Below are 57671 nucleotides of genomic sequence, written 5' to 3' on the forward strand. Positions count from 1 at the left end.
TTGATGATGATAGACATCGCATCTCCCTTTCAATTAAGCAAACTGAACCTTCTCCTTTTGAACAAGCTACAGCTGACTTACACGAAGGCGATGTGTTTGAAGGCGAAGTTAAATCTTTAACTAACTTCGGTGCTTTTGTTGAAGTTGCTGATAATATTCAAGGTTTAGTTCACGTTTCTGAAATATCATATAAACACGTAGACAAGCCAAGTGATGTTTTAAAGGTTGGTCAAAAAGTTAAAGTCAAGGTCTTAAACATTGACCCTGGTGAGCGTCGCATTTCACTTTCTATGAAGGCTGCTGAGCCAAAGAATTCTGAAAATGAAGGCAACCATTCACACAGTTCATATAACCGCAATTCAGTAAATAAAAAATATATGAACAATGATGACAGCGGCTTTGCTTTAGGTGACATCATAGGTGACCAATTAAAAGATCGTCGTTAATTTAAATAAAAAGCCGACTCTTAAGTCGGTTTTTTTATTTGTAAAAGGAGGCTGAAAAATGGTTTTACCCGTAGTTGCAATTGTAGGACAGCCTAATGTTGGTAAATCAACGCTTTTCAACCGGATTATTAATCAACGGTTAGCAATAGTTGAAGATAAACCAGGCGTAACTCGAGACCGTAATTATGCGCAAGCTGAATGGTTAGGGCACAAATTTGATTTGATTGATACTGGTGGAATAACCTGGGAAAATAGTAATATCGAAGAAGAAATAAGAGCCCAAGCTGAAATAGCAATTGAAGAAGCTGATGTAATCATCTTTTTAACTAATGTCGCTAATCACGTTACAAATCTTGATGAGCGCATTGCCCAAATGCTTTATCAAACTAAGAAGCCAGTGATTTTAGCTGTGAACAAAGCTGATAATCCTGAGCAGCGGATGGACATTTATGATTTTTATAGCTTAGGTTTTGGCGATCCTATTCCTGTTTCAAGCGTGCATGGCACGGGTATTGGTGATTTGCTGGATCAAATAGTGCAAAGTCTGCCGAAAGACTTGGAGCAAAATGAGCAGGAGCAAATTTCTTTTAGTGTAATAGGTCGTCCTAATGTAGGAAAATCATCAATTGTCAACCGCCTTGTGGGTGAAAAGCGTGTAATTGTTAATAACGAAGAGGGAACGACCCGCGATGCAGTTGATACCCCTTTTGAAATAGATGGTACTAAATTTAGAATTGTCGATACAGCTGGTATAAGGCGAAGGGGAAAAGTTTACGAAAAGACTGAAAAATACTCAGTAATGAGAGCAATGGGTGCAATTGAACATTCCGATGTTGTCTGCTTAGTACTTGATGCTAGCACAGGTATTAGAGAGCAGGACAAGCATGTTGCTGGGTATGCCCACGATGCTGGTAGAGGGATTATTATTGTTGTCAATAAATGGGATTTGCCTAAAAAGACAAGTAACAGTGGCAAGAATTTTGAACAAATTATTCGTACAGAATTTCAATATCTTGATTACGCTCCTATTTTATTTGTTTCAGCAAAAACGGGGCAAAATCTGGCGAAAATTCCCGAATTGGTTCGAAGAGTTTCTCATAATCAGCAACAAAGAATTAAATCCAGCGTGTTAAATGACCTCTTACTAGAAACCAGCAAGTTAGTTCCGACGCCTATGATTAAAGGTAAAAGATTACGCGTTTACTACATGACACAGGTATCCACTAATCCACCAACTTTTGTCGTATTTGTCAATGATCCGGAATTAATGCATTTTTCATATCAGCGCTTTTTAATTAACCAGTTAAGGGAAAATTTTGACTTCTCCGGCACCCCTATAAAAATTATTGCTCGAAAAAGAAAATAGTTTGTATCTACCAAAGACACAAAAATCACATTTTTAGAGGTAATTGCTTGTTGTATCAAGGGTTTTGTGCTATTTTGAAATCAAGGAAAAAAGTGATGCTAATAATCATTTATTCCCTGTTCCTCAATTGAGGAATTAAATAAGGATCTTACTAAGAGATTCAAGTTACAGGAGGTGAATTCCCAATGGCAAATAAGGCAGAATTAGTCACTGAAGTTGCAGCAAAAGCTAAATTAACTAAAAAAGATGCAGCTACAGCAGTTGATGCAATTTTTAGTTCAATCCAAGAAGATCTTGCTAAAGGCAAAAAAGTACAATTAATTGGCTTTGGTACTTTTGAAGTACGTAAGCGCGCAGCTCGTAAAGGACGTAATCCACAAACAGGCGATGAAATCCAAATTCCAGCAAGTGTTGTACCTGCATTTAGACCTGGTAAAGCTCTTAAGGAAGCTGTTAAATAGCTCAATGACTTTATTTAAAAGGTGGTGGCTTAATTCGCCATCATCTTTTTTGTTTGATATTATTTATAGGTGTGATTGACCTGATCGGCAAAAAATAAAATAATGGAGGAATGAAAAATGAGCTATTCTGAAAAGCTGCTTGACGCAATTGAGCGGCAAGATTTTTCTCAAGAAAAGTCATTATTACAAAAAGCCTTGGACAAAGATGAACCAGAGATTTTAGCATCACTGGCTGAGAATTTGGTGGGATTAGGATTTACCGATCTAGCAAAAGAAATTTATCGCAGTTTAATTGCCCGCTTTCCCAAAGAAGACTTATTTAAAATTTATTTAGCTGAGATATTATTAAATGACGGTCAAGATGATGATGGTTTAACTTTGCTTTATAGTGTTACTCCTGGCTCCTCTGCCTATCTCGATAGTTTGCTTGTTCAAGCTGACTATTATCAAACTAATGGTCTACTGGAAACGGCCTATCAAAAACTGCTAGAAGCTGAAAAAATTGCACCTGATGAAGATGTCGTGAAGTTTGGGTTGGCTGAATTAGATTATCTAAGTGGCCATTATGAACAAGCACTTTCGAGATACCAAGATTTGTTGAAGCGTCATCAAACATTTAGTGAAGTCAATTTAAATGACCGTCTGTTTCGAACTTTAGCCAAATTAGGACGTTATGAAGAGGCAGGAGAAGTAATTGCTAAAAATGGCAATGATATTCTTGATATTGACAGTAAATATCAGGCTGCCTTAGTAATGTTAACACTACATAGAGACGATCAGGCAATCAAGTATTTGAACGAAGTAATCGATCAAAGTCCTGATTATGTTAATGCCTATAGGTTGTTAACTACGGCATATGAGCATAAAAATGATAATGAACAAGAATTACGCTCGGCGCAATTAGGAATAGCATATAACGAACTTGACCCCGTTCTTTATCAAAAAGGAGCACAAGCAGCCGTTAGGTTGAATGACTTAGATACAGCTAAAAACTTATTACAAAAAGGAATAAAAAAACTTCCTGAAAACTTTGATTTGCGTTTGCAGCTATCTAATCTTTACGTTAGAGAAAACGACAATGAAGCAAATATTGCTCTTTTTGCCCAGGTTGACGATGAAGATTTGGAACCACAGGTTCACTGGAATTTAGCACTTTCTTACCAAAATTTAGATCAAAGTGCAAAAGCAAAAAGTGAGTTTTTATTAGCCTATCCTGAATTTAAAAATAATAGTGCTTTTTTAAAACAAATGTTGCTATTTTTTAATACCGAACCTAATTCCCAAGACATCGTAAGAGAATTATTAGAAGCATATCTAAAACTCGAACCCGAAGATACTGAGATGCAGGAAATGTATGATGAATTATTGTCCTAATTGCTCAATTAATATAAGTATCTGGATTTTTTAAAAAAGTTTTGTAATCATCCACCTTAGATTTAATAATTTAAAAAGGCAAATTAACTAGTTACGAAAAACTTGAGTTATTTGCCTTTTTTAAATCTTTATGCAGCTATTTCCTAATCAGCAGGTGGTGGCTTTTTTGCTTATAAGTAAAGCCTTCGCCTAAAACCTCATGAACTTCAATAACACTGACAAATGCCTTGGGATCTTCAGCAGCTATTAATTCTTTTACCAGGGGAATTTCTCTGGGAGAAACTACTAAGTAAATTACTGGTCTTTTAGTTTTTTTATAACCACCACGAGCCTCAAGATAGGTGAAGCCGCGATCCAGCTTTAAGTCAATCATTTTTGCAATTTCTTGATAATGATCAGAAATAATAAGCAGACCACGTGCAGAATATGCACCCTGTTGAACTGCGTCCATAACACGTGACAGAATAAACGCGGCTACTAGCGTATACATGATATGTTTGAGGTCTAGGTACGTTAATGAAGATAATAAAATAATGGTATCGCAAAACAGTAGAACTTTGCCAGAAGATATGCCATATTTCATTTGCATAATTCTGGCGATAATATCTGTACCACCTGAAGTGCCATTAAAACGAAAAACTAACCCTAACCCAATGCCAGAAAGGGTGCCTGCCAGAATTGCTGACAAGAAGAGGTCGTGTTCTAGGTTTAATTGAGATATAATAGGAATTAAGCGCCAGAACCATAGGAAAAAGGACAGCCATAATGTTCCCCATATAGTATAGGCCAATAGTCTTTTGCCCATAAAACGGTATCCTAAGATGATTAGCGGTATATTAAGCAGCAGGGACGATAATCCCATGTTAATGCCCCAGAAGTGTCTTAATAGCAAGGTAATACCGCTAATACCACCATCTGTGAGTTTATTTGGTACTGAGATCATGTCAAGGCTGAGAGCATAAATCGCACAGCCAATCATAATCATTAACAGTTCCATGATGCTTTTTTTGTTAATTTTTTGCATAATAAAAACTTTCTTTTCTAAACCATTACCTTTAGCCTACCATAAATTAAAAACAAAAAAACTAATAAATGAGTTGATTTAATAATGATGAAAATAAATAATTTACCAGCTATTTTTACCGCAGCTTTTCCGGTACTTCAACAGTTAGAACAAGCAAATTACGAAGCATATTTTGTTGGTGGTTCTGTTCGCGACCTGCTTTTAAAAAGGCCGATACACGACATTGATATTGCCACGAGTGCCTATCCAGAAGAAGTTAAACAGCTTTTTCCTAAGACAATTGATACCGGAATTAAGCATGGCACAGTTACCGTTTTGCATGGCGGTTCAAGCTATGAAATAACTACCTTTAGAACAGAATCAGGTTACCAGGACTTTCGCAGACCCGATCACGTTACTTTTGTGCAAAATTTAGCTGAAGATTTAAAAAGGCGTGATTTTACCATTAATGCTTTAGCGATGAATAGAAAAGGTGAAATAATTGACCTTTTCAACGGCATAGGAGATTTACAAAAGCACCTCATTAAAGCAGTAGGAGATCCAATGAAGAGGTTTCATGAAGATGCTTTACGGATGATGAGAGCTGTTCGCTTTATGAGTCAGCTTTGTTTTGACCTGGAACCTCAAACTGAAAAAGCCGTAATGGATATGCATCAACTATTGCCCAAAATTTCAGTTGAACGAATTCGTGATGAGTTTGTCAAAATGGGTACCGGAATGAACTCACGCGCAGCTTTCAAAGTTTTTTTACAGACGAAATTAAGTGAGGGTGTGCCGGATTTTGCTGGTAAAAGTGAGTTGCTGGGGATCTATCCCAAACTGAAATTTAACCCAAGTATGGAAACCAGTTTGTGGGCTATCATAATCATTTTATTGAAAATTACGGATAATCAGATAACTCAGTTTATGCGTGATTGGAAAAATTCAAATGCCATGACGGAAAAAGTTAAAAAAATTGTAAATTTGTTTGACTTAATTTCTGCAAAATCTCCTTCTGACATTGAATTATTCAATGCTGGTAAAGAGACTCTTCTTAACACTATTGATGTAGCTCACATTTTAGGACAACCAATCAATTCTGAGGCTTTAGTAGATCGCTATACGGCTTTACCGATTAAATCAATGTCTGAACTTGCCATTGACGGGCAATTCTTAATAGCTTATGGCGTAAAGCCAGGACCAAACTTAGGCCAAATACTTAATCAAATAAAGCAAAAAGTCATTGCAGGTGAATTAGTCAACTCTGAAGATGATATTCAAGAATATTTAGAGCAAATTAAGTAATTCAAACGTACAGTAGTACGGAGAAAAACATTAGGGTTGAGCCTAAAATAACGAATAGATGCCAGATTACATGAATAAAGGGAATACCTTTCATTGTGTAAAAAAGGGCACCAACAGTATAAGCTACGCCACCGCCAACTAAAAGCCAAAATCCCGTGGGACTGAGTCGGACATACAGGTAGTTGCCAGCTAAAATTACGAGCCAGCCCATTGCGACATACAAAATAGTATCAAGTATTACATGCTTACCCCTATTAAAAATATAGTAAATGATGCCAAATATAGCGATGATCCAAACCAAACTGAACAGTAAAATACCCCATTTACCACCAATGGCGACTAATGAAAAAGGGGTATACGAACCAGCAATTAGCAGAAAAATTGATGAGTGATCAAAAATTTGAAAAACATTGCGGGCGCGGGTAAAAATCAAACTATGAAAAAGTGTAGAGAATAAATATAGCAGAAGCAAACAGGAACCATAAATAGTAAAAGTTACGATTCTTAAGAGGCTATGGGTTGAAACTGCTTTAATGATTAACAGAATCAGACCTGCTACTGCTAAACAGAAGCCGATACCATGGGTGACAGCACTTAAAATGTTATCTATTAAGTAGTATGTTTTGGATCTTTGAGCAGGTTCCTGCCATAACTTTTGCAATTTCATCATGAAACAGTTTGTTCGCTTTCTTTTATTTACAAGTTTTTTTGCTATAATGATTTATAATTAATACAGTTCACATTCTATCATAAATGAGAACATCTAAGCAGAATTGAGGGCGAGTACGTTGTCAGAAATTAAAATTTTGACTGATTCTTCCGCGCAGTTAACGCCAGAAGAAATAAAAAAATATCATATTACCGTTGTGCCTTTGTCGGTCACAATTGACGGCAATACCTATATTGATGGAGTGGAAATAACCAGACAGCAATTTGTCCAAAAAATGAGCGAGTCTAAAAAGTTGCCAACCACCAGTCAACCACCAATCGGAACAATAGTTGATACCATTAATGAGCTGACTAAAGATGGCAGTGAGGTCATCGGCATTTTTCTAGCCAAAGTGTTAAGCGGAACAATTGATGCTGCTCGTCAGGCTGTGAAATTAACGGGTAAATCTGATCTGGTTCATATTGTTGACTCTGAATTGACGGATCGTTCTGAAGGCTTTCAGGTTTTGGCTGCTGCACGCGATATAGCTGCAGGCAAAACTATTCCTGAAATTTTAGCTCATATTGAAAAAATCAAAAAAACTCAGCGTTTACACTTACTAGTTGTTAATTTAGAAAATGTTATTAAGGGTGGACGTTTGGGTCCCTTAGCTGGCAAAATTGTGAACATGCTTAATATCAGAATTGAATTGCAGATGCCTAATGGCCATTTGAAAATTGCTAAAAAAGGTCGCGGCAAGAAGTTCTCTTTAGCTTTTGATAAGCGCATTTTAGATGAGATCGAAGCTAATAAAGAAAAAATTAAAGAAGTTGGCATATCGTATGTCGCTAATGGTAGTACGCCGCAGAAGCTTCTTGATTTAGCCCAGAAAATTAAAGATATCAATTCCAAAATAGATGTTTTGGTGAGAGAAACCAGTCCTATTATTGCTACACACGCAGGGATGGGTGCTTATGCAATTTTGTATTATACGGAGTAGAAATTGGCCTATAGAGAAAGTTTTTATCGTTATTTGATGACTCAGCGCAATGCTGATTCAAATGATGAAGTTGCACAATTTGCCAATAACGCACAAAATGATCAGACTTTTCCTAAACAAGAACAGAATTATGAGAAGTTATCTGATTATCTTGAGCTCAACGCTGGCTATTTACCAAGTATGAGCATTTTTGATAAAGCATATCAAATGTATCGTGAAAAGATGACGTATTAATTTAAGGCTTCCTTGAAATTTGAAGCCATTTTAGTTTGGGAAAGGCAGATAATGGTTAACATTCAATGGTATCCGGGGCATATGAATAAAGCCCGGAATCAACTTGAAGATAAAATGAGCTTGATTGATGTCATCGTTGAAGTTTTGGATGCAAGAATTCCTCAATCCTCACGTAATCCAATGATCGAAAAATTGGTGGGAGATAAGCCACACTTAATTATTTTAAATAAGGCAGATTTAGCTGATCCAGTAATGACTAAAAGATGGCAAAAGAAATTTACCACCAAGGGAAAATATGTGATGGCTTTGGATTCTCTTCATAACACCAATATGCAGATATTAGTGAAAATGATTAAAAAAGCTGCTGCTAATAAAATTAATAAGTTAACGCAAAAAGGGGCAGTCAGCCCGGTGATTAGAGTGGCTATTGCCGGCATCCCTAATTGTGGTAAATCAACCATTATTAATCGTCTTGTAGGCCGAAATGTGACTCAAGTTGGTAATAAACCGGGAGTAACAAAGGGTCAAAATTGGTTAAAAACTACTGAAAATATTCAAGTTTTAGATACTCCAGGTATTTTATGGCCTAAGTTTGAAGACCAAACAGTTGGGTTAAAGCTTGCCGCTCTTGGTGCCATTAAGGATACTGTCTTTAGTGCCGATGATGTAGCTTTATTTGTTTTATCAAAATTGCGCAAACACTATTTGAACGATTTAAGTAAGTTTGCTCGCACACCAAAAGCTGAAATTGAACGAATTAATGATACTGATTTGTTATTGGCATTAACTGAAGAATACGGCATGCGTGATGATTATGATCGCTTTTCTATGTACCTATTACAAAGGCTGCGCAAGGGAAAAGTAGGAAGGATTACATTAGATCGCATATGACGATTGGAGAAATTAAAAAATTACTTGCTAAGGATGCAGTTAGTCCAGAAGATTTGAATATCTTAAAAAATGATACCCGTGTTGGTGTGCAGAAACTACTACTTAGTTACAATAATCGTCAGCAAAAATTAGCTAAGAAGAAAGCTGCCTTTTTAAAAAGATTTGCATATGAAAAAACTTTTTGGGCAAAAAGCCAAATAGTTGCAGGTGTAGATGAAGTAGGCAGAGGTCCATTAGCGGGTCCGGTCGTGACAGCTGCTGTAGTCATTGATAACAGTTTTGATCTAATTGATGTTAATGACTCTAAAAAATTAAGCGCCAGTCAGCGTTTAGAATTATATCCATTAATTTTAGAAAAAGCAGTTGATGTGGCAATTGGAGTTAAAAGTCCTGAGATTATAGATAAAGTAAACATATACGAGGCAGACCGGTTGGCAATGGCTGAAGCGGTAAAGGATTTACATGTTAAAACTGATGCCTTGCTGGTTGATGCTATGCAAGTACCGGTTAATCTACCTCAGGTTCGTTTAATTAAGGGAGACTCTAAGTCAAACTCTATTGCCGCAGCCTCGATTGTAGCTAAAGTTTTCCGGGATAAGTTGATGGCGGACTATGCCCGAATTTATCCCGAATACCATTTTGAGGAAAATGCTGGTTATGGCACTCAAACTCATATTCAAGCACTTAAGAAATACGGGCCATGTCCAATTCACCGCAAAACTTTTGCACCTGTAAATTCTTTTTATCAATAAAAAATATTCCTTCTTTTTACGTATTTGTATTTAGGAGGTTTTTTTATGGAAATTACCAGCTTTCTTTTACGCCTGAAATTACAAAAAAACATCGGATATGTTAAGATGTTACGAGTTGCGAGTCAGTTAAATGTTGATGAGGTCACTATTCAAACTATCAAAAATTTGGATTTGACAAGCAGCTTGATTAAAACCTGCATTAATGCTTATAATGACATGCATGCAGATAAAATGATTAAAAGAGTAGAAAAACAATGTCAAATTATCAGTTTTTTTGATTCTGAATATCCTGAGAACTTACGTCAAATATACCAGCCACCGTTAATTTTATTTTTACAAGGTAATGTACAATTGCTGCAAAAAGACATCGTAACAATAGTCGGCTCACGGCAGGCGACCAGTTACAGCAGTATTGTTTTGAATAAGATTGTACCTAACTTAATAAAAAATGATTATGTTATTGCCAGTGGCTTGGCCAAAGGCGTAGATGTAATGGCACACAAAGCAACATTAAAATATCATGGTCAAACAATAGCGGTGGTAGGTAATGGCTTAAATCATTATTATCCCATGGTAAATTGTCATGTGCAGGAACAGATTGCACAAAATGGGTTAATACTAAGTGAGTACCTACCAGATACTCCGCCTAAGCCATTCAGATTTCCTCAACGAAACAGAATTTTAGCTGGTATAGCTGAAAGTGTAATTGTCACAGAAGCCAAGCAAAAATCTGGGTCTTTAATTACAGCTAATTTAGCTTTACAAGAAAATCGTAATATCTATGCTGTTCCGGGACCAATTACCAGTGAGCTTTCTCAAGGACCTAATAAACTCATTCAAGCAGGAGCTTATCCCATTACTGATTTTGATTTCTAACTTGAAAGATTTGACAATTAGTAGTTAAATATTCTATTCTCAATTAAGTATTTAAAAAAGAATTTAATGAGGAGGCTTTTGATGCCTACTAAATCAAAGCCAAAGAAACGTAAAAAAACATTAGTCATAGTTGAGTCTCCGGCAAAGGCTAAAACTATTGAAAAATATTTGGGGCGTAATTATCGTGTTATCGCTTCAAAAGGACACATTCGTGACTTACCTAAATCACAGATGGGAATTGACTTCGACAATAATTATAAGCCAAAGTATATTTCAATTAGGGGTAAGGGCGATACCATTAAGGAACTTAAGTCTGAAGCTAAAAAAGCTAAAGATGTTTATTTAGCGTCCGACCCCGATCGCGAAGGCGAAGCCATTGCCTGGCATGTTGCCCATGTTCTTAATTTAGACCAAAAAGACAAAAATCGAGTTACTTTTAATGAAGTCACTAAAGATGCCGTCAAAAACAGTTTTAAAAATCCTCGAACCATCGACATGGATACTGTTAACGCGCAACAGGCCAGGAGAATACTGGATAGAATTGTGGGATACTCTCTTTCTCCTATTTTATGGGAAAAAGTTAAAAAAGGCTTGAGTGCTGGACGTGTTCAGTCAGTTGCTTTAAAGCTGGTGATTGATCGGGAAAAAGAGATCAAGAACTTTAAGCCCCAGGAATACTGGACAATTGACGCTGAATTCAAAAAAGCGACCAAGACTTTTAAGGGTCAATTCTGGGGGATAAACGGCAAGAAAACTGATTTGCCGAATAATGATGCTGTACAAAAAGTTTTAACTAAAGTCGATAAAAAGAAAATTTTTCAAGTTGAGAATGTGGTTAAACGTGAACGCCGGCGCCAACCAGCTGCCCCCTTTACTACATCCACTTTGCAGCAGGAAGCCAATAAGCGTTTGAATTATCGTACTAGAAGAACTATGAGTATTGCTCAACAATTGTATGAAGGAATTAGTCTGGGTAAGCAGGGCACTGTTGGCCTAATTACCTATATGAGAACGGACTCTAAGCGTACTTCTCCGGTGGCGCAGGCTGAAGCTTCAAGATTTTTAAATGAGAAATACGGTAAAGAATACGCTGCCAAAGGGGCTCGCCATTTTAAAAATCAAGAAGATGCTCAAGATGCCCACGAAGCAATTCGACCAACTAGCGTCTATCGCACACCAGAGTCGCTTAAATCCGTTTTAACAACTGAACAGTATCGTTTATATAAGTTAATTTGGTCCCGCTTTTTAGCCAGTGAAATGACTCCTGCTATATATGATACGGTAAGAGCAGATATCACTCAAAATGGAGTAATTTTTAGAACAACCGGTTCTAAAATGAAATTTGCCGGGTTTACCAAGGTTTATGATAACCAGCAGGAAACCAATATTGAACTGCCGGAATTAAATAATGGCGATGAAGTCAAACTGACTAAATCAGATAACAAGCAACATTTCACCATGCCACCTGCTAGATATACCGAAGCAAGCTTAGTTCACGCGCTTGAAGAAAATGGTGTTGGTCGGCCTTCAACTTATGCGCCTACTATTGATACAATTCAGCGTCGTTATTACGTGAAATTGGATAGTAAAGCGATTGTACCAACCGAATTGGGGGAGATCGTAGACAATTTAATTGAGCAATTTTTCCCTGACATCGTCAATATTGATTTTACGGCCCAACTTGAAAATGACCTTGACGGAATCGAAGAGGGCAAGAAAAACTGGGTTAAAGTCATCGATGAGTATTACCATCCCTTTAAAAAAGAATTAGACAAAGCCGCTGCCGGTATTAAAAAGGTGCAAATTAAGGATGAGCCTGCAGGATTTAATTGTGACATTTGTGGTGCACCAATGGTTATTAAAATGGGACGTTATGGTAAGTTTTATGCTTGTTCTCGTTTTCCTGATTGTCGTAACACCAAAGCAATAGTGAAAAAGGTGGGCGTTATCTGTCCTAAATGTGGCAAGGGTGACGTTATTGAGAAAAAGTCTAAGCGTAACCGTAAGTTTTATGGTTGTTCGCGCTACCCGGATTGTGATTTTGTTTCCTGGGATAAACCGATTAACCGTAACTGTCCCAACTGCGGTCATTTTCTCATTGAAAAGAGAAATAAAAAGGGACCTGTTGTTCTTTGTCCGAACGGCGATTATAAAGAAGAAGCCAATAATGAGAAAAACCCGTTAGAAAGTTAAATTTATGTTAATATCATCAGATCATTTGTGGTTTGATGATATTCTTGTATATAAGAAAATAATTTTAGCAAAGGAATATGATGATATGCCTGAAAAAGTAACTGTAATCGGTGGTGGCTTAGCTGGTAGTGAAGCAGCTTGGCAATTAGCTAAACGTGGAATCACGGTTGATTTTTATGAAATGCGTCCGGAAAAAATGACTCCTGCTCATAAAACAGACCAGCTGGCCGAACTGGTATGTACCAACTCAATGCGTTCGAATCAATTATCTAATGCGGTTGGGTTATTAAAAGAAGAAATGCGGCAACTTGATTCACTAATTATGGCGGCTGCTGATTATTCTCAAGTTCCAGCAGGAGGAGCGCTTGCAGTTGATCGGACTGAATTTAGCGGCTATGTCACAAGCAAGTTGCATTCTTTACCTAACGTTAATTTTTACACCAAAGAGATTACACAAATCCCGTCTGACCCAATCGCCATTGTGGCTACAGGTCCTTTAACTAGTGACAAGCTTGCCGCAGAAATACAAAAATTTTCTGGTGCAGAAAGTTTGCATTTCTTTGATGCAGCAGCTCCGATAATTGCTGCTGCTTCAATCGATATGAACATCGTTTATAAGAAATCACGTTATGATAAGGGAGAGGCTGCATATTTAAATTGCCCCATGACAAAGCAAGAGTATGAGAATTTTGCGCAGGAATTAGTTAATGCCGAAACGGCTGAAGTTCACGACTTTGAAAACAGTGATGTTTTTGAAGGTTGCATGCCGATTGAGGTAATGGCAAAAAGAGGACCTAAGACAATGCTTTTTGGTCCCCTTAAGCCAGTAGGGTTAGAAGATCCGACTACTGGCAAAATTCCTTATGCCGTGGTTCAGCTCAGACAGGATAATGCAATAGCATCAATGTATAATATAGTTGGTTTCCAAACGCATCTTAAATATGGCGAACAGAAACGCGTTTTTTCAATGATTCCCGGTCTTGATCATGCTCGTTTTATTAGGTATGGTAAAATGCATCGCAATACTTATATGGCTTCACCAGCTGTTTTAACTCCAGCGTATGAGGCAAAAAAGCAGCCTGGCTTATTTTTTGCCGGTCAAGTTACCGGGGTTGAAGGCTATGTTGAAAGTGCTGGCAGTGGTCTTGTTTGCGGAATTAATGCCGCCAGAAGAGCTAATGGGCAAGAACCGGTGACTTTTCCCAAATTAACTGCTTTAGGTTCGATGGCTAATTATGTCACTAGCGCCGATATTAAGCATTTTCAGCCAATGAATGCCAGCTTTGCACTAATTCCTGGACTAGAAGGGCGTAAGATCCGTAATAAGAAAGAACGTCATTTACAAATAAGCCAGAGAAGTTTAGAGAATTTGAAGGAATTTCAACAGAAAGTATTGAATTAAATGAATGAACAACAAGATGATTTACTAGTTCTTTTTACCGACTATTTACTCAATGAGCGTCAGTACAGCCCTAAAACAATTGTCTCCTATCAAACCGACTTAAAATCAGCAAAAAGGTTTTGGCAGGATTCAGGGGGATTTGATGGTTGGAAAAAAATAGGTAGAAGAGACATTGAAATATATCTGCAGCACTTAGCCGATCAAAATTTAGCGCGTTCGACACAGTCGCGCAAGATGTCTAGTCTTAGGTCGTTTTACCGCTTTTTAACTAGACGCAAAATTGTTAAAATTGATCCTACCCAGACTATAATTCTACGTGCCAAAGAGCGCAAACTACCTCAGTTCTTTTATGCTCCTGAACTTAAGCAGGTTTTTGACTCATTATCTGGAACTGACCCGTTAACTTTGCGTAACTTGGCATTAATTGAATTGTTTTATACTACGGGGATGAGGGTCAGTGAAGTAAGCAATTTAAAAAGAAAACAAATAGATTTAGATTTAAAGATAATTTTAGTTCATGGTAAGGGTAATAAAGATCGGTATGTTGCTTTTGACGATCAGACTAAAGCTGCTTTGGTCAAGTACTTGGAAGATGGTCGCCAGCAACTTTTAAATGATCAGGAAGATTCAGGCTATGTATTTCTAAACAACACAGGAAAGCGGCTAACAGAACGTGGTATCGAGTATATCATGCAAAAAGTTTTCAATGGAGCTGGCATTAATGGTAAAGTACATCCGCACGAGTTGCGCCATTCATTTGCAACGGCAATGTTGAATAACGGCGCCGACTTGCGTAGTGTACAAGAACTCTTAGGCCATGATAATTTGTCAACAACTCAAATTTACACGCATGTAACTATGAGTCATTTGCAGGCAAACTATGAAAAATACTTTGCTCGCAACGATAAGAAAGATGAGGCAAAATAATGACAACAATATGTTCAGTAAAATTTAATGGTAAAACCGCAATTGCTGGTGATGGCCAGGTTACTTTAGGAGAAAAAGTAATAGCCAAAGCTACTGCTAAAAAAATAAGACGAATTTATCATGATCAAGTGGTAATTGGTTTTGCTGGTGGTGTAGCTGATGCTGTCAGTTTGCAGGATATGCTTGAAGGTAAACTGGAAGCTTTTGGTGGAGATTTACGCAGGGCAGCCGTTGAAATGGCTCAGGCTTGGCGTAAAGATGCCACTTTGCAAAAGCTGGAAGCAATGCTGATTGCGTTTAATGAAAAAGATCTTTTGCTAATTTCGGGAAACGGTGAAGTGCTTGAACCCGATGAAAATGTAGTGGCGATTGGTTCTGGCGGAAATTTTGCCCAAGCAGCCGCAATTGCAATGACTAGACATTCCTCTAATATGACTGCCAGTGAAATTGCTCATGAAGCAGTTGAAATAGCCTCTGGAATTGATATCTTCACTGATGATCAGATTATCACAGATGAATTGTAATAACGGAGCGAAAAAAATATGGAAACAAAAACACCTAAACAAATAGTTAACTTACTTAATGAATATATAATAGGGCAGGATGAGGCCAAGAAAGCAGTTGCTGTTGCTTTGTATAATCGTTATCGCCGAATGCAACTGCCAAAGAAAATGCAAGAGGACATTACCCCCAAGAATTTGTTAATGGCTGGCCCTACTGGTGTTGGTAAAACAGAAATTGCCAGAAGATTGGCCGCAATTGTCAATGCCCCGTTTGTTAAGGTAGAAGCTACAAAATTTACTGAAGTTGGTTATGTGGGCCGTGATGTGGAATCGATGGTCCGCGATTTGGTCAATGAAGCGGTTCGTATGGAAGAAAAGGATCAATTTGACCGTGTTCGCCCTCAGGCAGCTAAAGAAGCCAATAAAATTTTAGTACGCTTGCTTGTACCCGGAATTAAGCGTGATAAGCGCAAGAATCAAATGCAGGAATGGCAAGACATGATGTCGATGATTATGGCGGCTGGTCAAAGCAATGATCAGACTGCGCCAGCAGATCAAGAAGAGATAACAGATGATATTCGCAATGAGAGATTGACTGTTTCAGAACAGTTAAATAAAGGTCTGCTTGAAAATCGTGAGGTTACAATCGAAGTTGACCAGGCTCCAAAGGTTAATCCGATGGGTGACATGATGGGGCAAATGGGAATAGACATGAGTTCAATGCTTAATGATTTAGTACCTAAGAAGAAAATCAAGCGAACACTTCCTGTCAAAGATGCCCGGGAAGTTTTAATTCAGCAAGAATCCCGCAAAATGATTGATTATGATTCTCTTTATCAAAAGGCAATTGAACGTACCGCCAATAATGGAATCATTTTTATTGATGAAATTGATAAGATTACAGCTGGCAACCAAAAAACTTCTGGAGAAGTATCGCGTGAAGGTGTGCAAAGAGACATTTTGCCAATTGTTGAAGGCTCAACAGTTCAGACGAAATATGGCCCGGTAACTACAGACCATATTCTCTTCATTGCAGCTGGCGCTTTTTCAGAGTCCAAGCCGAGTGATCTTATCCCCGAATTACAAGGACGTTTTCCAATTAGAGTGGAGCTTAATGCCTTGTCAAAAGATGACTTTGTCAAAATCCTTAAGGACCCTGAAGACTCATTATTAGAGCAATATGTAGCACTGATGAAAGCGGATGGAATTAAATTAGTTTTTACACAAGAAGCAGTAGAGCGGATTGCGCAAATTGCTTACGATGTCAACCAAGGAACAGATAATATTGGTGCCAGACGGTTGTCAACAATTCTTGAGAAATTACTGGAAGATGTCTTATACGAAGGCCCGGACATGACGATGGGAGAAATTACAGTAACTGAAGCATATGTTAATGAAAAACTTAGTGATATAATAACAAATAAAGATCTAACTAAGTTCATTCTTTAACAAAGGTGATGATTAAACATGAATTACACTATCAAAAATAGCATTCTTAAAGTTGAAATTGCTAGTAAGGGTGCTGAAGTGCAAAGTGTAAAAAGTTTACATAGTGGATATGAATATATTTGGCAAGCAGATCCTCAAGTTTGGAATAGACATGCACCTGTTCTTTTTCCCATAGTTGGAAGACTAAAAAATGACGAATACACTTACCAAGGAAAAACCTATCATTTAACTCAACATGGTTTTGCCCGTGATTTAGAGTTTAAAGTGGTAAGTCATACAAATGAAAGTATTACATTTTTGCTGACTGATTCTGAAACGACCCGGAAAGTTTATCCCTTTAAGTTTGAATTGCGGGTAAATTATAATTTACTCAATAATCTATTGGAAGAAAACTTTACCGTTGTTAACAAAACGGATGGCGAAATGATATTTGGTATTGGTGGTCATCCTGGATTTAACATCCCTACAAGTAATACTTTAACCAAGGAAGATTTTTACTTTAGTACCAAACCTTCTCGTGCACGTGTTCATATCCCTTTGAAAGGTGCATATTTGGACTGGCCTAATCGGTCATTGGCTTCTACTAACAGCTTAATTACTCTTAGCGATCATCTGTTTAAAAATGACGCGCTAATTTTTCAAATGCGGGGCCACGATAATAGGGTATCTTTAAAAACTGATGCTAATAATTTTCATGTAAATGTGTGGTTGCGAGATGCACCATTTGTGGGTGTGTGGTCACAATATCCAACAACTGCCGATTATGTCTGTATTGAACCGTGGTGGGGGATAGCAGACCGTGCTGATACCAACCAAAAGCTGGAAGAAAAATATGGTATGAATCATCTTGCAGCTGGAGGAACCTTTACAGCTGGTTTTAGTATGGCTTTCCATGATCAAGATGAATAATTTTTTAGTTCAAGATAGCAAAAGAGGAAGTACGAGACTTCCTTTTTTCATGCCTTAAAAATAAAAAACAAATATTGCGAACAAATGTTCATAAGTTTATAATGAAATAGCTAGCTGTTGAAGCTAGCCGTATTTATTTTAATGGTATTTATAGTTGGTGGTGTCTTTTCTTATACCAATACCACAAGCCAAAGGGAATTATGTTTTCTTGGTGCTGTAATAAGCGCTTAATATTGCTTCTGTGACGAATAAACAAGATAATCATGATGCAGCCGACAATAATTTCCAAAAAAACATCATGAAAAAAGAAAGTTGCAATAAATATCAGAACAACGGCAATCAGGCTTGAAAGACTTACATAAGACGTGATAAAAACTAATGGTAGAAAAATAAGAGCACAAATGCCGAAAAACTTGAGATTATAACCTAAAAAGAGCCCGGCACTGGTTGCTACAGCTTTTCCGCCCTTAAATTTGAGAAAAATAGAGAATGTGTGTCCCAAGATCGCCAGGCCACCACATATTAGCAGAACATATTTGGGCATATTAAGATGAAATATCCTGGGTAAGTTGGTAGCGAGGGTTCCTTTTAAAACATCAACGATGAGAACCACACTGCCGGCAAATGGTCCGAAGACGCGAAAAGAGTTGGTGGTGCCAATGTTACCGGAGCCATAGTCTCTAATATCTTCAGCAAAAAAGATCTTACCGACGATCACGCCTGTAGGAAATGACCCTATTAAATATGCTAGAATAAATATCAGAATTAAATTTAAATTTATCATTTTTATCCCACTCTCTTAAAGTCTAATGCTATTTTAGCAGAGATTATTGCGTTTGCGGGCTAAATAATAAATGATTTTTAACTGGAGGAGTCTATTTGGTTAAAACAAATAAAAAAATAAATTCTTATGATGACTCATCAATTCAGATTCTTCACGGTCTGGAAGCCGTGCGTAAACGTCCGGGCATGTACATTGGCTCAACCGATGTGCATGGCTTAAACCAGCTAGTCTACGAAATTGTAGATAACTCGGTTGATGAAGCAATGGCCGGATTCGGTAACGAAATTGATGTGACGATTCATAAAGATAACAGTGTAACGGTCCGTGACTTTGGCCGGGGTATGCCTACTGGAATGCATAAGTCGGGTAAACCAACTATCGAAGTCATCTTAACCGTTTTACACGCTGGGGGTAAGTTTACCGAGCAAAACTATAAAACTTCAGGTGGGCTTCATGGTGTTGGATCCTCTGTGGTTAATGCTCTTTCCAGTTATATGGCTGTCAAAGTTGTGCGAGAAGGCACTGCCTATGAAGAAGAGTTCAAAGATGGTGGTCATCCAGTTGGGACTTTAAAATGTTTGGGTAAAACTAAAGAGCCGACAGGAACTACCATTACTTTTAAACCTGATGAAAAAATTTTTTCAACAATCAGATATAAGTATGAAACTATTCAAGAGCGCATCAGAGAGTCTGCTTTTCTGTTAAAGGGTGTACGCTTTGTTTTAACTGACGAACGTGAACCCGAGCATCATGATGACTTTAAATATGATGATGGCATTAAAGCTTTTGTCTCATATCTCAATGAGGGCAAAGATTCTTTAAGCGATGTTTTTTATTTTTCCGGAAAACAAGATGAAATTGAAGTTGAGTTTAGCGGTCAATACAGTGACAGCTACTCAGAAAATCTGGTTTCTTTTGTTAATAATGTGCGCACTTCAGACGGTGGCACTCACGAAGTAGGGGCCCGTAGTGGCTTTACGCGTGCTTTTAACGACTATGCTAAAAAGCAGGGCTTGTTAGGGAAAAAAGATAAAAACATTGACGGGTCGGATTATCGCGAGGGCTTAAGCGCTGTGTTATCAGTCAAGATCCCTGAAGAGCTGTTGGAGTTTGAAGGGCAGACTAAAGGTAAACTGGGCACTCCGCAAGCAAGATCTGTTGTTGATGCAATCGTTTATGAAAAAATGTCATACTACCTGATGGAAAAAGGCGAGTTGGCGCAAGAGCTGGTAAAAAAGGCGCAAAGAGCAAGGGATGCTCGTGAAGCTGCCAAAAAAGCGCGCAATGAAAGTCGAAATGGTAAAAAACGGCGCAAAAAAGAAGTTCTTTCAGGTAAATTAACTCCGGCACAATCGCGTAACCCCAAAAAGAACGAATTGTTTTTGGTTGAGGGTGATTCAGCTGGTGGTTCCGCAAAACAGGGTAGAGACCGTAAGTTCCAGGCAATCTTGCCTTTACGTGGTAAAGTTTTGAACACCCAAAAAGCCAAGCTTCAGGATATTTTTAAGAATGAAGAGATTAACACTATGATCTATACTATCGGTGCTGGAGTCGGAACCGAATTTAACGTTGAAGACTCCAATTACGATAAGGTAATTATCATGACGGATGCCGATGATGATGGTGCCCATATCCAGATTTTGTTGTTAACCTTTTTCTACCGTTATATGAGGCCGATGATTGAACACGGTAAAGTTTATATTGCCCTGCCTCCTCTTTATCGTCTGCAAAAAGGTCGTGGTAAAAAGGCCCAAGTACAATATTCCTGGACCGATGAAGAGCTTGCGGCCGCTGAAAAGAAAATGGGTCGTGGTTATACCTTGCAGCGATTTAAGGGACTGGGAGAAATGAATGCCGAACAGTTGTGGCAAACAACCATGGATCCGGAAACCAGACTGCTTATTCGGGTCAAAATCGATGATGCTGCTTTAGCAGAACGACGTGTTACCACACTCATGGGAGATAAGGCTGGAGCCAGACGAAAATGGATTGAAGAGAATGTTAAGTTTAGATTAGGCGATAACACTTCAATTTTAGAAGAAGAAAATGAATAAAGAGGTTTTTGATTAATGGCAACAAAAGAACGAATTCGTGAAATGCCGCTTGAGCAGGTCATGGGTGAGCGTTTTGGCAGATATTCCAAATACATTATTCAGGAACGGGCCTTACCGGATATTCGTGACGGGTTAAAACCTGTGCAGAGAAGAATCCTTTATGCCATGTTCCAGGATAACAATACTTACGACAAACCATTTAAAAAAGCAGCTAAAGCTGTAGGTAATATTATGGGTAATTTTCACCCTCATGGTGACAGTTCAATTTATGGTGCTTTAGTTCACCTTTCGCAAGATTGGAAAATGCGTGAGCCTTTAATTGAAATGCATGGTAATAATGGCTCAATGGACGGGGATGGCCCCGCGGCTATGCGTTATACTGAGTCTCGTTTGAGTAAGATCTCCAACATGTTGCTGCAAGATATTGATAAAAATACAGTCAATATGGTACTAAATTTTGACGATACTGAATATGAGCCCACTGTTTTACCGGTACGCTTTCCTAATTTACTAGTTAATGGTTCTACAGGTATTTCAGCGGGCTATGCTACAGAAATTCCGCCACATAATTTAACCGAAGTAATTGATGCGACTATCTATTTGCTAAAAAATCCTAATGCCACTCTTAGCGATCTGATGCAATTTGTCAAAGGTCCTGATTTTCCAACTGGAGCAATTGTTCTGGGCGAAAAAGGCTTACGTGAAGCTTATGAGACAGGGCGTGGCCGAATACAGGTAAGAGCTAAATCTTCTATTCAAGAAATAAGAGGGCACCGGGAAGAAATTGTAATTACGGAAATTCCTTTTGCTGTTAATAAGGCGCTGCTAGTTAAGAAAATGGATGAAATCCGTCTTAACAGAGAAATTGACGGGATAGCTGAGGTCCGGGATGAAACTGACCGTCATGGTTTGTCAATTGTAGTCGAATTGAAAAAAGGTGCCGATGCACAAAATATTTTAAATTATCTCTTTAAAAATACTGAATTACAGGTTTCCTATAATTTCAATATGGTTGCTATTGATCACATGACGCCAATGCAAGTTGGCTTAAAGCATATCTTGTCCTCATACTTAGAACATGAAAAAGAGGTAGTTACCAAAAGAACTAAGTATGATTTAAATAAAGCTGAAGAACGTCTGGAAATTATCCAGGGTTTGATTCATGCCATGGACATTTTAGATCAAGTGATCAAAGTCATTCGCTCATCAAAAAATAAGGCTGAAGCTAAGAAAAATTTGTCCAATGAATTTGAATTTTCAGCTAGACAAGCAGAAGCAATTGTTTCTTTGCAATTATATAGACTTACTAATACCGATGTAGCTGCTTTAGTTAAAGAGCAAACGGAATTAAGCGAAAAGATAGCCCGTTTTAAGGAGCTTTTATCTAATAACAAAACTTTGGAAAAAGAAATAGTTAAAGAACTATCAATTGTTAAAAAAGAATTTGGCAATCCGAGAAGGACCGAAATTTCTTCCGCAAATGCTAAGATTCAAATTGATGAAAAAGCTCTAGTTGCTGAAGAACAGGTTCGTGTATTGATAAGTCGTGATGGCTACCTGAAAAGATCTTCTATCCGTTCCTGGCAGTCAAGTGATGATGAGGATAACGGCTTGCCAAGCGGGGATGATGTAGTATTTGAAAAAACAGTATCTACTTTAACCAATTTATATCTTTTTACCAGTCGGGGAAATGTCATTTACCGTCCGGTAAATGAACTAGTTGAGGCAAAGTGGAAGGAAACTGGCCAACATTTGTCTCAAGAAATTGGGTTAAATGATGATGAAAACATTATTCGTGTATTTGACCTCGACAACTTAAACCAAAATGTCAACTTTTTACTTGCTACCAATGATGGTTATATCAAACAATTACAATTAAGTAATTTGCAACCTACAAGGACTTATCATTCACGAGCAATTACAGCGATGAAAATGAAAAAATCAGACAGCATGGTTGTTCGCGTTGATTTAGTTAAGAATAACAGTAATGACGAAATAATTTTATTTACTCATAACGCATATGCTATTCGCTATAATTTGGTAGAAATTCCAGAATCTGGAGCCAAATCGTTTGGAGTAAAGTCTGTCAATCTTAAGCCTGCGGACTATGTCATTTCTTATATCTTAATAAATCCTAATTATCTTGACTTGGTTCATGTTGGCATAATTACACAAAGAGGGGCGTTTAAACAATTTAAAGCTAATCTGGTAAATAAAGTATCACGTGCCAAACGAGGGGTACTTGTATTACGAGAACTTAAAACTAAGCCACACCGCATTGTCGCGGTTACGTCTTATGGGCAAGATCATACTTTAATTGTAACCACTACGAGTAAAAGGCACATAAAGATCTTAACTAGTGCTTATCCGTTAGGCGACAGATACTCAAATGGTTCGTTTGTGATTGATACTACTAGTGATGGAGAACCAGTTAATATAAGACTGAGCAGGCCATCAGGCAATAATTAATTTTAGTTTATTTAATGATATCAATAAATTGTGAAAGTGCTTTATTGAATTACAATAATACTTTGACACAGAGGGGTTTTTGATTAATAATAGCATATATATAGAGCCATATTATTGTTAAGATAGAAGGAATAATATTATGCCTAAAACAGATACAATACTCTCAACCAAGTCCCTACATTATTTTTTGCAATTAATTGATACTATGAATTATACTCAGGCAGCTCAGATCCTGGGCATTACTCAACCGGCTTTAACTCAACAAATTAAGAAAATCGAGCATGCAATTGGAACGCCGTTATTTGGACAAATGGGTAAAAAGCTTTACCTAACGGAAGCGGGTAAGCAATTGCAAACTGGAGCGATTCAATTGCTTGGAACCATTAATTCTGTGGTTAGTGATATTCAAGAATTTACTCAGGCTGACAAGGGTAATATTGCAATAGGTGTTTTAGAAAGTGTTGATTCTGATCTGCTCAGACGGTTTTTGATTGAGTTTAACCAAAAGTTTCCGAATATTACTATTAGTGTCTCTTATTTTAAAAGGAAAGATCTTTGGTATAATCTTGATAATAATTTAATTGATTTAGGCTTGCTTTATGTTCCTGAAACTGCTAAGAAAAGTCAATCCAACATACAGAATCAGTATGAACAAATGAAGGTCACACAAGAGAGATTGACAATTTTGACACACAATTCTAATTTTGAGGCAAAAAGGGCATACCCAGTTTCCAAATTTTTAGGAAAAAATTGGGTACTTTATCCGGATAGTTTTTACTTAACTCAATTGTTAAAAGATAAATTAGGCTCAAAATTAAATGCTAAAAACGGGTTAAATGTTCCTTTAACCTTTACTTCGACAAAGCAAATGGTTGATACAGCGCAGGAAACTGATTATGATACAGTTGTAAGTGAATCATATTATCAACTTAACCAAGGCGAAATTGATTTAAAACCAGTATTTTTAAAAGGTGTTCCCAAATTTACAACCTCAATTATCTATCGCAAGGGTAAGAAAGAAGTTCCTCGGATTGAAAACTTTTTGGCCGAATTTAAAAAGTTTTTGAAAGTTTAATTCATCTTACAATCAATAAGACATAATCAATTATTTAAACTAAAATATAAATTTAAATTTTTTCTGGGAAGAAAAGGTTTTATTAGGTAAACTAGAAGATAAGTAAAAAAATTAAAAGAAACAGGGGAAAGTTAAATGGAAAAAGAATTAGTTTTTGGTCATCAAAATCCAGATACTGATGCCATAGGAACAGCGATTGCATATTCATATTTGCAAAATAAATTAGGCTACAATACAGAAGCGGTTGCTTTAGGTGAACCTAACGATGAAACAGCCTTTGCCTTAAAGAAATTTGGTTTTGAAGCACCAAGAGTTATTAAAACAGCTGCTAATGAAGTGGATAAGGTAATGCTTGTTGATCATAACGAACCGCAGCAAAGCGTTTCCGATATTGATAAAGTGACTGTAACACATGTTGTTGACCATCATAGAATTATGAATTTTAATACAAGTATGCCTCTGTTTTATCTTGCGGAACCTGTAGGTTGCACAAGTACAATTATGTATGGACTGTACAAGCATTTTAAGGTGGAAATTCCCAAAAATATTGCTGGAATTATGCTCTCAGCAATAATATCAGACACATTATTGCTGAAATCGCCAACTACTACTGAGAGAGATAAAAAGGCTGTTCAGGAACTTGCAGAAATTGCTAATGTTGATTACCAAAAATATGGTTTGGAAGAACTGAAGGCTGGAACCAATATAGCAAGTAAATCGGAAGAAGAATTAATTGATCTAGATGCTAAATCATTTGATTTGAATGGCAAGAACGTTCGGGTTGCTCAAATCAATGTAGTTGACTTACCAGAGGCTTTGGAACGTAAAGAGGCTTTCTTAAAGACAATGGAAGACTCTGCCAATTCTGAAGGCTACGATTTATTTATGCTGCTTATAACTAATGTACTTGACTCAGATTCAACTGCATTAGTTATAGGTTCAGATGAAGCTTTAGCTTCATTTGAAAAGGCATTTGGTGAGGTTAAGGATTCTGAAATCAGCTTGCCGGGTGTTGTTTCGAGAAAGAAACAGGTTGTGCCACCACTAACTGAAGCTTTTAAGTAATTTAAAAAACACGAAATAGATTTTCTCTATTTCGTGTTTTTTTAATCTTTATTAATTTCCTTAGCCAAAATGATGAATGATTTGCATACTCTTTCAGCTTTATCAGGTGACATTTTTCTAAGTTCATTAAGAACCTTCTTAATAAATACTGGAGTATTATCTTGATGATTTTCAACTTTAACTTCTTTAAAGCGATAGGCATTCATAATAATATCCGGTGTAGTGGTATTTAAGGCTCTGGCAATGGAGTCAAGCTTTTGAATACTTATATTCTGGTTTTTGGTACGCTCGAGACGGGAAATAAAATTAACCGACAAATCGCTTAATTCAGCGAGATCCTCCTGGGTTAATTTTTGTTCACGTCGCCTGCGACATATTTCTTTTCCTAAATTTATACTCATGGAATAAATTCAACCCTTTCAAAAAAATAATTCCATATTCTATAATAACAGATTAATTATAGAATTAAACATTAAAATAAAAAAATAATGAATAAAACACTTGCTTTTAGCAAAATTAAACTCAAACTAAATGTTTTAAACTATACCCCACATAGTATTGTAAGCTATTTTTTGGGAAAATAAAATAAAAAAGCACCAATTAATAACCTTAAAATGAAAAAGGAAAGAGTGGCAAATATTATATCAAAGACTGCTTTCGCTTGCTATGGCTGCGAGTAGAAAGACACTTGCTCAAAAAAAGAGCACGACTAAATGGGTTTATATATTTATCAAGCTTAGAAAGCGCTTTTATTTATATTTTTCCATATTTATGCTAGTTATTTTGAATATAGAAATTAACTGTGGATGGATTAACTATATTTTGGGGTAGTATGTTATAACTGTTCGGGTAATTCTTATATTGCAAGTTAAAATTAAAACTGAAATTTCTATTTCAATCATAAAAATACACTGTCAGTCTTTATCATAAAACTTTTAGCAAATTTTGAATATCAAGTAACTTTTTTAGCTCCAAGAGGGTGATTTAGGTTTGAGATATTTCAGCATGCCTAAGCAAGATATAACTTCGTATAATATATATTATGTAAAGTTATATTAGAAATTAAAGATAGAGGGCTGATGGACAAATACCTTGCTTAAATGTTCTAAACTAAAAATTTTTAATGCTCACACAAGTATTTAGAGTCTTTTAAAATTCAAAAACCGCTTAACTGATCTTTTAACAGCAATTAATTATCTTAGTATCAGTCAAATTTTTCTGACATAGGCAGATTTCCATATTCAAATTTAAAAAAATAATATGGAAACAACTAGTTTAAATTGTAAAAGTTTAAGCATTGAGTGTAAATCGTTAATGTAAATGGTAAGTTTAGTGTCTTTTTAATTGGTATAAAGAAAGTGTGCGATTTGCTGGAAATAGTAATTTGGTGTTACATTTGTTTTATTGCTTTCATTAAAATTATAGTTTTAACGAAAGCAATAAAAAATATCGCAGACAAAGTTTCATTTACATCAGACGTTAAAGCTCACAATTTAGCAATTAACGAGCAAAATTTTAAGCTGGATATATTAAATTTTGCTATAAATATGTTAAAGTATAGCTTTTAGATAAGCCTGCCTTCCCCCTCTTTAAAGCTACGCTACAGTCCAGATTTAATTACTTGAATTTCACTCCTAATGCCCCCCTAATTTTGTTCTGAATACTATACTTTATCTATTAATTATTGGATTTAAATAGTCAAATCACCCTCTTAATTTCCAGCAAATTAAACCGCAGTTCAATAATCTGTGCGATAAATGTACTTGAGCGGCTATCTGTTTGATTTTTCCCCTTTCTTTAAGGTAACCAAGAATAAAAAAGACAAACATACATTCTGATTTTGCTTTATAATAGAATACATAATTATTTCAGTCAGGAGAATTTTGCTACGTGGAAACCAAAAAATACTTAGATCTAATCGATGATGAATTAAAAAAAATGCCGGATTTTGTCAAAGATTATAACTTTGGCACCAATCATTCTTTAGCTACATCCTATCAATATTTAACAGAAATCAGACGTTTTTTTGATTGGCTGCGCCAAGAAGGCATTTCACAGGCAAAAAATAATCAGACAATTGAAACCAAAACTTTGGCCAAATTGCAACGCAATGACATTATGCTTTACATCAACTATTTAGGCCACGTCAAAAATAAGCAGGGTAATCTTAACTCCCCCACTACCATCAACCGTTCCATAAATGCGTTAAGGTCCTTGTTTAAGTTTTTAACCATAACTGCCGACAATATTAATGGTCAGCCATATTTTGAACGAAACGTAATGCTTAAAATTGATTCCCTCAATAATACTGAAACGCTGAACTACCGCGCACACGTCTTAGAATCACACATGTATACCGGCAAATTAAAGTATCAGTTTCTAGACTTTATTGCTACTAAGTATGAACTTCAATGCAATAAACATGCTCTACCTGGTTTTAAAGTTAATAAAGAACGTGATATGGCAATTATTGCATTAATTTTGGGAACAGGAATAAGGGTCTCAGAATGCGCAGGAATTGATGTTTCTGACATTAATTTTAAAAAGGCTACGTTAGACGTAACACGTAAAGGTGGTCAAAGAGACAGCGTTCCAATTGCCGAATGGACAATAATTTATATCAGACGATATCAAAAGATTCGCCAGGAACGTTATTCAGCCTCAAAAAAAGATGCAGCATTCTTTCTTACACGGTGGCACAATAAAACCAGAAGGATTACTGCCAGTGCAATTGAAAAGATGGTTAATAAATATTCAGCTACCTTTGGTCATCCACTTACCCCTCATAAATTGCGCCATACTGTGGCTTCAGAATTATATGGTGTGACTAAGGACCAGGTTTTGGTTGCTCAGCAACTGGGACAAAAAGGAACTTCAGCAACTGATTTATATACCCACGTTGATCAAAAAAAGCAAAGGGCTGCATTGAATGAGATTACTGAAGCTGATAAAAATAACAGTAAAAAACAAGCATAATCATGCTTGCTTTTTTGTTTATTCAAATCTGGTCTGCCAATTTGAGCTTTGGTTAGCCTCAAAGCACATTTTTATTTCTGCTAGAGAGTTTCGGGCTAGTGACAAAGCTGGCAGATTATCAAAGTCAAAAAATGAACATCTTTCAGTTTCAATATTATTGACAAATTTTCCTCCTAAATCTCTGCAGAGAAAAATAACATTGCATACATTGATAGCGCGTTCAACGCGCTTTTTGTCATGAATGTTAGTTGAATGGTTATTTATGGCAATGATTTGCTCAACCGCAATTCTATGTCCAGATTCTTCTTCTGCCTCCTTTATACAATTTGCTTTAACCGTCATATTTGGCTCACACCACCCGCCTGGCATTGACCATAAATTGTCGGTAGACTCTTTCACCAGCAAAATTTTTTGGTTATTAAAAATTGCTGCTCTGGTAGATACTTTAGGTGTCTGATAACCGTCATCACTACTAAATAACCCCTTAATCACATCAATCGGCTCACCAGTTTTAGCAGCCATCATCTTTGTTGCAATTTCTCTTATCTGCTGGTATCTTTCTCTATCAAAACGATCGTGGCCGTATTCAATGCCATCTTGAGCAATACTTTGTAGTTCTATTGCCCACCTTGATAGTTGGTCTAATTTTTTCATAAAAAGCCTCAATTTTTTAGCAAAAAAGCAGCCTCTCAAAGGTTGCTCTTACTTTGTTAAATCAATTTTATCAATATCTATCATCCAGCCAATGGCAAAAGATTTTTCTCCCAAATGTGTCGCAATAACCGGACTAAACTTCGTTACTGAAATATTTTGCTTGGGAAATTTCTCCTTTAAAAAGTCCTCTGCTTCTTCAGCTTGACTTTTATCATTAGAATCAATGATAAAAAGTTTAATTTGGTCTTTATAAGGCAACTTATCAATCTTTTCCACTGTCAAGCTTTTAATTTTGATAAAAGCTCGTTTCATAGATCGAATCTTATCAAATGCCACAATATCCCCATCTTTAAAAGTAAGCAGTGGCTTAATGTTCAGCATGGATCCAATAAAAGCAGTTGCATTGCTCAAGCGACCACCACGACTCAGATTTTTTAAATCGTTGACGACAAAAATCTCATCTATGGTTGATTTGATTTTATCTAATTTTGCCAGAATGGTATCAAGGTCAACACCATTCTTTATCATTCTGGCTGCAGCTAAAACCAAATTTCCCTGCAGACGAACTGTCATCCTTGAATCTATAGCATGTAGATTATATTTGGGATTGTTTTCCGATATATTACAAAGCGTCTGATAAAATCCTGAAATTCCGCTTGATAGTGTAATTGCGATAATAGCCTCATAACCTTCATCATATAAGCGATCAAAAAGACGAATTAAATCACCGCTACTAGGCTGAGAAGTCTTAGGAAAATCTGCTCCTTCTCTTTGCATCTTAAAGAGCTGGTCAGAAGTAATTTCAACATTTTCTAAGTACTCTTTTTGACCTATGATTATAGGAATAGATATAACAATAATATTGTTTTTTTCCGCCTCTTGTTTTGTTATGGCGCTGGTACTATCAGTAACTAAAGCAATCTTCATCTAACTTACCTTTCGCTTTTGTCTGTACAACATACAAGAATTATAGCATAAAAAAATAAGTGTTTCGACCATCAACTAGCAGAACAAATTATTTCTCACTTCTTTGCACTAATTCACTGAAAATATGGTTGAAAACGGCTACTTCTTGCTTGCTGATCCCGCGCAGTAGCGATTCTTCAATTTCTTTTAATACACGTTTTAATTGAACGACTTTTTGAAGTCCTGTTTCATTAAGCAAAACAGTTTTGCTTGAATCTCTCTCGGATCTTTTAACAGTAATAAAACTCACTGTTTTTTTCTGTTGTAATTGTCTGCTCAATGTCGATAGCGAAATTTTTAAGTTATCAGCTAAATCTCCCATTTTTAAAGCTGTATTGTCATTTTGATCGAAATATAACAAAATTCTTGTTTGTGAAAGATTTAAGCCACTTTTTTTGCTTATTTCGTTTTTTATATTGTCCGCTATTGTGCTAAAAGATAAAACATCCATTTAACTACCTTTTCTGATAAAAACAAAAATAATTTGTAAGCTAATATATAGAATGGTCACAATTTTAAAGACATTATTTTGAGAAACAATTGAACTTACCTGTATAGTAATATTATTTACTATTAATTTTAGCTTATAAACATTTATATTGATAACTTTAAATCTATATTACCAGTATATCAGTTTTTTGCAATAGCTGCTTTAAAAAGTAGATTTATAATTAATATATGATTAGTGGTACTCTTTTTTAAGATTTATTCATAAAATCTGCCTAAAGCGAATACAAATTGTTTAATAATTGATATAATAGTAAGCGTGTTTTGAGGTGATAATTATGGCTTTTGACGGCTTATTCATACATAGTCTTTTAAATAGTGTTAAGCCAAAAATAATCAATGGTCGGCTTTCAAAAATATACCAACCATTTGAACAAGATTTAGTATTAACTTTTAGAAAAGAGCGCAAAAATATTCAGTTGTTACTATCGGCAAATGCGCAATACCCGCGGTTTTACATAACTAGCCAGACTATTGCCAATCCTGATAAGGCTCCTACTTTTGTCATGGTACTGCGCAAATATTTGGAAGGCTCAGTATTGCAATCGATTGAACAGCTGGGTGTGGACCGCATAGTAAATTTCAATTTTAGTAATCGTAATGAGCTGGGAGATCAAGTTCAGTTAGTTTTATCATTAGAATTAATGGGACGACATAGTAATGTCATACTCTATGATCAAAAAAGTGGACATATAATCGATTTGCTTAAACGGATTAATCCAGATGAAAACAGAGTGCGGCTGCTTTTACCTAAAGCAAAATATGAATTACCGCCCTTAATATCTGGAATAAACGGTTTTGAAGTGACAGAAAAAGAGTTTAAAGAAAAGGCTATACATTCCGATCCAGTAGATTTTGCTGGTCATATTAGTGGCCTGGATCGTGACGATCGCCAGGAGCTCACTGGCTATTTGGAAGATGATTTTTCTTATTCGTCCTTTAAAACTTTTATGGATCAATTTAATAAAAAAGGCGCTTTTATATTAAAAACGCCAAAAAATAAACGTAAGATTTTTCCCTACCTACCCTACCATCTTAACCTGACAAAAGAAAGTGCTGATCCGGATATTAATCATGCTTTAGATGAGTTTTACGAGTATCAGTCAAATCAAGATTGGGTACGGCAAAAGTCAGCTCAAATTGAGCGGCTAATCAAAAATGAGTACAAAAAATTAACCAAAAAAATTGTTAAGCTCAAAAAGCAGCTAGAACTGGCAGAAAATTCTGAAGGATACAGGATACAAGGAGAAATACTTAACGCAAATTTATCGCAAGTTAAGCCAGGGATGGCAGAAGTTTCTTTGCCAAATTATTATGATAATAATCGCCCACTAAAAATTAAACTTGATGTTACCCTCTCTCCTGCTCGTAATGCGCAAAAATATTTCACTAAATATAAAAAATTACGTGATTCTATTAAACACGTTAAAAAGCAAATATCTATTGCTCAGGATAACTTAGATTATTTTGATTCTGTTCAGACTGCAATTGATAATGCTGAACCGCAGGATATCGATCAAATTACTGAAGAGTTAATGAACCAGGGATATTTGAAGAAGCCCCAAAAACCAAAACGGAAAAAGAAGATTACCGAAAAGAATCTGAATAAATTTCGTATATCTTCGGGTAAAACTGTTTTAGTTGGCAAGAATAATTTACAAAATGATTGGTTAACTTTAAAAAAGGCGAATAAAACTGATATTTGGTTTCATGTTAAAAATATTCCGGGCTCACACGTGATTTTGCAATCGGCTGAGGCGACAGAGGAAGACATTTTAGAAACAGCTGAAATTGCTGCATATTTCTCCAAAGCTAAAAATTCAGCTCACGTACAAGTCGATTACGTTCAAGATAAACGCGTTAAAAAACCAAATGGGGCAAAACCAGGCTTTGTCATTTATACTGGGCAAAATTCAATTGCAGTAACCCCTGAAAAAACCAGGGTATTATCTAAGAGAATAAATTAAAAAAACGAGGATGAAGTAAAAATCATCCTCGCTTTTTAAATCGGCTGAGTAGTTAAAGATAAAGACTCTAAAACACTTAAAATAAGTTCAGTAGTTTCGATGCTTGAGAAAACTGGTATGTTTTGATTCAGAGCTTCATCGCGTATTCTGGTTGCATCATCGCTAGCGGAATCAGATAAATTAGTAATATTTATTACCATATCAATCTTATGTTGGCGAATCTTGTCTAATAAGCTGCGAGAGCCATGACTAATTTTGGACACTATTCCAGTTGTAATACCGGCTTCGGCCAATCCATTAGCCGTACCCTCGGTTGCAATTATTTTAAAGCCTAAACGGTAAAATCTCTGAGCCAATTCTGTTACTTTTTTCTTATCTTCGTCGCGCACAGATATAAAAATTATTCCATAACTTGGTATTTTTAGGCCACTAGCTTCATACCCTTTGTATAAAGCTTTTGCCAGTTCGGTATCTCTACCCATGACAGAACCAGAAGACTTCATTTTTGAGTCGAACGTATTTTCGCTTTGATAATTAATATAAGAAAAGACTGGCATTTTAACAAATATAAAGCTATTTGAACGCCATAATCCACTTTTGTATCCTAATTCAGGCAAAGACTTTCCGATTAAAACTTCTGTCGCACATTTGGTAATATCCTTACCAAGAGCCTTGGAAAGAAAAGCGATATTATGGCCAGCATAAGGTTTAATTTGCAATAAATATACTTTTTTATCAACAATTAAGAAATGTAAGGTAAAAATACCACGCATATTCAGACGTTTAACTAGTGCAATAGCAAATTCAGTTAATAATTTCTTGGCCGTTTTGGATAAGTTTTGTGGTTTAAAAACAGCTATTGAATCTGACGCATGTGAACCTGTTTGTTCCAAGTGCTCAATAATACCTGGCAGAGTTACATTTTTACCATCTGAAATGGCAGTAATCTCATATTTATTTCCTTCGATAAAATGAGATAAGCTTACTTTAGAAAGTTGATTTTCTTCTAAATATTTTTTTAAGGCAGGTAAATCATAAACGACAGCTGATTTTTGCTTTACTCCCAAATTATTAAAACCACCAATTAAAATTGGAAATCCGTGTTCTATAATGAACTTTTGGGCTGCACTTTTATTAACAGTCGTTAGCACTTTGTTTTGACTTAAATTTTTTACTGGTTTAGTTAAGGCCTGCTCTATGCGATCTTTAGGATTAACATCCTTGTTACCTAAAATATTCAGACCGTTTTCGATTAATTTCTTACACAGAGCATTCATCTCTTTACCAGAAAATTGGATTAAAACATCTTTGATTTTTTCTTTCTCGGTAATTTGCAGAATACTTTCAACTGTAATTGGCTCAAAATAAACTTTGTCTACTCTCTTGTAGCTAATAGCAACTGACTCATCGTTATTTGAAAGCAAAATAATGTCATAATTATTATTATGTAAAGTATCAATTGCATGGCTTATCATGTAGTCGAATTCACTCGTAACTGACACTTGTGATGGCAACATCCCAATTATTAAAACCTTTTTAGCGGCAGGCAAAACTCGGCTTTCGTCTTGAACTCCAAATGAGCCATAATATGCTTTAACTAATGGCTTAATGGTTCCCGCAGTGCCATCAATTTGCTGGAAGGCGGGTTTTAAATGTATTTTTGCAAGTCTTTTTTCAATTGCACCCACACTGCTGTTAGCTAAGTTAGCAATTAAGAGATTACGAAAGCCCCTCTTTTTGGCTTCAATTAGTAATTCATCGGTTAAGTGCTCATTTACTAATTTATGACCAATTTCAACTATATGATACAGTTTTTGAAAATATACCGGATGAATATGAACAATTTCATGTAATTCTTGATAACTAAAACCTTTTGCAATTGCAGCAAGTAGCTTAAGTAAATGTAATTCATCCGGCTGTTTTAGATCAGAAATAATTTCTGATTTATCCTTAGCTTTTTCCGCCTGAAAAACGCTTAGTGACATTTTTATATTAACTGTTGAAGCCAGACCTTTTAAAAAAGCAGATTCAAAATTTGTACCTAAACCAATAGCTTCTCCACTCGCCTGCATTCTGTTGCCTAATTTGTAATGGTTGCTACCAGATTGCGTTAATGACCAAAATGGCATCCTAATGGCTACTTTATCTAAGGTAGGTTCGATTGCGGCATTAAGCCCTGATAACGGATCTTTAATTTCATCTAAACGATAGCCGAGTGCAATTTTACAGACAATATAACCTAAACTATATAGTCCTATCCTCTTAGACCAAATAGCGCTACGGGTTAGCCTCGGCTTTATCGATAAAACTTTGACCACAAATTTAGTACCTTCGTGTTTAACAGCAAAATGTATATTTAAAATTCCTATTATTTGTAAGCTAGCCGCTATTTTTTGGGAAATTGCCCGAATTCTTTGTACTTGGTCATTGTTAAGAGTCAAGGCGGGCATTACAGCTGCTGAATCCCCGGCATTTATAGCTACAGACTCAATAGTATCTGCTAGATTAGTAAAAAGCGTGTTGCCTGAACTATCACGAATAATATTGACAATTACTTCGTCCCAAGAAGATAAGTCTTCTGCTAAGTGATAATTGCTAAATGAAAAATTTTCCAGTCGTTTTTCTTTTTGTAAATATTCGTTCAGATCAGTAATATTATTAAAAATAATTTTTGGGTTAAGTGCTGCATCTTTTTGTTTGATAAGCATCACAGGAAAGTGAACGGACTCTTCCAGTTGTTTTTGCAAATTAATTGCATCGAAATCAGTTAGATTCCAATATTTGCTGGCCTCAATCTGATTTTCTGTCAAAAAAGCATTCATTTTTTGGTGATTGTCCATTGCCAAAGTGCCTTTGTTTAAAGTTAACAAGCGCACTCCCATTCGCCTCAAAATACCATCTTGAACAAGTTCCCGGGTAACTTTTAAACCAGTTGTAGAGCCGTAAGCAGAGATAATGGCATTTGGTTCTTCCATGCGAATTATTCTTTTGAGAAATTCCAAGGTCATTGGTTCAAGATATACGGTTAAGCCGGGCTTTTTATCAGTAGAAATAGTTGCAGGGTTAGGATTGACTAAAACTACTTGAATATCTTCTTCAAAAAGTGCATTAATAGCGTCTTCAACTAATAAATCAGTTTCGGATACTTTACCGACTAAAGTTGGACCTGATCCGATGATTAATACTTTATCTAAATCATTATCTAAAGGCATGTTTACACCATCATCTTTACAAAGTTATCAAAAATAGGAAGAGCATCAAGACTTCCTGGCGCTCCTTCGGCATTGAAAGCTGTGCCAATTACCTTGTTAGTTTTATTGCTGTAACCGGCAAGTAATTCACTGTGAAGATCGTAAAATTCTCTTTCCATTTTGAATTGAACACTGTTTGGCAGAACCAGTTGATCAATATTCATAGCCACTTGCCAAATCTTGTTTGTATTTTGATCAATAACTGGATAATTAATGCCACTATATGGTTGCGGTAAGTCAACAAGTTCGAAATTCAAAAAATCGCTTAATACTAAAAATCCTAAGCCAATTCCCCAAAGCGGAATTTGACCATAAAAAGCCGATAAAATTGGTTCAAGGTCTGGCATTAATTCATTTGGCTTGCCGGGTCCTCCTGAGATGATAATTCCTTGTGGCCGCAAATTTTCAATATCAGGCACAGCAACATTATATGGTAAAACTGTAGCATTAACCTTTCTTAAAGATAATTCTCTAAGCATGGAATGCTTTAAACCAAGATCAATTATAGCTACGGTTTTCCCTACATTAGGTACTGCATATGCATTCTTAGTAGAAACAGCCGCAGATTTGTTTTTGGGCAAAACCAAGGCTTTAATTTGGTCAAAAGCGTGTTCATCATTTGTGTCCATAATTGACGCTTTGATTGTTTTCTCCTTATTCAAAAGATGAACTAAAGCTCTGGTATCAACATTAAAAATTGCTGGTATATTTTTTTCTTTTAAAAAAGAAGCTAAATCCTGGAAGTTGCCACTTTCGGAAATATTTTGCGCAACATCATTAGCTATTATTCCTTTTACCGTCGGATTAATGCTTTCATAGTCAATAGCGTTAATGCCGTTGCCACCAATCATCGGTGCAGTGAATACGAGAATTTTGCCTGCATTGGTTGGATCTGTCAAAGCTTCTTGATAACCAAAATTACCAGTTTGCATTGCTAACTCTCCGGTAGAAATTATGGAAGCTCCTAAACCCTCTCCCGGAAAAGATTGACCATTTTCCAGAATCAAATATCGTTTCATTTAATCACTTTTTTCTCTCAATTCCGTCAGTCTTTGCAAAAAAATTCGTGGAGGCTGTACTGCAAATTCGAGCCATTTACCATTTGTTGGCTGTCTGAATCCTAATACTTGAGCATGCAAAAATTGACCATTTCCCTTTAAGGTATGATGCGGGCCGTATAATGGGTCTCCAGCAACAGGATGGCCAATATAAGCAAGGTGTACCCTGATTTGATGAGTTCGACCCGTTTCAAGACGACATCTGAGTAAACTGTAATTTTGAAACTGTTCAAGAACAGTAAAATGTGTAATAGCTTCTTTACCGTTGCCTACTACAGCCATTTTTTTACGATTATACTGATCGCGTCCAATTGGAGCTGCTATTGTTCCTTGTTTTTCAGAAAAATTACCGTGTACTATTGCTAAATACAGTCTTTTATTAGTTTTGGTGGCCAGTTGTTCTTCTAAACTTTCACGTGCAAAAGCATTTTTGGCCACCATTAATAAACCAGATGTATCCTTGTCAATGCGATGGACAATTCCTGGACGAAATCCTTCAGGACTTTTAGCCAGGTTTTTTGTATGAAATAATAATGCATTAACGAGTGTGTGATCTGGGTGTCCAGCAGCTGGATGAACAACCATACCTTGAGGCTTGTTAACTACTATAACGTCATGATCTTCATAAATAATGTCTAAAGGGAGATCTTCCGGGATTAGAGCCAGTGGCTTTAATTTTGGAACAGTAACCATAATCATGTCATTTTTTTGTACTTTATAGGACGACTTAACTATTTTTTGGTTAACCAAGATATTTTGATCATGGAGCAATTCTTGAATTCGCGAACGTGATAAAGAAGGAATTGCATTTGCCAGCACTTTGTCTATTCTGCCCTTTTCATCCTTGATAACAATCTGGTATTTATTTGGCATCGTTTTTTTCGCTTTCGTCAAAAAAGAGCAAATAAATAAATACCAATATTATTCCAATTGTAATGGCAGAGTCAGCTATATTAAAAATATTGAAGTGAATAAAGTCAACTTGAATCATATCAATAACATATTTTAAATGAATACGGTCAATTAAATTGCCAATAATTCCGCCTAAAACCAGTGCTACACCAGAATCAAAAAGCTTACTGTGAAAATCGTTTCGTAGCAGGTAATATAAACAAATTACGATAGCGATAATACTAATCAGGTAAAAAAGTCCCATTTGACCAGACAAAATATTCCAGGCTGCTCCGTCATTTTGTACATAGGTAAATGAAAAAACGTGGGGTATAATCTGCTGCGTTTCTCCCAGCTTGTAATTACCTGCAATAAAAAACTTTAGTCCTTGATCAAGAAGTACAATAAATAATGAAATAATTAAATATAAGAATTGCATCGATATTTTTTAAAATAAGCCACTAATTTTACCATTATTGTCGACGTCAATATCTAATGCAGCTGGATGTTTAGGTAATCCTGGCATATCTAAAACATGTCCGGTTGTGATAACAATAAACCCAGCTCCATTTTTCAAACTAGCGCCCTTCACATGCAATGTAAAATCGGTTGGTGCTCCCAATAGTTTTTGATTATCAGTAAATGAGTACTGTGTCTTGGCAATAATGACTGGCAGCCTATCCTTCCCCATTTTCTCAAGTTCATGAATATCATTTTCGGCTTTTTCAGTATATTCTACTTTAGCTGCATGATAAATTTTTTGTGCTATTTTAGCAATTTTAGTTTTTACCTTATCATCTTTTTGATAAGTAGGCACGAGCTTGCCTTCACCTGAATTTGCTAAATTAAGGACAGCTTTGGCGGCTTCTATTCCGCCCTTTGAACCCTGCTCGTGATAATCAACAACAGCAGAATCAATTCCTTCTTCTTTAATCAATTGCTGTAAAAGTGAGAGTTCATTTTCACTGTCAGTTGCAAAATGATTAATTAAAACAATCACAGGAATGCCATAGTTACGCATATTGTTCATATGCCTCTTAAGATTTGCAAAACCGCTACGTAAAGCAGACAGATTTTCTTTACTTAAGTTTTCAGTGGTACCTTCAGCTTGATATTTTAAAGCACGGACAGTTGCCACGACCACACTGGCATCAGGCTTTTTAGCCAAATGTTCAGATACAAAGTCCATGAATTTTTGACCGCCTAAGTCGCTGCCGAATCCTGCTTCAGTTAAAACATAATCACTTAAATGCAATGCTAAATTAGTTGCCATAACGGTATTGGCACCATGGGCAATATTGGCAAAAGGCCCACCGTGTACAAGAGCGGGTGTATGTTCAATTGTTTGCACTAGATTTGGCTTTAAGGCGTTAGAAAGCAAAGCTGCAATTGCACCCTCAAATCCCAAATCCTTAACGTAAACGGGCTTATCATCTTTAGTGTAGCCCACGAGCATTAAACCAATTCTCTTTTTTAAATCGTTAATGTCGGTAGCCAAACACAAAATGGCCATTAGTTCATTGGCAACCGTAATTGCAAAACTGGATTTGTGCTCAATCCCGTTGAATTTGGAACCTTGTCCTACAGTGATATTTCTTAAACTACGATCGTTTACGTCAATTCCCCGTTTCAAGAGAATCCTGTCAGGATCTAGATCGAGTTCATTTCCTTGATAAATGTAGTTGTCTACTAAGGCCGCTAAAGTGTCAATAGCAGCTGTCAAGGCATGCATATCTCCCGTAAAATGGAGATTAATGTCTTCCATTGGAATAACCTGGGCTTGTCCGCCACCAGTTGCTCCACCTTTTAAGCCAAAGACTGGACCCATTGAAGGCTCGCGTAAAGCAATCATAGTTTTCTGGTGTAACTGATTGTTAATGGCATCTCCCAGACCAATAGTCATTGTTGATTTACCTTCTCCAGCTGGAGTAGGAGAAATTGACGTTACCAAAATCAATTTACCCAGGTGCTTTTTCGCCAATGTCTTTTTAATTGCCTGCCAATTAATCTTGGCTTTATTATTGCCATATGGCTCAATATCTGAGCTGCTTAAACCAACTTTAGCAGCAATTTCGTTAATGGGTAATGCGTGTGCTTCTTGTGCAATTTGAATATCTGATTTCATTGCGCATGCCTCTTTCTGTATATAAAATTTAATAACTAAACATCCATCTTATGTAATATCCTTTTCATATTAGAATTTAGGTCCCACCTTTTCTTTAATCAATTGTCATTATATCAAACATTAAGCATTTTTTACGCATAACCTGCTATAAATTAAGAATAAAGCTAAATTTTCTGCAATAAATAAAATAGCTACTTTTGCCAAATTATGATGTGACCGCCAAATTTAGGACAAATTTGGCGGTCACATCACTATTTTATTTTTCAAATCTTAACAAATAATAATGCCCAAATTCGTCCAATTTAATTTCATAAATCTTAAAAATATGCCATTGCAGCAAAATTGTTGGCTCAGATAACATTTTGGTCTTAGAACGAAATGGGAGTTTGAATATGCTCGTATCCCAGTATGAATTAAAATAAGTATAGAGCAATAACATAAAGAAAAATAAAATACAAATAAGTGCTGGCCAATTAAAAGCTTTAGTGCTTTCATATAAAAATATCAGACTCAAGAAAAATACAATTAAGATCCAGCAAAAATAAATTAATCCACTACGACCTAAAATAATAAAGTGCTTTTTTTTCATAAAAATCCCTGTTAATACCAAATTTTTGTATTGAGGTTACTGTGATTAGTAGTATCGAATAAAGTTTGCATATAGTCGCTAAATCGCGGCCTTTGACTAACTAAGATTTTAAATTCCTTAGAGGAGTATAAATTTTTTAGTTGCTTTTTTTCTATATGATTATGGCCAGTAAAATATTGATAATTCATTTCAATAAAAAGACGGTTTACTTTTTGTAGCAGTCTAGCTTGTTCATCGTTTAAGTGATCTTTTTTATTTGAATTACCAGTTAAATTTCTTATTTGAATGTTCTTTAAGTAGCTGTGAAAGTGAGCCAAGTTCGAATCTAGCCGTTCTTTTTTAGTTAAAAAAGGTTTCATATCAAATGTATGACGCTGATATTCAATGTGATCGGGTCTTACTTTGACTATTCCGTATCCTTGGTCGTATGAACAAAAACTTGAAGTAACAATTTCTGTAGTGGGTGTTTTTGCTTGAGGCTCAACGATATTTTGAGCATGAATGTGGCCAGAAAAAGCAATTTTAACCTTATAATCCTGGCATAAACGGCATAATGTTTGAGCATTATTTAAGACAAAGCCGCGATTTACTGCTGGATTATGAACATAAAGATTATGGTGCATGAATAAAAGTGGTTTAAGGTGCTTCATCTTAGCACTTTCTAACTGCTTTTCTAACCAGATAATTTGTTCTTCACTTATTTGTCCTTCAGTAGCGGGAGCACCACTAGCTTCATGTTCACCATAAATATTGGAATCAAGTAAAATTAATAGGTATTCTTTATTTAATTGTACGCTGTATGCCAATGAATTAGGATCAATACTCTGAGCACAATCATATGAGCTTTTAAAAATTCCTTGCCAATCAGTGGGACTTATTTGATGGGCATAAAGCTGATTAGGACCTTGAAAAGCCCGGGCCCAACCGTCATATATGTCGTGGTTTCCAGGTAAAACCAGTAATTTAGTTTCATTTAAATTACGAAAAATTTCTGCAAATTTTTGTGCCGAAATAAGCTCACCATTAAAAGTAACGTCCCCAGTAACAATAATAGCAGCAGGCTTTTTTTTATTAGCAAAAGCAGTAAAAGCCCTTAAAGCTGTTTCTTGATAAACCAGGTCTTTACCTTGACTGGTATTTTGAATACGTTGAAATGCTTGACCATCATCATGCAAGCTATCTGCAATTAAATGCGTATCTGTAATCACCCAAAATTCGGTATTTACTTTATTTGTAATCATTTTTTCTTGCCCAATATTGGTAGAGATCAACCCTTAAGTTGCCATTAAAAAGTTTGCGCTTTTTGGTTGCTTTTTTACCAAAAAATTTTTCAAACGCCGGATCGCCAACCAAATAATACTGGCTGAATGTGTCATATTTTAAAAGAGACTCACCCATTTGTTTATAAATTGCCTCAGCTGATTCCCGATCTTTCAGCCTTTTACCATAAGGTGGATTAGCGATTATAACCCCATTTTTTAAGTCTGTGGCAAAATCCTTTACTGCAACCTGTTTAAAGTAAATATCCTGTAAAACACCGGCATTGTTGGCGTTTAATTTGGCAATTTCTAAAATTGATTGGTCGATATCACACGCCCATATTGGTTGGTCAAGAGGTTTAATTTCACTTTTAGCTTCTGCTACCAATTCATCATGAATTGAACTGTCAAACCAGTCAAAGCCGTCAAAAGCAAATTGGCGCCAGATACCAGGGGCAATATTTTTCCCTATTAAAGCAGCTTCAATAGCTAAAGTACCTGAACCCGTCATTGGGTCAATCAAAGGATGACTGCCATCGTATGGAGTTAGTTTTAATAATCCTGCCGCAAAATTTTCTTTCAGCGGTGCTCCACCATGTTCAATCCGATAGCCTCTCTTAAATAAACTGGCACCAGTAGTGTCTAGCGATATGCGGGCAATGTCTTTATTAATATGAATATCAAGGGGATATTCATTACCATTTTCTGGTAAAAAGCCACGACGATGATACTGATCGGACATTTTGTTTACAATCGCCTTTTTTACGATTGATTGAATACCAGGTTCAGAGTGCAACTTTGATCTGACAGACCTGCCTTTAACAGGAAACTTAGCGTCAACTGGTAATAGTTCTGCCCAATCAATATCATATACCTGATTAAAAAGGGTATCAAAATCAGTCGCCTTGAACTCTTTGAGTAAAATTTTAACGCGGTCGGCCGTTCTTAACCACAGATTGGTTTTGACAATATCTTTTTGATCGCCTTCAAAAAATACTCTGCCATTCTCCGTGTGAGTTTGGTATCCCAGCGCTTGTAGTTCCTTGGCAACAACGCTTTCAAAGCCGACACCCATGGTTGTATATAATTGATATTTTCTCATCTTTTATTCTTTCCTTTAAAAAAAGCGTTGAGCCCTTTGAAAAGCTCAACGCTGCCAATGCAAATTTCTGTAAGCCACGTTCTGTTCAAGTATTTGTGGCATAAATACCTGTAGCAGCCATCTATCTTTGCTAAACTAGTAGCAATCCAATCTTTAGTTCATTTTCTTAGATTGAACGCCCCCACCAAGTTTGGGTTGCACGCTCGCAGGGTTTACCTCGTTCCACCAAAAGTGTTTCCACTTCTGCTTCGTCACTGTGGCACTTTTCAGAATATTCATGCATATCATTAGAATGACTTAGCACTTTTTTCGCCGTAATTAAAATTCTTTAGCTTATTGGGCTAAATACGAACACTACAAGCATCTCAGCTCGTGCGTGCGTGGACTTTCCTCAGCCTGACCTATTTTCAGATCAAACCGCGACTGCTCAAAAATTGCACCATTAAGAATTATATCAAAGCTTAGTCTTTTTGTAACCCATAAACTCGCTGTTCAAGATTATAAACTTTGCGTTCAAGAGTCGAAATTCGTTGAATAATGGCCATATTGGTGGAATTTTCAGTTTGTGTATCTGATTTATTAATTGGATTGAAACTCTGCGTTGAACGCTCATGATTAGGGGTATACGTCTTTATGCTTTCCGCAGTTGTTACTGGTGTTATTCTTCTTGTTTTTTGAGACTCAAGAGCTTGCTCTTTATGATGATCATCCATTAATTCACCTTGCAGCTTGCCAATTTGGCCGTAAAGGTCTTCAATTATTTGCTCAAAGGTGTCATAATCAGCAATTACTTTATCTAAAAAAGCGTCAACTTCATCTGGGTCTAAACCTTTAACTTTTGTCCTAAATTGTTTTTTTAAAATATCCTGTGTGGATAGTTGAATATCATTTAAATCTGCCATGATAATATACAACTCCTTTTTTTATCACTTTTATTCTAGCAAAAACTAGCCATGCTTAAAACAAAAATGTTAATTTTAAAAATAAGTTATCCTTATTCTTTATAATTATCTGCTTGATTTTCTTGATACTCCTCAGCTTCATCTTGTAGATCATAAAAATCAATTAATTCAAGCGGATATTCTTTCGTTTCTTGGTATTTCTTGATTAAATTATAATCAAACTTGGGTTTACCAGGATTTTCAGGGTCATAAAGCATTAAGGCTCTATCTGTATGCAGTAGCATAAAATTCTGGTAATTGCGCAGTTGAACTGGGTTTTGATACGGTTCTTTAGATGTAGAAGCAAAAAAGTCAACTTGACTTTTTAAATTAAGATACTTTTCTTGATTGCTTTCATTCCATCTGCCGGCAAAGTCTTCATAAGGAACAATAATAGATGTTCTTAAGGGATATTTTTTCCGCAAGGAAATAGCCACTTCACTGGCCCATTGCTCTACTCCTAGATTTGCTCCGGTTATTACCCAATCTAGCTGGTCATTTTCTAGTAAATTTAGCATATGTTTTTTTAAAACTAATTTTATGATTTTGATTTTGGGATCCTTATCACCGAATGTGTTTAACTCGTAATTACGATACCCAGTTACCCATAGTCTTTGCATCATGAAACAAACGGCTCCTTGTTCAAAAACTTTTTCTTTATTGCTATAATGCTAGCAGGAGTGATATTTATGGTCAAATATCCAACCGGCAGTTCTGCCGCTTTTCGCAACTTAAATGATAAGCCCCAAGCTTCCCATCATAAAAGAAAACATAAAAATATTAATTTTTCCGATCGAGGCATGAACCTTGAACAGATGATTAATGAATCTAATAAATATTATCGTACTAAAGAAATTGCCGTGGTACATAAAAAACCTACGCCAGTTCAAATTGTTAAGGTAGACTACCCTAAAAGATCACGTGCAGTAATAAAAGAAGCATACTTTCGCCAGGAATCGACCACAGATTATAACGGTGTATATAAAGGATACTATCTGGACTTTGAGGCAAAAGAAACCAAAAACAAAACTAATTTTCCTTTAAAAAATTTTCACGAACATCAAATAGTCCACCTAGCAGAATGCTTGAAGCAAAAAGGAATATGCTTTACAATAATAGGATTTACAAGCTTAAACCGCTATTTTGTTACTCCAGCAAGCGCAATTATCAAAGCTTGGTGGACTAAAAACAAAAGTTCATTAACATTAAAAGAAGTCGAGGATTGGTCAATAGAGATTAAGAACGGTTTTCAACCAACACTTCCGTATTTGAAAGCTGTAGATTCTTTTATCTCGGATAGGAAAATACACGATGACAAATAAAAATTTCAACTCAAATAATGGACGTGAATCACGTAAAAACTACCGCCAAAGTTTACCTAAACCATTGTGGCGCCGCATACTAAAGTGGACGTTTATGGTTATTTTTCTCTTTCTGGTAGCTGGCCTTGGTCTATTTGCATTTTACGCTAAAGATGCTCCCAATATTAGTCGCGCTGACCTTGAAAGTGGCGGCTCTTCAGGATTATATAATACAAATGGTAAATTTGTAATGTCTTTAGGTACCGAAAAGCGATTATACGTTAAAGACAGCGAAGATTTGCAACTGTTAAAAGATGCTATCGTATCCGTTGAAGACAAGCGCTTTTATAGGGATAAATTGGGAATTGATCCGATTAGAATTGTTGGATCAATGTTAACTAATGCCAAAAGTAAAACTATTTCTGCCGGTGGTTCTACTATCACCCAGCAGTTAGTTAAGCTGACAAAATTTTCAACAGCTGCTTCCCAACGAACTTTACGCAGAAAGGCTCAAGAAGCCTGGCTGGCCATGAGAGTGCAGCGAGAATACAGTCATGATGAAATCTTGGAATTTTATATAAATAAAGTTTACATGAATTATGGCAATACTGGAATTGGCACTGCAGCTAACTTTTATTATGGTAAAAAAATTGGGGACTTAGACTTAGCTCAAACAGCAATGCTGGCAGGAATGCCTAATAGGCCGACTGTTTATAATCCCTATACCTACCCGCAATATGCAAAATACCGCCGCGATATTGTTTTAAAGGCAATGTTGAGGAATAAAAAAATTTCGCAAGAACAATATGATGAGGCTAGCAAGGAAAGCATTAAAAAAGGCTTAAAACCGCATAATCAGCGCAAGCAATCAAATTTACGTAAAATTAATGATCCTTATGTTAAAGAAGCAATCGCTGAGGTTAGAGCCAAGGGCTTTGATCCTTTCCGTGATAATTTAAAAATTACGATTAATATGGATCAGAAAGCTCAAAAGAAACTATATCAATTGGCTAATAATGGGCAAGTTCCTTTTACTAACGATAAAATGCAGATTGGTGCTTCCGTAGTTGATCCTAGCAATGGTCATGTGGTAGCTATATTGGGCGGCAGGCACCTGCCTTCTTCAGTCCAGCTAGGCCTAGATCGGGCTGTACAAACTACCCGTTCAACTGGATCTTCAATTAAACCCGTTCTAGATTATGGTCCTGCCATTGAATACCTTAATTGGTCCACAGCTAAAATGTTAGATGATAGCAAATACGTCTATCCGGGAACCAACGTCCAATTATACGACTGGGACAATAAATATGACGGCATGATGACTATGCGGCATGCCTTAGAACAATCACGTAACGTTCCTGCAGTAAAAACGTTAAGAGAAGTCGGCATACCTCGTGCGAGAAAGTTTGCCGGCAAAATGGACATTGATATTCCGAAAGATTCCGGACTGTCTGTAGCCATTGGTGCGAATGCTTCCAGTTTACAAATGGCAGGAGCTTTTAGTGCTTTTGCAACGATGGGTATTTACCATAAACCGCAATTTGTTTCAAAAATTGAAACTCCTGATGGATTAACCAGAAATTATGATTCTGAGGGTATTCGTGTTATGAGTAAAGCCACAGCTTACATAATTACGGATATGTTAAAAGGTGTTATAAAAAATGGCTCTGGCAGAAATGCCCAGATTAATGGTTTGTATCATGCCGGTAAAACCGGATCCGTTAAATATTCTGAACAAGATTTAGCACGTTATCCGGGGTATGCAGCTACGCCAAAGGATTCCTGGTTTGTTGGCTACACACCTCGTTATGCAATTGGTGTTTGGACCGGCTATGATAACTTAAAAGATGGGACTATTTCAGGCATTGGTCAGCAGACAGCGCAACTTTTTTATAAAAATATGATGACCTATTTGATGAGAAATAAAGAAAATGTTGACTGGCAAAAGCCCGACTCGGTGATTAGGGCTAGAATTGCTAAAAATTCGAATCCTCCAGAGGTTTCTTCTACAGGGGAATGGCAACTGTTTGTTCGTGGACATTCTCCTGTTGGTATAGTTGATGATAGCAGCGACTATGATGAAGACGATGAAAAAACTATTACTAATAATTCATCTTCTACCAGCAATACTCAAGAAAGAAATTCACTTCATCACGAGAATGGTTCAACGACCCAAAATAATAAAAATGAAAAGAAAGATAAGGATTTAAAAGATAAGCCGCAAACAGGTAATACTGGTAAAGATAATTCATCTGATTCGAGTCAAAATAATGATGCAAATAATTCCAATTCTGAAAATAACCCGCACCATGAACAAAAGCCGAACAAGCCTGGAGGCGAAAGTAATAACTCGGGCAATGACGAGAATCATCATTAATTAAAAGAACCGCTGAAAAAATTTCAGCGGTTCTTTTATTATTTTTTCACAAATAAATAAACTATTAGTTCTATAAGGCCAATAAAAGCAAAAAAGACTATTAAAACAGCTAAGGAAATGAGTTTGACATTCATTGTATTAGCTGTACCCGTGCCATCATAGGGACGCAGCCAGAGAAATAATGCCAAACTTGCAAATAAAACAACTAAAATAATGTTAGTTATGCGCCACCTACTCATGTTTTAAAACTCCTTTTAATTAATTTGTTAGAGGAATTATACTAAATTTTTAGTTTTTTAGCACTATTTTTCTTTTAAATAAGTATAGGGGTCATTTTTGTCCCGTGCCGTCATTGAGTAGCGACCAAATAAAATCATAGCGTGATGTGTATGAATCCATTCACTTTTAGGTAGAATTTCCTCTAATCTCTTTTCTACTTCCAGTGGCTTAGCATCTTGCGGTACTATATGAAAGCGCTTGGAAATTCGTGACACATGAGTATCGACTGCTATCGCAGGTATGCCAAACCCTTCAGCTAAAACAACGTTAGCCGTTTTCTCTCCGACTCCAGGTAAAGAAATCAGACTTTTTTTGTCATGAGGAATTTTACTATCATATTTTGAAACTAAAATTTCAGCAGTTGCTTTTAAGTGTTTAGCTTTAGAATGATAAAGTCCAATTTGAGAGATATGTTTTTCTATTTCCGGAATCGTTGCTGTTGCTAAGTTTTTCGGTTCAGGATAGTCTTTCATAAATTTAGGCATTACTCGATTTACCATTTTATCAGTAGTTTGAGCACTCATTAAAACCGCGCATAATAAATGGAATTTATTATCCCATACCAATTCACTTTTTGCGTCAGGATACATTTTGTTGATACATTCTAAAACTTTTCTAGCTTCTTTAGCACTAAGAATTTTTTCTGCTCCCATTTAGCGATTCCTCCTCAAAAACTTTTGGACCTCACTCACTGTTTTTAAATTATGCCTTTGCCAATTTAACAGAATGCGATCGATGTACTTTAAACTATATGCCTGAGATAAAACAGCTTCCCGCAAAGCCAGCTTGATAATGGCAGGATCATAATGGTCAACGTTTAGCCAGGCAGCAATTTCTTCTCGTTCGATCGGGCTTAAGTAGCGACCAAATTCAATTTCAAATTGGCGAACTAATCGATTCAGAGGACTGTTGTCAATAACAGACGCTGAATTCTCGTTGTTTTTTTCATTGAGAGTACTATCAGTTTTTCCTGTCAACAATTTATCTAGTTTGTCGTACAACTGGTTAAGGTTATATTTATTTCCAATCATACCCTTTTTATCAGTTACCTGATCGATTACCAGTAAATTTTGTTCAATTAATTTTTGTAGTAAAGCACCGATTTCTGCAACGGAAAAATTAGTGTTTGCCGCAATTTGTTCATTGGTAGGAAAAAAGTCTCCTTTTTGAGCAAACATTTCCAATTGCAAAATGATCATCATTTCAGCGTCATCGATTTTTAGTTGCGGATAATAAGCGATGAGACCATTTGATAACAGAGTTACACCTAAAGCACGGTAATCATTATATTGCATGATTTTTCTCCTTTAAAAAAGTTGAACTAAAGTATTTTTAGTTCAACTTTTAATTATCTGATTGATTTTAATATTAAGGCTCGAGTCTGTTAATCATTCTTGGGAACGGAATAGCTTCACGAACATGGTCTAAATTACAAATCCAAGCAATTACTCGTTCAAATCCCATGCCAAAGCCAGAATGAGGTACGCTACCATATTTACGCAAATCCAGGTACCAGCTATAATCTTTTTCATTTAAGCCGGCTTCATGAATTTGTTTAAGTAATGTATCGTAATCACTTTCACGTTCAGATCCGCCCATAATCTCGCCATAACCTTCAGGTGCTAAAACGTCAGCACATAAGTATTCTTTAGGATTATCCGGGTTTTTCTTCATATAAAAAGGTTTAATAGATGTTGGGTAATTTACTATGAAGAACGGACGATCAAATTTTTCGGAAATAAAGGCTTCATCAGGAGCGCCAAAATCATCCCCCCATTTAAAGTCTCGTCCATCATCCTGCAACATTTTTACTGCATCATCATAAGACAAACGGGTATAATTGCCCTGAGAAGCAGGCTCAAGTTTCTTAGGATCCCTGCCCAAAATTTCCAGTTCATATTGGCAATTTTGTAAAACTTGTCCAGTGACATATGAGAGGAACCGTTCCTGCAAAGCAAGAGATTCATCTTGATGCATCCAGGCCATTTCCGGCTCCATCATCCAGAATTCGGTTAAATGACGACGAGTTTTTGACTCCTCTGCTCTGAAAGTCGGACCAAAAGTAAAAATTTTTCCGAATGCTTCAGCCCCTACTTCACCATAAAGTTGACCAGATTGAGAAAGGTATGCATCCCCACCGAAATATTCAGTATGGAATAATTCCGTAGTTCCTTCGGGAGCAGAATGCATAAAGATCGGAGCATCAAATTTTATAAAACCTTCATTTTCAAAAAAGTCAACAGTGGCTTTGAAAATGACGTTTCTGATTCGCATGATAGCAAATGGGCGCTTGCTTCTTAACCACAAATGCCTGTGATCAAGAAGAAATTCGATACCGTGTTCCTTATTACCGATAGGATAGCCTTCATTATTAGTAATAAGCTTCAAATCCGAAATCTGAATTTCATAACCAAAGTGAGAACGTTCGTCTTGATGAACAGTCCCCTTGATGTAGAAACTTGCTTCTTGATGCAGTGATTTTGCTGTCTCAAAAACTTCATCTGAAACAGCATTTTTACGAACAACGCCTTGGAAAAATGCTGTGCCATCACGTAATTGTAAGAAAACTATCTTACCACTTGAACGTTTATCCGTCAGCCAAACGTGCATCTGCACTTCCTGGTCGACATGATTGCGACAATCTGCTATAGAAATTAATTCTGTCATAAACTTTTATTCCACTTTCCTTATCATAATCAAATTAATAATACCAAAGTTTGAGTAATTTAGCGACTTAACCTACTAATTTTCCGTTTTTAAAATCAAAAAGTTGATAATGATATTCCCCCGCAACATTTTTAGAACTTACTTCCCAAACCGGCTTATTCTGATACCAGCCTAAATTTACCTCAGTAATTTTTGCAGTTGGCCTTTTAGTACTGTATTTGTTGCGGATAACTGCTTCATTAACACCCTTACTTGCTGGATATAAATATGCTCTTTTAGATCCGGGTAAATAAATAAAATAATAGGTCTTATGATTTTTGGTCAGACCTTTTAAAGAATAGCTGTTAACACCACGATTCAAATGATAGGTCTTTTCGGTGTACTTAATTGGAGTCTTTTCTAGAGCAATTCTTTCAAGCTCGCGGGTTTCTGCTCTTTCGGGATTGCCCGCTTTATAAAAAATTATAATAAAAGCAAAGTATAACAATACCAATATTAAGAATACCCATGCTAAAAATTTAAATGTTTGTTTTGTATCATCTTGTATCATAGTTCTCTAGCTTTTCTTGTAAATCATTCAAAGATATTTTTTTGACTTTAACCGGAACAGCAGCCAGAAAAATAGGACCATAATCTTTAGACCAAATTCTGGAATCTAATATTAAAAATTGCCCTTTATCCTGCTCTCCCCGTATTAACCTGCCCATTCCCTGCTTAAACCGAATAACCGCACGTGGCATCGTATCAGAATGAAAAACGTCAATTCCGCTGTCAATGAGCTGTCTTTGGCGCAATTTAACTTCAGGTAAATCAGGGGCTTCAAATGGCAATTTGGTTGCTATGACCAAATCTACACCACATTCGTGAAAATCTATTCCTTCCCAAAAACTATCTGCCCCAAGTATCAGAGCTTTTTTAGCGATGGCGAATCTTTTGATAATACGATTATTTGACCCGGAAACACCCTGAGCCAAAATTTCAAAATCGCGTAAGTTGGGCGAATTGATAATAGCACTAAAAGTGTTTTTAATTTGTTCTAAATTTGTCATTAGTATTAAAACATGATTTTTATCTGCCAAGTCATTTTCAATAATTTGTGTTAGCTTTTTTTCGCAGGTAGGATCATTGATATCTGGGAAATCAGTTACAGATAAAACCTCAAGATGTTTTGCTAATTTAAATGTGCTTGTTCCGATGTATTTTTGTGGTGCTAAGTCGGTTAAACCCAAAAGTTTAATTATAAAATCAAAACCATTTTCACTAGTCAAAGTTGCACTTACAAATGAAATGTGATCGAAGCGATCGTATATTTTCTGCAACTCTGGCGTTGCGTCAAGCATCAGCCAGCTTAAATTGGCACTCAAAGGATCTTGAGGATTAGTTAAAGTCACAATGAAGCCTTCTGATTCAACATAAGCTTTTTTACGAAGTAAATCAGATAGCTGATAGCTTTTTGTAATAAAATCATCCAGTTGATCAATTTGGCCTGAAGTTTCACTTAAAATTGCATCCCGGTCAATATTTGAATTGTCAGTTTCATTGTACATCTTAAATAAAATTTGATTAGTATTCTGCCTGATGTCTTCCAGTTTCCGCTGCAGTTCAATCAGCTTAACTAAAAACTGACTATTTTTGGGAAATAAATCCCTTCCTCTAAAGCTAAGCAGCAAATTACCATTAGCCAAAGTATTTTGGCTGACAGCCTTTTTCTTTTTAGAACAAAGTAAACGCTGCAAATGATTAATTACCTTAATTAAATCAAGGATTGCCGGATCCAGCTTTTCCAATAAAAAATTAAACTGAACGTCATTACCGTATTGATTAAATACACTGTCATCGGCATAATAAAGCAAATTACGCAGATGGTTGAGAGCCCCCCATAATGATTCGAACTGAAACGAATCGTTTCTAGAACTGATAACATTGTCTACAAAGCGGTGAGCCTCGTCAATAACGAGATAAGGATTTTGTCCCCAAATAGTATCATTATAATGGTTGGCTAAATAGGCGTGATTTGTCACTAAAATGTCAGCCTGCTCTTGCCTTTGTCTAGCCAAGTTCCAAAAGTCAACGCCCGCAAAAATGCTACCAACGCGAGCATCTCCAGGATGGGCAATTTGAGTAAATAAAGGTGCACGATAGTTAGTAAGCTGCAGTTCGTCTAAATCGCCGGTCTTAGTTTCGGTTAACCATACTAAAATACGCATTTGCAAAACTAAAGTCAACTTATTAGGAGTACCTTGATATAAACTCTGATAAAAGCCATCAAGATCAAGATAATGGCTGCTGGCTTTGACTTCTTCGGCTTTTAAATCCAACTTGGTAACGTTCAATAATTGGGGTATTTCATGATTAATAATCTGTCTTTGCAAAACTTTTGTAGGCGTAGCAATTACTAATTTTCTATTGGTATATAAATGATAGGAATAAGCAAATAAATAAGAAAAAGTCTTACCGGTGCCATTAGGAGCTTCAACTAATAGTGTCCTTTGCTTTGAGGCGCTTAAAAACTGTTCAATGCGATTAATTAGGTCTACCTGCGGTTGCCGGTAATTAATTTTATTTTGAAACAGCTTCTTTTTTGCGCTATCACTTTTCGGAAAAGTAGTTGACGACTGACCTGCGGTGATTGCTACTTTTTCCTGCTTACGCAAGATTATTTGTCGTACTTGTTGGTATGCAGAAGATAAAGGACGTTTCTCTTTACGTGCATCATCAGCAATAGTCGTAAAGATCCAAGAAGTGTCGCGGATTAAACCGTGCGCCAAAGAGCTTAACGTGTTAAGAGTAGCTTGGGGTAAACTTTCGAGCCGCTCAATAATTTTTATTAGTAAAACTGCAGTGCCATATGCATCAGAGTCAGCTTTATGGGGGTTTAAATGTTTAATGTGCAATAATGCCGTCAAATCGCTCAATTTATATGATGGTTCCGTAGGAAAAGCAATTTTGGCCAGCTCCACGGTGTCAATTGCACGATTGGTCAAAGGCTCATAACCATGTTGTACTAATTCATAATTTAAAAATGGCAAATCAAAATTGACGTTATGAGCAACAAAAACAGTATCTTTTAAAATTTTTACAATCTTTGGTGCATAAAAAGAAAAATCTTTTGCATGAGCCACATCCTTATTATGTATATGAGTCAGATTTTGAACCGCTATTGGAATTTCACGGTGGGGGTTTATCATAAAAGAATATGTTTTGACAACTTTCATATTTTTAATAATGGCGCAGCCAAACTGGATAATATGATTGTTATCTTCTCGCTGTGTTCCGGTAGTTTCCAGATCAACTACCGCAAAAACGGTCTGCTCAAATGATTTCATTCTGCATTACCCCTCCTTTCTTTACTTAACTTCAACAATTTGGCATGCATCTAATAAGATTAAATATTTAGCTTTAACTTTTTGGTCGGAAAAAGAATTTAAAGCTCTTTCATATAAACGCAATTGCCCCGCATACTTTTGCTTAATTTTGGCGATAGCCAATTCTAAGTGGCTGTGATCGATATGATCAGTTTTATAATCAAACAATATTATGCCATCTTTTTCACTAAAATAACCGTCTATTGTACCATGAATTAAAATTTTTGCATCCGGGTCACTGAAATTGGCAAATAGAACGTCAGCTGGCAGCAGACTTGAAAATTCAATTTCGCGCTGCAGATTTGCAGGATTTTCCCAAAATTTTTGGGCAAAATCACTATGAACAAACCAATTTATTTGTTGCAAATTTAAACTGGCAACAATTTTGCTGTTGAGCTTATTTTGTTTTACTAACTGCCGCACTTCTTCTTCAACTTGGTCTGCTTTGCCTGAGCCATGATAATCATAGTATTGCAGGATCAGGTGCATTGCCGTCCCAATTTCTGCCCCGGTAAATTTTGTCTGATATAAAAAATCAGGTTTAGTATCAATCGGTTGCAAATAACGGTTGGTAGAAGAAAGCAGGTGCGCATTTTCCAGTTCGGTATCAAGCGGATCATTAAACGCTTTTTTAATTTCGGATACAGACTGATAAGCAGTTGTATGACTTGCGTCTTGAAAAGGATAACTGAAGTTGTATAATTTTTTGGCATATTCTGTTAACGCTGACACATTATCTTTTTCAGCTTTTTCTGGAACTGCTTGCTCTTTTAAATTGATACTTTCATCCTGATATTGCAGATAAAGCAGTTTTTGACTTGTTTCTGCAGCTAAGTTTATATCTGTGATTTTTTGACTTAGAAGTTTCTGCCAGTCAATTGCAGGACCGATGAAACTCATGGGGTTAGTAGCATTAAGTTTATTGTTGAGAGTTATCTGACCATGTTGATTAACTTGATCTTGCCATTTTTTAATCGTTTTGGGCAAATTCTTTAAATCCGCCACCAAGATCAACTTTTGCTTTGCACGCGTCATTCCGACATAAAGGATACGTGCTTCTTCTTCTAAAAGCTGTCTTTTTTTGGTGACATTATCAATTGCTTTGATAAGTGTATCAGCCCGATACTGGGTCTCTTTAATAGTAAGACCTACTGACTTGCTATTGATAATATAGTTATTACTTAAATCCCGCATTTGAAAGCGGTGCTGCAAACCTAAATAGAACACAATGGGAAATTCAAGTCCTTTGGAACCGTGAACTGTCATTAAGCGCACTGAATTTCCTGCTTCTTTAGTTAAAAGTGGTTGAGCCAGGTCTTTCTGGCTACGCCGCATTCTTTCGATGAAATTAATAAATTGGTATAATCCCTTAAATCCCGCACTTTCATAGGATGCAGCTCTTTCATACAAAGCTTCCAAGTTAACTCTGCGCTGCTTGCCGTTAGGTAGCGACGTCATAATTTCCAGTAAGCTGGTTCTTTCATAAATACTCCAAATCAATTCTGAAATTCTGTGCGTTGCCGCAAATTTGCGCAAATCTTCAAGCTGGTTCAAAAAATCTTTTACTTTCTGACTGAGCTCATCGCCAACAGCCACATAAGAAGTTAAAGCATTGTAAAAACTAGCTTTGGGGGTATGAATTCTAATAAGACTTAAATCGGGCTCTTTAAAATTAAATAAGGGTGATCTTAAGACGGCTACCAGTGGAATATCTTGGTCCGGATTATCAATTATGCGCAGGTAATTCATAATGATAGTTAATTCCAGAGTTTGAAAGTAATTTTTAGCATCCGTAACCATGATTGGGATATTATTCTTTGCGAATTCCTGCATGATCTCAAGGTTGTTGCTACGGCTTCTGGTTAAAATCACAATATCGCTGTATTTGAAAGGTCTTAAATGATTATCATTAGTTGAAGACTTGTCATAAACTAAGAAGTTTTCCTCTGTGAATTTTTTAATGCGGTTAATAACCATGGCGATTTCAGCTGAATCGATATCATCAGCAGTATCATCCTGAGCAGTATTTTCATCATTGTCTTTTTCATGAAAAAGTATTTCTGTTGCAGCTGGTAAGTTCTCAGGATAATAGCTCGCTCCGTAGACCAGCTGACTTTCAGCTTGATAGTCAATCCCACCAAAATCTGTGGTAAGAACATTTTTAAAAACTTGATTAACAATAGCAATTACTGGCTTAGTGGAGCGGAAATTATCAGATAATAAAATTCGTTCTTCTTTTTGTTCATTTTCTTTAAGCGCTGCTTCCTGATATTTATGCAAGAACAAACTCGGTTCCGCTTGCCTAAAACCATAAATTGACTGTTTGATGTCACCCACCATAAAAATATTATTTTGGCCGTCTTTTTTAACCAGCTGCAATATTTTTTCTTGCAGGGGATTGATATCCTGATACTCGTCAACCAATATCTCACTGTATTTATTTTGATAAAAAGACCGCGCCATCTGGGATGCAGAAGTATCCTGACTGAGGATTTGATAAGCTAATTGTTCCATGTCGCTGAAATCAAGAAGATTCTCTGCTCTTTTTAACTGAGTAAAATGATCAATCAATGCCAGCTCAGCTTTTACAATTGCTGACATGATCTGTTTACCCTTTTGCATTAAAGCCAATTGTTCTTGCTCGTCCGTGGCATAAAAAGAAGTAAAAGAGGTAAAAATCTGTTCCGCTGCTGCTTCTTTTACGCTATGACATTCATCATAAAAGGCAATGACATCTTCATCCCACTTTGCGGATTTACGCATACTTCCACGAAAAATACAGTCACGTAGTTTTTCTCTTTGGTCATCGTAGTCAGCATCATTTTTGAGAGCAGCCAAATAATTGGCAAGACATTTTGCAAATAAGTCAAAACTTTCTTTGACTTTATTTAACTGCTTGGTAGCCATGGTAGTACTTTGACAAAGTTGCGCAATATTGTCAGCTAAACTCTGAAAAAGATCTAATAAATACGGTTTGATTGCCTTTTGCCATAATGAAGATTTAACCACTTCAGGTCCGCATTGATATTTTTGCGGTAGTTCTTTAAGCCAGTCACGATAATCAGGCTTAGTCATGGCATAATTATACAAATCTAGTAATAAATTCTGTGGCGTCTGTGCATCCCTGTCACCAGCAAAATTATCATAGAAAGCAACAAAATCAGCGTCTTTATTTTCTAAAAACTCACCTTCAATATCTTTTAATGCTCGCTCGCGCATTAGCTCAGCTTGAGAATCATCAGTCAAAATACTGAAACTGGGATCGATGTCAATCACGTAATAAAAATGATGTATTACATCCAGGCAAAAAGCATCAACTGTCGAAATATTAGCAGAGTCGACCAAGTTAAGCTGTTGACGCAGGTATGATTTGGAGGAAGCCTTTTGTAGCTCCGCTAATAATGCTGTTTTAATTCTTTTCTTCATTTCGGAAGCAGCAGCTTTAGTAAAAGTCACTACCAGTAGCTTGTCAACACTGGTTCCGGCAAGTATTTCGTTTATTAAGCGCTGCACTAATACCGTTGTTTTCCCACTTCCAGCGGAAGCTGATACCAAAATATCACGGCCATGATCATTAATTGCTTTTTGCTGAACTGGTGTAAACCGTTTTTCTCCTAGGGACATTCTTATTCGTTCTCCTTTAGCCGTTTTTTGATTTTTTCAAGTAATTCTTCCTTTTTAATATTACCAATTTTATGATATTTATTTTCTTTCAGCATGGCATCAAAAAAGAAAATGTCACGGTAATCTGAATATGTTAAGGCATTGATACCATTGCCGTATTTATAAGGGTTTAATTTTATTTGCCCTGATAAAATTTGACTGGAAGCTTCTTTAATCAGTTCTTCGTCATATTTGAGCAGCAAGTCAAGTTCATCATCTTTAAAAGAACTGCCACTAAATTTTAAAGTGCCATCTTTTTTGGATCTGACCCCGGTATAAAGAGAAGATGAATAGCTTGGCTGCTTTAAATCAGGCTCAGCTTCCAGCATTAATAATTGGTCGTTATTGATCAAACCGGTATATTTAAGCTTAACTTGACCATCTAAATTGGCTTTTTTGACCTGCAAATTAGTACTATATAAATCTTTACCATTTAGTCTATCCGTTTGCCTTGTGACAGTTTGGTAAAAAGCACCTAAAAGTGAAAAAGGCGTAGACCCTGCAAAAAACTTTTTATTTTGCAGCAAGACATTCAAATAGGAAACC

General features: G+C 36.3%; 48 protein-coding genes and 1 other RNA gene (1 of these 49 running past the window's edge). 24 read left to right on the forward strand and 25 right to left on the reverse strand.

Annotation, left to right across the window (positions count from 1 at the left end; genetic code table 11):
• From Q0R51_RS01305 to Q0R51_RS01320, 4 genes are all read left to right on the forward strand, one after another.
• Positions 1-446, forward strand: a 446-nt coding sequence (locus tag Q0R51_RS01305) for a S1 RNA-binding domain-containing protein (protein WP_294756151.1), incomplete at its 5' end; no start/stop codon positions are given.
• 58 nt (positions 447-504) lie between these two features.
• Entirely contained in the window at positions 505-1812 is a 1308-nt protein-coding gene (gene der / locus Q0R51_RS01310; protein WP_294756153.1) for a ribosome biogenesis GTPase Der, read from the forward strand.
• A gap of 185 nt (positions 1813-1997) precedes the next feature.
• On the forward strand, positions 1998-2273 hold the full coding sequence (locus tag Q0R51_RS01315) for an HU family DNA-binding protein (protein WP_046324801.1): 276 nt from the start codon (positions 1998-2000) through the stop codon (positions 2271-2273).
• A 117-nt stretch (positions 2274-2390) separates the two neighbouring features.
• A complete protein-coding gene (locus Q0R51_RS01320) occupies positions 2391-3647 on the forward strand; it encodes a tetratricopeptide repeat protein (protein ID WP_294756154.1) in 1257 nt (418 codons plus the stop codon).
• 136 nt (positions 3648-3783) lie between these two features.
• Here the strand turns inward: Q0R51_RS01320 and Q0R51_RS01325 are convergent, their stop codons facing one another.
• Positions 3784-4671 carry a YitT family protein gene (locus Q0R51_RS01325; RefSeq protein ID WP_294601589.1) on the reverse strand — a complete coding sequence of 296 codons (888 nt, stop codon included), beginning with the start codon at positions 4669-4671 and terminating at the stop codon, positions 3784-3786.
• Between the two features lie 84 nt (positions 4672-4755).
• Between Q0R51_RS01325 and Q0R51_RS01330 the strand changes: the two genes are divergently transcribed.
• Positions 4756-5955: a CCA tRNA nucleotidyltransferase gene (locus Q0R51_RS01330; RefSeq protein WP_294756156.1), complete on the forward strand. Its 1200-nt coding sequence runs from the start codon at positions 4756-4758 to the stop codon at positions 5953-5955.
• A gap of 1 nt (position 5956) precedes the next feature.
• Here Q0R51_RS01330 and Q0R51_RS01335 read toward each other — a convergent pair whose 3' ends face one another.
• Entirely contained in the window at positions 5957-6622 is a 666-nt protein-coding gene (locus Q0R51_RS01335; RefSeq protein ID WP_294756395.1) for a hemolysin III family protein, read from the reverse strand.
• Positions 6623-6743: 121 nt separating this feature from the next.
• Between Q0R51_RS01335 and Q0R51_RS01340 the strand changes: the two genes are divergently transcribed.
• The 11 genes from Q0R51_RS01340 to Q0R51_RS01390 all read left to right on the forward strand — a co-directional run bounded on the left by Q0R51_RS01340 (position 6744) and on the right by Q0R51_RS01390 (position 17740).
• On the forward strand, positions 6744-7604 hold the full coding sequence (locus tag Q0R51_RS01340; protein ID WP_122037567.1) for a DegV family protein: 861 nt from the start codon (positions 6744-6746) through the stop codon (positions 7602-7604).
• 3 nt (positions 7605-7607) lie between these two features.
• Entirely contained in the window at positions 7608-7838 is a 231-nt protein-coding gene (locus Q0R51_RS01345; protein ID WP_046324806.1) for a YozE family protein, read from the forward strand.
• A 51-nt stretch (positions 7839-7889) separates the two neighbouring features.
• Positions 7890-8729 carry a ribosome biogenesis GTPase YlqF gene (gene ylqF / locus Q0R51_RS01350; protein ID WP_294756159.1) on the forward strand — a complete coding sequence of 280 codons (840 nt, stop codon included), beginning with the start codon at positions 7890-7892 and terminating at the stop codon, positions 8727-8729.
• The gene (locus Q0R51_RS01355; protein WP_294756161.1) at positions 8726-9481 is read left to right on the forward strand and encodes a ribonuclease HII; all 756 of its coding nucleotides are present in this window, start codon (positions 8726-8728) and stop codon (positions 9479-9481) included. The genes ylqF and Q0R51_RS01355 overlap by 4 nt, the downstream gene beginning before the upstream one ends.
• A gap of 45 nt (positions 9482-9526) precedes the next feature.
• Complete coding sequence (gene dprA, locus Q0R51_RS01360) at positions 9527-10357, forward strand: DNA-processing protein DprA (RefSeq protein WP_294756163.1); 831 nt, start codon at positions 9527-9529, stop codon at positions 10355-10357.
• An 81-nt stretch (positions 10358-10438) separates the two neighbouring features.
• Positions 10439-12550 (forward strand): type I DNA topoisomerase, encoded by a 2112-nt coding sequence (gene topA, locus Q0R51_RS01365; protein ID WP_294756164.1) that lies wholly within the window; start codon positions 10439-10441, stop codon positions 12548-12550.
• Between the two features lie 85 nt (positions 12551-12635).
• A complete protein-coding gene (gene trmFO / locus Q0R51_RS01370) occupies positions 12636-13952 on the forward strand; it encodes a methylenetetrahydrofolate--tRNA-(uracil(54)-C(5))-methyltransferase (FADH(2)-oxidizing) TrmFO (protein ID WP_294756397.1) in 1317 nt (438 codons plus the stop codon).
• The gene (xerA, locus tag Q0R51_RS01375) at positions 13953-14879 is read left to right on the forward strand and encodes a site-specific tyrosine recombinase/integron integrase (RefSeq protein WP_294756165.1); all 927 of its coding nucleotides are present in this window, start codon (positions 13953-13955) and stop codon (positions 14877-14879) included.
• Positions 14879-15403 carry an HslVU peptidase proteolytic subunit gene (gene hslV, locus Q0R51_RS01380; protein WP_046324812.1) on the forward strand — a complete coding sequence of 175 codons (525 nt, stop codon included), beginning with the start codon at positions 14879-14881 and terminating at the stop codon, positions 15401-15403. Before xerA ends, hslV begins: the two co-directional genes overlap by 1 nt.
• Positions 15404-15421: 18 nt before the next feature.
• A complete protein-coding gene (hslU, locus tag Q0R51_RS01385) occupies positions 15422-16831 on the forward strand; it encodes an ATP-dependent protease ATPase subunit HslU (RefSeq protein ID WP_122026042.1) in 1410 nt (469 codons plus the stop codon).
• A gap of 18 nt (positions 16832-16849) precedes the next feature.
• Positions 16850-17740 carry an aldose 1-epimerase family protein gene (locus Q0R51_RS01390; RefSeq protein WP_294756168.1) on the forward strand — a complete coding sequence of 297 codons (891 nt, stop codon included), beginning with the start codon at positions 16850-16852 and terminating at the stop codon, positions 17738-17740.
• A gap of 148 nt (positions 17741-17888) precedes the next feature.
• Here Q0R51_RS01390 and plsY read toward each other — a convergent pair whose 3' ends face one another.
• The gene (plsY, locus tag Q0R51_RS01395; RefSeq protein WP_294756170.1) at positions 17889-18524 is read right to left on the reverse strand and encodes a glycerol-3-phosphate 1-O-acyltransferase PlsY; all 636 of its coding nucleotides are present in this window, start codon (positions 18522-18524) and stop codon (positions 17889-17891) included.
• 95 nt (positions 18525-18619) lie between these two features.
• Between plsY and parE the strand changes: the two genes are divergently transcribed.
• From parE to Q0R51_RS01415, 4 genes are all read left to right on the forward strand, one after another.
• Positions 18620-20578, forward strand: coding sequence for a DNA topoisomerase IV subunit B (gene parE / locus Q0R51_RS01400; RefSeq protein ID WP_233557710.1), 1959 nt, complete (start codon positions 18620-18622; stop codon positions 20576-20578).
• A gap of 15 nt (positions 20579-20593) precedes the next feature.
• A complete protein-coding gene (parC, locus tag Q0R51_RS01405) occupies positions 20594-23047 on the forward strand; it encodes a DNA topoisomerase IV subunit A (protein ID WP_294756172.1) in 2454 nt (817 codons plus the stop codon).
• A 139-nt stretch (positions 23048-23186) separates the two neighbouring features.
• On the forward strand, positions 23187-24122 hold the full coding sequence (locus Q0R51_RS01410; protein ID WP_294756174.1) for a LysR family transcriptional regulator: 936 nt from the start codon (positions 23187-23189) through the stop codon (positions 24120-24122).
• A gap of 135 nt (positions 24123-24257) precedes the next feature.
• On the forward strand, positions 24258-25187 hold the full coding sequence (locus tag Q0R51_RS01415) for a manganese-dependent inorganic pyrophosphatase (protein ID WP_294756175.1): 930 nt from the start codon (positions 24258-24260) through the stop codon (positions 25185-25187).
• A gap of 41 nt (positions 25188-25228) precedes the next feature.
• Here Q0R51_RS01415 and Q0R51_RS01420 read toward each other — a convergent pair whose 3' ends face one another.
• Positions 25229-25588, reverse strand: coding sequence for a helix-turn-helix domain-containing protein (locus Q0R51_RS01420; RefSeq protein ID WP_034979176.1), 360 nt, complete (start codon positions 25586-25588; stop codon positions 25229-25231).
• 1489 nt (positions 25589-27077) lie between these two features.
• On the opposite strand from Q0R51_RS01420, the gene xerS reads away from it, so the two are divergent.
• Entirely contained in the window at positions 27078-28163 is a 1086-nt protein-coding gene (gene xerS / locus Q0R51_RS01425; RefSeq protein ID WP_294756177.1) for a tyrosine recombinase XerS, read from the forward strand.
• An 18-nt stretch (positions 28164-28181) separates the two neighbouring features.
• Here the strand turns inward: xerS and Q0R51_RS01430 are convergent, their stop codons facing one another.
• The 3 genes from Q0R51_RS01430 to Q0R51_RS01440 form a co-directional block, all read right to left on the reverse strand.
• The gene (locus tag Q0R51_RS01430) at positions 28182-28817 is read right to left on the reverse strand and encodes an NUDIX hydrolase N-terminal domain-containing protein (protein ID WP_294756178.1); all 636 of its coding nucleotides are present in this window, start codon (positions 28815-28817) and stop codon (positions 28182-28184) included.
• Positions 28818-28865: 48 nt separating this feature from the next.
• A complete protein-coding gene (locus Q0R51_RS01435) occupies positions 28866-29744 on the reverse strand; it encodes a DegV family protein (protein ID WP_294756179.1) in 879 nt (292 codons plus the stop codon).
• An 88-nt stretch (positions 29745-29832) separates the two neighbouring features.
• On the reverse strand, positions 29833-30234 hold the full coding sequence (locus tag Q0R51_RS01440; RefSeq protein WP_294756180.1) for a MarR family winged helix-turn-helix transcriptional regulator: 402 nt from the start codon (positions 30232-30234) through the stop codon (positions 29833-29835).
• A 334-nt stretch (positions 30235-30568) separates the two neighbouring features.
• Here Q0R51_RS01440 and Q0R51_RS01445 point away from each other — a divergent pair, with 334 nt between their 5' ends.
• Complete coding sequence (locus tag Q0R51_RS01445) at positions 30569-32257, forward strand: NFACT family protein (protein WP_294756181.1); 1689 nt, start codon at positions 30569-30571, stop codon at positions 32255-32257.
• 35 nt (positions 32258-32292) lie between these two features.
• Here Q0R51_RS01445 and Q0R51_RS01450 read toward each other — a convergent pair whose 3' ends face one another.
• From Q0R51_RS01450 to Q0R51_RS01495, 10 genes are all read right to left on the reverse strand, one after another.
• Positions 32293-35469 carry a carbamoyl phosphate synthase large subunit gene (locus tag Q0R51_RS01450; RefSeq protein WP_294756182.1) on the reverse strand — a complete coding sequence of 1059 codons (3177 nt, stop codon included), beginning with the start codon at positions 35467-35469 and terminating at the stop codon, positions 32293-32295.
• 2 nt (positions 35470-35471) lie between these two features.
• Positions 35472-36527, reverse strand: a complete 1056-nt coding sequence (locus tag Q0R51_RS01455; protein WP_294756183.1) for a carbamoyl phosphate synthase small subunit — start codon at positions 36525-36527, stop codon at positions 35472-35474.
• A complete protein-coding gene (locus Q0R51_RS01460; protein ID WP_294756184.1) occupies positions 36528-37439 on the reverse strand; it encodes an RluA family pseudouridine synthase in 912 nt (303 codons plus the stop codon). It abuts the gene before it with no gap.
• The gene (gene lspA, locus Q0R51_RS01465; protein WP_294756187.1) at positions 37429-37896 is read right to left on the reverse strand and encodes a signal peptidase II; all 468 of its coding nucleotides are present in this window, start codon (positions 37894-37896) and stop codon (positions 37429-37431) included. Before lspA ends, Q0R51_RS01460 begins: the two co-directional genes overlap by 11 nt.
• A gap of 9 nt (positions 37897-37905) precedes the next feature.
• Positions 37906-39582, reverse strand: coding sequence for a formate--tetrahydrofolate ligase (locus Q0R51_RS01470; RefSeq protein ID WP_294756188.1), 1677 nt, complete (start codon positions 39580-39582; stop codon positions 37906-37908).
• A 600-nt stretch (positions 39583-40182) separates the two neighbouring features.
• Positions 40183-41412 (reverse strand): metallophosphoesterase, encoded by a 1230-nt coding sequence (locus Q0R51_RS01475; RefSeq protein ID WP_294756190.1) that lies wholly within the window; start codon positions 41410-41412, stop codon positions 40183-40185.
• Positions 41399-42532, reverse strand: a complete 1134-nt coding sequence (locus tag Q0R51_RS01480; protein ID WP_294756192.1) for a class I SAM-dependent RNA methyltransferase — start codon at positions 42530-42532, stop codon at positions 41399-41401. Before Q0R51_RS01480 ends, Q0R51_RS01475 begins: the two co-directional genes overlap by 14 nt.
• A gap of 65 nt (positions 42533-42597) precedes the next feature.
• An RNA gene (gene rnpB / locus Q0R51_RS01485) (RNase P RNA component class B) lies at positions 42598-42967 on the reverse strand.
• 26 nt (positions 42968-42993) lie between these two features.
• Entirely contained in the window at positions 42994-43434 is a 441-nt protein-coding gene (locus Q0R51_RS01490; RefSeq protein ID WP_294756193.1) for a DivIVA domain-containing protein, read from the reverse strand.
• 92 nt (positions 43435-43526) lie between these two features.
• A complete protein-coding gene (locus Q0R51_RS01495; RefSeq protein WP_294756399.1) occupies positions 43527-44093 on the reverse strand; it encodes a DUF1273 domain-containing protein in 567 nt (188 codons plus the stop codon).
• A 69-nt stretch (positions 44094-44162) separates the two neighbouring features.
• Between Q0R51_RS01495 and recU the strand changes: the two genes are divergently transcribed.
• Complete coding sequence (recU, locus tag Q0R51_RS01500; protein WP_294756194.1) at positions 44163-44795, forward strand: Holliday junction resolvase RecU; 633 nt, start codon at positions 44163-44165, stop codon at positions 44793-44795.
• Complete coding sequence (locus tag Q0R51_RS01505; protein WP_294756196.1) at positions 44785-47151, forward strand: transglycosylase domain-containing protein; 2367 nt, start codon at positions 44785-44787, stop codon at positions 47149-47151. Before recU ends, Q0R51_RS01505 begins: the two co-directional genes overlap by 11 nt.
• A gap of 38 nt (positions 47152-47189) precedes the next feature.
• Here Q0R51_RS01505 and Q0R51_RS01510 read toward each other — a convergent pair whose 3' ends face one another.
• From Q0R51_RS01510 to Q0R51_RS01545, 8 genes are all read right to left on the reverse strand, one after another.
• Positions 47190-47390 (reverse strand): DUF3923 family protein, encoded by a 201-nt coding sequence (locus Q0R51_RS01510; protein ID WP_046324838.1) that lies wholly within the window; start codon positions 47388-47390, stop codon positions 47190-47192.
• A 63-nt stretch (positions 47391-47453) separates the two neighbouring features.
• Positions 47454-48083: an endonuclease III gene (gene nth, locus Q0R51_RS01515; RefSeq protein WP_294756198.1), complete on the reverse strand. Its 630-nt coding sequence runs from the start codon at positions 48081-48083 to the stop codon at positions 47454-47456.
• The gene (locus Q0R51_RS01520; RefSeq protein WP_294756199.1) at positions 48084-48725 is read right to left on the reverse strand and encodes a DnaD domain protein; all 642 of its coding nucleotides are present in this window, start codon (positions 48723-48725) and stop codon (positions 48084-48086) included.
• 73 nt (positions 48726-48798) lie between these two features.
• Positions 48799-50097, reverse strand: coding sequence for an asparagine--tRNA ligase (asnS, locus tag Q0R51_RS01525; RefSeq protein ID WP_294756201.1), 1299 nt, complete (start codon positions 50095-50097; stop codon positions 48799-48801).
• Between the two features lie 67 nt (positions 50098-50164).
• Positions 50165-50647 (reverse strand): hypothetical protein, encoded by a 483-nt coding sequence (locus Q0R51_RS01530; RefSeq protein ID WP_294756202.1) that lies wholly within the window; start codon positions 50645-50647, stop codon positions 50165-50167.
• A complete protein-coding gene (locus Q0R51_RS01535) occupies positions 50634-53423 on the reverse strand; it encodes a helicase C-terminal domain-containing protein (RefSeq protein ID WP_294756205.1) in 2790 nt (929 codons plus the stop codon). Before Q0R51_RS01535 ends, Q0R51_RS01530 begins: the two co-directional genes overlap by 14 nt.
• Before the next feature lie 21 nt (positions 53424-53444).
• Positions 53445-57086 (reverse strand): helicase-exonuclease AddAB subunit AddA, encoded by a 3642-nt coding sequence (gene addA / locus Q0R51_RS01540; RefSeq protein WP_294756206.1) that lies wholly within the window; start codon positions 57084-57086, stop codon positions 53445-53447.
• Between the two features lie 2 nt (positions 57087-57088).
• On the reverse strand, positions 57089-57671 hold the end of the coding sequence (locus Q0R51_RS01545; RefSeq protein WP_294756208.1) for a PD-(D/E)XK nuclease family protein. 2891 nt of this gene lie beyond the right edge of the window; the window shows 583 of its 3474 coding nt (coding positions 2892-3474); its start codon lies off the right edge, out of view — the gene reads right to left on this strand; its stop codon occupies positions 57089-57091.

Origin of the sequence: uncultured Lactobacillus sp. (assembly GCF_946477725.1) — a bacterium.
Taxonomy (GTDB): Bacteria; Bacillota; Bacilli; order Lactobacillales; family Lactobacillaceae; genus Lactobacillus.

What these genes read in the sequence shown, in the direction of transcription:
- xerA (WP_294756165.1), top strand. Translation starts at nt 13,953, where the DNA reads ATGAATGAACAACAAGATGATTTACTAGTTCTTTTTACCGACTATTTA.
- Q0R51_RS01530 (WP_294756202.1), bottom strand. Translation starts at nt 50,647, where the DNA reads ATGATACAAGATGATACAAAACAAACATTTAAATTTTTAGCATGGGTA.
- Q0R51_RS01320 (WP_294756154.1), top strand. Translation starts at nt 2,391, where the DNA reads ATGAGCTATTCTGAAAAGCTGCTTGACGCAATTGAGCGGCAAGATTTT.
- asnS (WP_294756201.1), bottom strand. Translation starts at nt 50,097, where the DNA reads ATGACAGAATTAATTTCTATAGCAGATTGTCGCAATCATGTCGACCAG.
- Q0R51_RS01430 (WP_294756178.1), bottom strand. Translation starts at nt 28,817, where the DNA reads ATGAAAAAATTAGACCAACTATCAAGGTGGGCAATAGAACTACAAAGT.
- lspA (WP_294756187.1), bottom strand. Translation starts at nt 37,896, where the DNA reads ATGCAATTCTTATATTTAATTATTTCATTATTTATTGTACTTCTTGAT.
- Q0R51_RS01440 (WP_294756180.1), bottom strand. Translation starts at nt 30,234, where the DNA reads ATGGATGTTTTATCTTTTAGCACAATAGCGGACAATATAAAAAACGAA.
- Q0R51_RS01535 (WP_294756205.1), bottom strand. Translation starts at nt 53,423, where the DNA reads ATGAAATCATTTGAGCAGACCGTTTTTGCGGTAGTTGATCTGGAAACT.
- hslU (WP_122026042.1), top strand. Translation starts at nt 15,422, where the DNA reads ATGGAAACAAAAACACCTAAACAAATAGTTAACTTACTTAATGAATAT.
- dprA (WP_294756163.1), top strand. Translation starts at nt 9,527, where the DNA reads ATGGAAATTACCAGCTTTCTTTTACGCCTGAAATTACAAAAAAACATC.
- Q0R51_RS01460 (WP_294756184.1), bottom strand. Translation starts at nt 37,439, where the DNA reads ATGCCAAATAAATACCAGATTGTTATCAAGGATGAAAAGGGCAGAATA.
- Q0R51_RS01520 (WP_294756199.1), bottom strand. Translation starts at nt 48,725, where the DNA reads ATGCAATATAATGATTACCGTGCTTTAGGTGTAACTCTGTTATCAAAT.
- Q0R51_RS01470 (WP_294756188.1), bottom strand. Translation starts at nt 39,582, where the DNA reads ATGAAATCAGATATTCAAATTGCACAAGAAGCACACGCATTACCCATT.
- Q0R51_RS01495 (WP_294756399.1), bottom strand. Translation starts at nt 44,093, where the DNA reads ATGCAAAGACTATGGGTAACTGGGTATCGTAATTACGAGTTAAACACA.
- Q0R51_RS01455 (WP_294756183.1), bottom strand. Translation starts at nt 36,527, where the DNA reads ATGAAACGATATTTGATTCTGGAAAATGGTCAATCTTTTCCGGGAGAG.
- Q0R51_RS01420 (WP_034979176.1), bottom strand. Translation starts at nt 25,588, where the DNA reads ATGAGTATAAATTTAGGAAAAGAAATATGTCGCAGGCGACGTGAACAA.
- parC (WP_294756172.1), top strand. Translation starts at nt 20,594, where the DNA reads ATGGCAACAAAAGAACGAATTCGTGAAATGCCGCTTGAGCAGGTCATG.
- Q0R51_RS01445 (WP_294756181.1), top strand. Translation starts at nt 30,569, where the DNA reads ATGGCTTTTGACGGCTTATTCATACATAGTCTTTTAAATAGTGTTAAG.
- Q0R51_RS01315 (WP_046324801.1), top strand. Translation starts at nt 1,998, where the DNA reads ATGGCAAATAAGGCAGAATTAGTCACTGAAGTTGCAGCAAAAGCTAAA.
- plsY (WP_294756170.1), bottom strand. Translation starts at nt 18,524, where the DNA reads ATGATAAATTTAAATTTAATTCTGATATTTATTCTAGCATATTTAATA.
- recU (WP_294756194.1), top strand. Translation starts at nt 44,163, where the DNA reads ATGGTCAAATATCCAACCGGCAGTTCTGCCGCTTTTCGCAACTTAAAT.
- Q0R51_RS01450 (WP_294756182.1), bottom strand. Translation starts at nt 35,469, where the DNA reads ATGCCTTTAGATAATGATTTAGATAAAGTATTAATCATCGGATCAGGT.
- Q0R51_RS01390 (WP_294756168.1), top strand. Translation starts at nt 16,850, where the DNA reads ATGAATTACACTATCAAAAATAGCATTCTTAAAGTTGAAATTGCTAGT.
- Q0R51_RS01435 (WP_294756179.1), bottom strand. Translation starts at nt 29,744, where the DNA reads ATGAAGATTGCTTTAGTTACTGATAGTACCAGCGCCATAACAAAACAA.
- nth (WP_294756198.1), bottom strand. Translation starts at nt 48,083, where the DNA reads ATGGGAGCAGAAAAAATTCTTAGTGCTAAAGAAGCTAGAAAAGTTTTA.
- Q0R51_RS01480 (WP_294756192.1), bottom strand. Translation starts at nt 42,532, where the DNA reads ATGAGAAAATATCAATTATATACAACCATGGGTGTCGGCTTTGAAAGC.
- trmFO (WP_294756397.1), top strand. Translation starts at nt 12,636, where the DNA reads ATGCCTGAAAAAGTAACTGTAATCGGTGGTGGCTTAGCTGGTAGTGAA.
- Q0R51_RS01505 (WP_294756196.1), top strand. Translation starts at nt 44,785, where the DNA reads ATGACAAATAAAAATTTCAACTCAAATAATGGACGTGAATCACGTAAA.
- Q0R51_RS01330 (WP_294756156.1), top strand. Translation starts at nt 4,756, where the DNA reads ATGATGAAAATAAATAATTTACCAGCTATTTTTACCGCAGCTTTTCCG.
- ylqF (WP_294756159.1), top strand. Translation starts at nt 7,890, where the DNA reads ATGGTTAACATTCAATGGTATCCGGGGCATATGAATAAAGCCCGGAAT.
- Q0R51_RS01355 (WP_294756161.1), top strand. Translation starts at nt 8,726, where the DNA reads ATGACGATTGGAGAAATTAAAAAATTACTTGCTAAGGATGCAGTTAGT.
- Q0R51_RS01415 (WP_294756175.1), top strand. Translation starts at nt 24,258, where the DNA reads ATGGAAAAAGAATTAGTTTTTGGTCATCAAAATCCAGATACTGATGCC.
- hslV (WP_046324812.1), top strand. Translation starts at nt 14,879, where the DNA reads ATGACAACAATATGTTCAGTAAAATTTAATGGTAAAACCGCAATTGCT.
- addA (WP_294756206.1), bottom strand. Translation starts at nt 57,086, where the DNA reads ATGTCCCTAGGAGAAAAACGGTTTACACCAGTTCAGCAAAAAGCAATT.
- der (WP_294756153.1), top strand. Translation starts at nt 505, where the DNA reads ATGGTTTTACCCGTAGTTGCAATTGTAGGACAGCCTAATGTTGGTAAA.
- topA (WP_294756164.1), top strand. Translation starts at nt 10,439, where the DNA reads ATGCCTACTAAATCAAAGCCAAAGAAACGTAAAAAAACATTAGTCATA.
- Q0R51_RS01475 (WP_294756190.1), bottom strand. Translation starts at nt 41,412, where the DNA reads ATGATTACAAATAAAGTAAATACCGAATTTTGGGTGATTACAGATACG.
- Q0R51_RS01335 (WP_294756395.1), bottom strand. Translation starts at nt 6,622, where the DNA reads ATGAAATTGCAAAAGTTATGGCAGGAACCTGCTCAAAGATCCAAAACA.
- Q0R51_RS01510 (WP_046324838.1), bottom strand. Translation starts at nt 47,390, where the DNA reads ATGAGTAGGTGGCGCATAACTAACATTATTTTAGTTGTTTTATTTGCA.
- Q0R51_RS01325 (WP_294601589.1), bottom strand. Translation starts at nt 4,671, where the DNA reads ATGCAAAAAATTAACAAAAAAAGCATCATGGAACTGTTAATGATTATG.
- Q0R51_RS01490 (WP_294756193.1), bottom strand. Translation starts at nt 43,434, where the DNA reads ATGGCAGATTTAAATGATATTCAACTATCCACACAGGATATTTTAAAA.
- Q0R51_RS01410 (WP_294756174.1), top strand. Translation starts at nt 23,187, where the DNA reads ATGCCTAAAACAGATACAATACTCTCAACCAAGTCCCTACATTATTTT.